Here is a 57,161-nt window from a genome sequence, read left to right on the forward strand (position 1 = left end):
GTGAAGCCTCCACCGGAGCGTAGGGTCGAATTCCGCTGTATCGGTCGTTGGAGGTGGCATGTTCGTCATCCGCGGGCTTCTGGCCGCGGCGATGGTGGTCATCGTGGGCGCGACCGCGGCGCCGGCCGCCCGGGCCGACGGCATTCCCGACGAGGCCATGCTGCAGGCGGCCGACCTGGGCGGAGTCGCGCCCCATGCCGCCGACGCCGACGACTGGCCCCGGCTGCGGCCGCCCCGTCCGTGCGACGCCGACATGCCGGCGCCGGTCACCGACCGGGCCGTCGCCGCGGTCATCGACGTCGACGGAGCCCCCGAGTCGATCATGGAGTATGTGGCGGTGCACCGTGACGCCGGCCGCTACCTCCGCAAGCTGCGCAAAGCACTGCGCGACTGCCCGGACTGGCGGCTCGAGGGCAGCCGGGAGAACGGGCTCACGCTGCGCTGGACCCAGCGGTGGGAGCACGTCGGCGAGGAGATCACCCATCAGACGTACGTGGCGGTGGCCCGCGCCGGCCGGGCCGTCGTCGTGGTCGCCGACTCCGGCTGGGAGACCTCCGACGGCGACCCGGCCGTGGCCGAGCGCCTGCTGGTCAGCGCGGCCCGGCGGGCGTCGTCGCTTCGCTGAACTGCGTACGGTACAACTCCCCGTAGCGCCCGCCCGCGGCCAGCAGCTCGGGATGGGTGCCGCGTTCCACGACCCGTCCGTCCTCGACCACCAGGATCTGGTCGGCGGCCCGGATCGTCGACAGGCGGTGCGCGATCACCACGGCGGTCCGCCCGTTCAGCGCCTCACCGAGCGCGGCCTGCACCGCCTGCTCCGACGTCGAGTCCAGATGCGCCGTCGCCTCGTCGAGCACCACCACCCGTGGCCGCGCGAGCAGCAGCCGGGCGATGGTGAGCCGCTGCCGTTCCCCGCCGGACAGCCGGTACCCGCGTTCGCCGACGACGGTGTCCAGCCCGTCCGGCAGCGACTCGATCAGGTCGGCGACATGGGCACGGCGCAGCACGTCCCACAGCTCCTCGTCGGTGGCGTCCGGCCGGGCGAGCAGCAGGTTGGCCCGGACCGACTCGTGGAACAGGTGCCCGTCCTGCGTGACCATGCCGAGCGTGCGCCGCAGCGACGCCGCGCTCAGGTCGCGCACGTCGACCCCGCCGAGCCGGACCGCGCCCGTGCCCGTGTCGTACAGCCGCGGCAGCAGGCTCGCCATCGTCGACTTGCCGGCGCCGGACGACCCGACCAGGGCCACCATCTGCCCCGGCGACGCGGTGAACGACACCCCGCGCAGCACCTCCTCGCCACCCCGCGTGTCGAGGGTCGCCACCTCCTCCAGCGACGCCAGCGACACCTTGTCAGCAGACGGATAGGCGAACCGCACGTCGTCGAACTCCACCGACACCGGCCCGTCCGGAACCGGCCGCGCATCCGGCTTCTCCTCGATCAGCGGCTCCAGATCGAGCACCTCGAACACCCGCTCGAAGCTGACCAGCGCGCTCATCACCTCGACGCGGGCGCTCGCCAGGGACGTCAACGGCGCGTACAGCCGGGTCAGCAGGATCGCCAGAGCCACCACGGCGCCCGGATCCATCCGGCCCTGCAGCGCGTAGAAGCCGCCGAGCCCGTAGACCAGCGCGATCGCCACCGCCGAGACGCTGGTCAGCGCGGTCAGGAACGTCCACTGCGCCATCGCGGTGCGCACACCGATGTCGCGCACCCGCCGGGCGCGGGCCGCGAACTCGGCCGACTCGGCGGCGGGATCGCCGTACAGCTTGACCAGCGTCGCGCCGGGCGCCGAGAACCGCTCGGTCATCTGCGTGTTCATCGCCGCGTCGTGGTCGGCCGCCTCCCGCTGCAGTCCGGCCAGCCGGCCGCCCATCCGGCGGGCCGGCAGCACGAACACCGGCAGCAGCAACAGCGCCAGCACGGTGATCTGCCACGAGATGCCGATCATCACGATCAGCGTCAGGATCAGGGCCACCACGTTGCCGACCACACCGGACAGTGTGTCGCTGAACGCCCGCTGCGCCCCGATCACATCGTTGTTGAGCCGGCTGACCAGCGCGCCGGTCCGGGTGCGGGTGAAGAAGGCCACCGGCATCCGCTGCACGTGATCGAACACCCGGGTCCGCAGCTCCAGGATCAGCCCCTCGCCGATCCCCGCCGACAGCCGCCGCTGCACCAGGCCGAGCCCCGCCTCGCTGAGCGCGATGACCGCGATCCCGATCGCCAGCGTGATCACGAGCCGGGCCTCCCGGGCCTCGACGATCGCGTTCACCACCTGCCCGGCCAGCACCGGCGTCGCCACCGCGAGGATCGCCGTCACCACGCTGAGCAGCAGGAACGCGGCCAGCACCCGGCGTTGTGGCCGGGCCAGCGCAAGTATGCGGCGTAACGTCGCCCGCGAGAACGGCCGCTCGTCGTCCCGTCGGTTCATGGCGTGCCACATCGAGTTCCAGGCCGCGACTTCCATACTCATGGCCCGACGGTCCCACTTCACGTCGGGTTGAGGTCAAGGCGATTCCGGCGGTACGGCCCACACCTCCCCGACCGCACCCCACCGGTGCCCTCCGCTACCCCGCGACGCGGTCCCGGGCGGGCGCCCCGGCGCGCCCGCCGGGCTGCTGCCCACTCGGCGCCTACCGCCGCATCACCGGGATCATGGTCATCAGCCCGTCCACCGTGAAGTGTGGGGCGTCCCCCACCTCCCACCAGCTGCGCAGCGCGGTCGTGGTGTGCGCGGCACCGGTGCGCCGGTCGGTGTAGGTGAGCTCCTTCTCGCCGCTCATCCTCGTGACGACGCGACCGCGTTTGACGCCGGCCGGGTAGTCGTTCCAGTTCACGCCGGCCTCCGACCACAGCAGCTCCTGCATGCCGCCGCTGTGCACGCCCTGCAGGCGCCGGTGCGGGAAGTGCGCCTGCGCGGCCATCGCGATCGAGTTGCGGACCGCATCGCGCTGGCGCCAGACGAAGTAGTTTGCGACGTCGCCCGGGTCGGCGACGGTGAACACGCGCGCGTCGAAGCCGGCGGGCCGGGCGGGTCGGCGCACGCAGAGGGCGGCGGTGGCGAGCGCCGCCACCGCCGAGACGATCTTCTGCACCTCGCCGCCGAACCAGGGTTGCGTATTGCGCCCGCTGAAGTCGGTGAGCAGCAGACTGATCTCGTCCGACTGGGTGTACGCGAACACCGTCCCGGCCACCTCGGCGCACAACTCGCGGGCCACGTGGTCCATGTCGGCGACGAAGTCGAGGTCGAACGGTTTGACCGAGTCCCGCAGATAGGTGTGGAAGGCCCGCCCGTCGACCCGGATCAGCGTGTGGGTGCGTGGCGGCAGAACGGTGCGGGTGACCCGCTCATAGGCTTTCATCCGGTTGCCGAGGGAGTCGTCGACGGGCATCGCGCGAGCCTGGCACACCGTCGGTACACGCCGGAAGCCGATTTCGCCGGCTCGAAGGACCTCGGCGTATGGCTTGCACCGCTGTGTCCGGGGGCTCCGGGCGGCGGTGCAAGCCGTACGGATCGCGGTCTCAGCCCAGGTCCGGGCCGGCGACCAGGTCGACGGTGTGGGTGGTCGCGGCCTTGAGCTCGAGCACGACGATCTCGTTGCGGCCGGGCCGCAGCACCGGCCCGGGGACGAACAGCGTCCGCTGCGGGCCCCGCCCCGAGTAGCGGCCCAGCGCGAAGCCGTTCACCCAGGCCATCCCCTGCTCCCACCCGGGCAGGGACAGGAACGTGTCGGCCGGGGCCTCGACGGTGAACGAGCCACGGCGGAACGCCGGACCGGACGGCGGCCGGCCACCCGCGGCAGCGAAGGCGAGCCCGGTGAGGTCACGCAGCGGCAGCGCGGTCTGGGTCCAGCCGGTCAGGGGCTTGCCGTCGACCAGGACCGGGCCGAGCAGACCCTTCGGGTCGTTCATGTGGACGCCGTAGTTGACGCGCCCGGCATTCTCCACGAGCACGCTCAGCACGGCGCCCGGCCGCCCGGCCGCGATCGTCAGGGCCCGTTCGAGCCGGCTGCGCTCCAGCATCCCGGCCGGCGCCCCGTCGACGAAGATCTGCGCCCGGTCGGCGAACGCGTCGATAGCCAGCACCGCGGGCCCGGCCAGGGGCAGCGTCGTCTCGTAGAGCACGAACCCGTCGTACTCGCCGAGCTGTTCCATGCTCAGCGGCGCCTCCGAGGTCACCGCCGTCCCGAGGGCGGGCGCGGCGGAGAAGAGGTCGATCGCCTCGTCCAGCGGGATGCCGGCCCGCTCGAACCGGGCCGGCGGGACGGGGAGCGGCTCGTCCGGCACGGGCGCGTGACGGGCGATCACGTCACGCATCAGCCGGTACTTCTCGGTGACGTCGCCGGCCTCGCTCAACGGGGCGTCGTAGTCGTACGACGTGATGGTGGGCAGATAGACGTGCTTGAAGTCGGCGCCGTTGGTGGTGCCGAAGTTGGTGCCGCCGTGGAACATGTACAGGCTGACCGAGGCGCCGGCCGCCAGCACCGTCTCGAGATCCGCCGCCGCGTCGGCCGCGTCACGGGTGTGGTGCGGGCCGCCCCAGTGGTCGAACCAGCCGTCCCAGAACTCGGCGCACATCAGCGGCCCGGTCGGCTGGTGCTGCCGCAGCTTCTCCAGCGCCCCGTCGGCGTGCTCGAAGGTCACGGTACGCAGGATCCCGTCCAGCCCACCGCGGCGCAGCATGTCGTCCTCGGCCTGGTCACAGGTGAACAGCAGTTCGGTGACCCCGCGCCGGCGCAGCCCGTCCGCCAGGTGACGCAGGTAGTCCGGATCCTCCGGCCCGTACGCGCCGAACTCGTTCTCCACCTGCACCGCGATGATCGGGCCGCCGTTGCCGCCGAGGAACGGCGCGACCACGGGCAGCAGCCGGTCGAACCACGCGTCGACCGCCTCCAGGTACGCCGGGTCGCTGCTGCGCAACCGCACGCCCGAGGTGCTGAGCCACGCGGGCAGGCCGCCACCGTCCCACTCGGCGCAGATGTAGGGCCCCGGACGCAGCACCACGTGGAGCCCGGCCCGGTCGATGAGCTCCAGGTAGCGGGGCAGGTCGAGGATGCCGTCGAGGACGACCTCGCCGGGCCGGGGCTGATGCGCGTTCCACGGCACGTAGACGTCGATGGAGTTGAGCCCCATGAGCCGGGCCTTGTCGATCCGGTCGGCCCACTGATCAGGGTGGATGCGGAAGTAGTGCATCGCCCCGGCGATGAGCTGGAACGGCTCGTCATTGAGCAGGAAGCCGTGGTCAGCCGCCGTGAGAACTCGTGCCCCGTGCAAGTCGGCGCTCCTCTGCATGATCAATGTTTACCTAAACATTGTCATGGGCGGAGTGCCCCACGGCAACCCTCCACAACGGATCTCAGCCCCTCCGGGCGCGCCGATGATGAGCGATGCCGGTCGATGTGGCGGCGCTATCGTGCTCTCATGCCACCACCCGGACCCCGCAAACGCACGACGGTGCACGACATCGCGGCGGCCGCGGGCGTGTCCCGCGGCACCGTCAGCCGAGTGCTCAACGGTGGTTACGTCTCCGTCGAGGCCCGCGCCGCCATCGAAGCGGCGATCACCACGATCGGGTTCGTCCCGAACACCGCCGCGCGTGCGCTGAAGACGCGCCGTTCACAGGCGGTCGCGTTCGTCGCGCTGGGGCAGCACACGGGCTCCTTCGCCGATCCCAACATCGGCGCGGTCATGCGGGCCGCCAACGCCGTGCTCTCACTCGCCGACCATCAGATGGTCAACCTCGTCCTGGACTCGGCGCGCGACACCGAGCGTGTGGGCCGCTACCTCAGTGGCGGCTTCGTCGACGGGGTGATCGTCGTGTCGGCCCGTGCCGGTGACCCGATCATCGGGGTGATCCGCGACCTGCGGCTGCCCGCCGCGGTGGTCGGTCATCCGCCCGACCTGGACGGCGCCGTTCCATTCGTCGGCATCGACAATGTGGGTGCGGCACACGAGATCGTCTCCCGGCTGCTCACCACCGGTCGCCGCCGGGTCGGGATGATCGCGGCGGCGCAGGACCGGGACTCGTGCACCGACCGGCTGACGGGATTCCGGTCGGCGCTGGGGCCGGCGTTCGACGAGCGTCTGGTCGTCCGGGTCCCGGAGCACGACTACCGGTCCGGCGTCCTGGGGATGCGGCTCCTGCTGGAGCTCGAGCCCGCGGCCGACGGGGTGTTCGCGGCGTCGGACGTGATCGCCGCCGGCGCTCTCGAAGCGCTTCGGGAGGCGGGGCGCAGCGTGCCGGGCGACGTCGGGGTGGTGGGCTTCGACGACAGCGCCTGGGCGGTGTGGTCACAGCCGCGGCTGTCGACGGTGCGCCAGCCGATCGACGAGATCGGGACCGTCGCCGCGCGGCTCGTCCTGCGGCAGCTCCGGGGCGAGCCCGTCGATCCGGGCGGCCGGATCCTCCCGACCACGACGGTGTGGCGTGACTCCGCCTGACGCCCGGCGTGCCGGTGCTCAGTGGCGGGTGGCGGGTGGCGGACCACGACGGTGTGGCGTGACTCCGCCTGACGCCCGGCGTGCCGGTGCTCAGTGGCGGGTGGCGGAGGGCGCCCGATCCGTGGAGGTGTCGACGGTGTCGTACTCGACGTGGAACATGGGCCGGTTCTGCAGGGTGCGATGGATCCGCGCCACGTACTCCCCGAGGAGGCCGAGGCAGATCAGCTGGACCGCTGCGAACAGGAGGACGGCCAGGAACAGCGAGCTCCACCCGGGGACGGTGCTTCCGCGCGCCCACTCGGACAGGGCGAAGGCCATCGAGATCAGGCACGCGAGAAGGGCCGCTGAGCCGAGCCAGGTGGCCAGGCGTAACGGCGCCGCGGTGAAATCGGCGGTGCTGTCCCAGGCCAGCCGCACCATCTTGCGCAGCGGGTATTTCGTCTGCCCGGCCGCGCGGCGCTCCCGCGCGTAGTGGATCACGCCGGACGGGAAGCCGAGGGAGGGGATGAGCAGCCGGTAGACCGGGACCCGCTCCGGCATGCGGCGCAACACGTTCACCACCTCGCGGCGGACCAGCCGGAAGTCACCCGCGTGCGGGCGCAGGCCGGCGCCGACGACGCGACGCATCAGCCGGTAGTACAGCGCCGCGGTGTGCCGCTTGAACCGGGTGTCGGTGCTGCGGTCGCGGCGTACGCCGTACACCACGTCGAGATTCTCAGCCTCCGCCAGTCGCAGCATCTCCGCGATGGCCTCCGGCGGATCCTGCAGGTCGGCGTCGATGCTCACGATCCAGGTCCCGGCCGCCCGGTGCAGCCCGGCCGTCAAGGCGGCTTGATGGCCGCTGTTGCGCCGCAGCCTGATGACGCGCAGCTCCGGCCAGGAGGCCCGGAGGCGATCGAGGACCGCGGCGGTCGCGTCGATGCTGCCGTCGTCCACGGCGACGAACTCGTAGGGGACGCCGAGAGAGTCGAGCACGAGCCGCAGGCGGGCGACGAGAGCGGGGATCACGGCTTCTTCGTTGTACATCGGAGAAACCACCGACAGGTATGGCGGAGCGGTCATCGGGCGCCCTTCGGTGTCGACCAAAATGGTGGTGACATTTCCCCGAAGCCGTGTGGCGTCATCGATTTAAGCTACCGATGTGCCCCGCGCGGGCGTTCGGGAAAACTTTCCACGGCTTGGCTCGAATATCACGCTAAGGGTGTGCGGTCGGCGTGGTCAATTGGAGATCATCACAGTCCTGGCCTGGCCTGACGCCGTGCACCAGCGGCAGCGTAGGCGGCGTCGGCGACCATTTCGGCACTCCTCCAGCCGACATTCACCGGTCGAGTTGTAACTTTCCACTACGCCCCTCGATGGTCATGCGGGAAATCTGACTGTAACTTTTAACAATTGACAGTCATAGATTAACCGCCATAGCGTTCCTGGCGTCGCCGGAGCATGACACGAGTTCTGTCGTCACGACCTGGGGAGGAATCCGTGCACGAGAACAGAAGGATGCGTCATGCGCTCCGGGGATGACGTGGTGATCGTCGGCGCCGGGTTCACCGGGCTCGCCGCGGCGCTCGAACTGACCGCCCGGGGTGTCTCCTGCCGGATCCTCGAATCCGAGTCGGTCATCGGAGGCCTCGCGGCCGGCTTCGAGGTCGGGGGCGGGCGACTGGAACGCTTCTACCACCACTGGTTCGCCTCGGACCGGGAGATGTTCGATCTGTGCGCGGAGGTCGGGCTCGGCGACCGGGTGATGCAGCATCTCTCGCGCACCGGCCTCTACTACGCCAACGCGATGTTCCGGCTCACCGAGCCGATCGACGTGCTGCGATTCACGCCGCTGCCGTTCGCCGACCGGATCCGCCTCGGCCTGCTGGCGGTACGTGCCCGACGAGTCCGTGACTGGCGTTCCCTGGAGTCGAGGACGGCAGAACAGTGGCTGGTCGAACTGGGTGGCCGGCGCGTCTACGAGGTGGTGTGGCGGCCGCTGCTGGAAGGGAAGTTCGGCGAGTACGCGGGCCGGGTCGGGGCCACCTGGATGTGGACCAAGCTCGCCCTCCGCGGTGGCAGCCGGACCCGCGGTGGACGCGAGACGCTGTCCTATGTCCGCGGAGGCTGCGACGTGCTGCTGGACGCGCTGCGGGACCGGCTGCTCGCCGCCGGTGTGCGCATCCACACCGGCACCGCTGCCGAGGAGGTCGTCAGCGACGAGTACGGGGTACAGGGCGTCCGCGCCGGCGGGCGGTTCTTCCCCGCACGCCGGGTGCTGCTCACCGTCGCGTCGCCGGTGGCCGCCGGGCTGCTCGGCGACAGCGCGACCGGCCACCCGGCCGTGCCGGGACTGCGGCGCCGGCTGAACAGCATCACCTACCTGGCCAACGTCTGCCTGGTGCTGCAGAACCGCCGGCCGCTCTCGGAGACCTACTGGATCAACGTCAACGATCCGTCCTTCCCGTACGTCGGGGTCATCGAGCACACCAACCTGGAGGACCCGGCCCGGTACGGCGGACGGCACATCGTCTACCTCTCCAAGTACCTCCCGGCCGACGCCCCCCTGTACCGGATGTCCGACGAGGAGGTGTTCGAGCACAGCCTGCCCCATCTCAAGAGGATGTTCCCCGCCTTCGACCGGGACTGGGTGGCGGGATACCACGTGTGGCGCGCGCCGTACGCCCAGCCGGTGGTCACCCCGCACTACGCCCGGGCTCTCCCGGGCTTCGCCAGCCGGGTGCCGGGCCTCTACCTGGCCGGCATGGCCCACGTCTTCCCGGAGGACCGGGGCACCAACTACGCGGTCCGCGACGGGCGCCGGGTGGCCCGGATGATGGCCGACGCCCGGGCCTCCGACCACGAACGCGACCTGCCACAACCGATGTCGCCGAACGGAGGCCGTCATGGCTGAGCTGTTGTCGGTCACGGACTGTGAGAGCCTTTCCATCGACCGGGTGCACGAGCTGTACCGGGAGCACGTGAGCCGTAGCCAGGTCTCCCTGATCGGGTCGTTCGGGTTCGGCCGGGACCAGGTCTCGCACGCCGAGGGCGTTTGGATCCACCTCCGGGACGGCAGCCGGGTCCTCGACTTCACCGGCGGGGTCGGCGTGCTCAGCCACGGGCACAACCATCCGCGCATCCTGGCCGTCCGCGAACGCTTCCAGCGCGAGCGCCGGATGGAGGTGCACAAGAACTACTTCTCGCCGTACGTCGCCGGGCTCTCGCACAACCTGGCCGCGCTGCTCCCCGGTGACCTGAACGTCGCCTACTTCCCTAACTCGGGCGCCGAGGCGGTCGAGGGCGCCGTCAAACTCGCCTTCAAGTACCACGGCGGCCGCCGTGGGTCCGTGCTGCACAGCGACATCGCCTTCCACGGCAAGCTGCTCGGTGCGGCCAGCCTCAACGGCTCCCCGGAGGCGAGCTTCCCGTTTCCCGAGATTCCCGGCAGCGACGCGTATCGCTACGGCGACATCGAGTCCTTCCGGCTGGCGGTCGAGCGGCACCGCGGCCCGGACGGCCGGAGCGACGTCTACGCGGTGCTCGTCGAGCCGTTCAGCGCGTCGAGTCTGCAGGAGTGCTCCGAGGAGTTCCTCCGGGAGGTGCGGCGTATTTGCACCGAGCTCGACATCGTTCTCGTCTTCGACGAGGTCTACACCGGGTGGGGCAAGACCGGCTCGCTGTTCCACTTCATGCGCCACCCTGGGCTGGTGCCCGACGTGGTGACGATGAGCAAGTCGTTCGGCGGTGGCAAGGCCTCCATCTCCGGATACGTCAGCCGGACGCCGATCTTCCGCAAGGCCTACGACAACCTGTCGGACGCCACGCTGCACAGCACCACCTACTACGGGTTCGGCGAGGAGACCGTCACGGCGATCGAGGCCGTCGCCATCGCCGTCGAGGAGGACTTCCCGGCCCGGGCACGCCGTCTGGGCGACCGGCTCGCCGCCGGTCTCGCCGCCATCGCGCGTGACCATCCGCGTCTGGTCGACGGGATCGCCGGCGCGGGGGCGCTGCACGGCGTGTTCCTCAACCGCGGTCCGGAGATCCCCGACGGGCTGCGCCGGCTCCTGCCCTCGTCGTTCGCCCGGGACCCGCAGGCCGCGGCGAAGCTGCTGACCGGCGCGGTCGTCGCCGACCTGTACCGGGAACACCGGGTGCTCACCTTCTTCGGCTCCAACCGCCGGATCGCTCTCATCGCGTCGCCACCGCTGGTCGCCGGGGACGCCGAGGTCGACCTCTTCCTCGATGCCCTGCGGACGACGCTGGCGAAGGGGGCGGTACGGCTCCTGGCCGGTTTCGTGAAGGGGAAGGTGACCGCCTGATGGACCGGGCACTGCTCCCCTCGCTGCAACGCAGCGGTCTGCCCGGTTACTGGGGCCGCCACTACGACTGCCTGCGCACGCCGGGCCGGGCCGATGCCGCGGCGGAGCACGTGAGCGCCACGATCGGCACTCTTCCCCGCGGTTATCGGCTCGGCTTCCGGCTGGGCTTCCTGGCGCTGCGTGTCGCCTGCCGTCTCGGTGCCGGGAACGCGGCGGCGCGGCTGCCGGGCTTCGCCACGGTCGTGCGTGTGACGACCGCGCTGGCTCTGCAGGGCGCCCTGGACGGCGTACCGAAGCGGGAGGCGCGGTGAGCGTGCGCGGCGGCGCGTCACGACGGGTGACCGTCGTCGACTGCGACGTGCTGGTGATCGGATCCGGGGCCGGGGGGAGTGTCGCGGCACGCGAGCTAGCCGCCGCGGGCCGTGACGTGACCGTCGTCGAGGAGGGCCCCCGCGTCACCACCGCCGAGATCGCCGCGCGCCCTCCGGCGGAGAACCTGCGGTGCCTGTATCGCAACGGCGGGCTGACACCGATCTTCGGCAAGCCGATGATCGCGTACGGCGAGGGGCGGTGCGTCGGCGGCACCACCGTGGTGAACGGCGGCCTGCTGTGGGCGCCGCCGGCCGATCTCCTCGACCGGTGGGCCGCCGAGTCCGGGATCGGCGGCTACCGTGCCGAACACCTGACGACGCATCTGGACACGATCGCCGGGCGTCTGGGCGCCACCATGCAGACCGATGGCGACGGCAACCGGGACTCCGGTCTGCTCGCCGACGGCGCTGACCGGCTGGGGTGGCGCTGGCAGTACGCCCGCCGAGCGATCCGCGGGTGCCGGCACAGCAACCGGTGCACCACGGGCTGCCCCACCGGCGCGAAACAGAGCATGGCGCAGACGTACCTGCCCGATGCCGAGGCGTTCGGCGCCCGCGTGGTGGCCGACCGCCGGGTCACGCGGATGCGCCACGCCGGAGGACTCGTCCGGGAGGTGCACGCCGTTGATCACGACGGGCGCCGCTGGGCCTACCGCCCCCGAGACGTCTTCCTCGCCGCGGGGCCGGTCAACAGCGCCGTACTCCTGCAGCGCAGCGGGATCCAGCGGCGCAGCGCGGCCGGGCGGATGGCCTTCCACGTCAACATGCGGACCATCGCCGAGTTTTCGGACCGGGTGGACGCGACGGACGGCACCATCTTCACCCGTCAGGTGCACCACTTCGCCCGGGACCGGGTCCTGATCATGCCGTCCAACGTCACGGCCGGCGGCCTGGGCGCGGCCGTCGCGGCCAAACCGTACGCCACCGCGGAGTCGCTGATCTCCGGCCTGGACCGGATCGGCGTCTACACCACTCAGGTGGCCATGAGCGGTACGGTCCGCATCCACAGTGGGCGGCTGGGCGTCGTGCTGCGGCACCGGATGACCGCTGCTGATCACGCTGGGCTGCGCCGTGCCTTCGCGAGCACCGCACGGGTGCTCTTCGCCGCGGGAGCGCGGCGCCTGCACGCGCCGGTCCCGGCGGCGCCGCCGCTGTCCGGCGTGCCCGAGGCGGAACAGGTCGCGTCGGCCGTCGCCGACGGCGCGTGGGAGCTGATCTCGGTGCACGGGATGGCCTCCTGCCGGATGGGCCGTCCCGAGCGTGGCGGTGTCTGCGACGACCGGGGCCGGCCGTACGGCATGCGGAATCTACGGCTGTGCGACGCAAGTGTCCTTCCCGGCGTCACCGGCATCAGCCCGCAAGGGGCGGTGATGGCCTTCTCGCACGAGATCGTCAGTCGATTTCTGGCCGGCTGAGGAATGCCGGACGTACGCCACAACCGAGGGGTCCGCATGAGTGACGTCACGGAAGTCAACCACGAGCAGACCAGCGACCGGCCACTCTTCACGCCTGTCGCCGTGGTCGCGTCATGCGTGGGATTCGTACTGATCGGTGCTCTGCAATCGTTGTACGGGCCGGCCATCCCCGAGTTGCGGGCCGAGTTCGGCTTGGCGCCGTCAGGAGCGGGACTGGCGCTGAGCGCCCATTTCATCGGCGGCGTGGCCGGGGTGCTCATTTTCAACCGGATTCACGGCAGGGTCAGCAACCGTACCCTTCTGGGCCTTTCTTACGCGCTCATGGCGATTGGCTGCGTGGGCTTCGCGACTAGTCCCGCATGGCCTGTCTCATTACTTGCGGCACTGATCACCGGACTGGGATTCGGGGGTGTCGACTACGGTCTGAATCAGCTTTTCGCCGTTGGTTTCGGCCGGCGCAGCGGCGCATATCTGAATATCCTCAACGCGCACTTCGGTATCGGCGCCATCGCCGGTCCGGCCCTGATCGGCCTCTTCGGCGGCGCCAATTACCCGGCCCTGTTCCTGGCCTTCGCCGTGCTCTCCGCGGTGCTCCTGCTCTTCCTGCGGGGAGTGGCCCGGCACGACGCCGCGGCGACGACGGAGGACACGCCGGGACGCGCCGAGCGCTCCGGTCTCCGGGCCGCCGCACCCGTTCTGACGGCTTTCATCGTCCTCTATGTCCTGCACGTCGGCGTGGAGGCCGGTATCGGGGGATGGGAGCCGACGCATCTGGAGGCCGCCGGCTACAGCGCCACCTTCGCGGCCTCGGCGACCTCGGCCTACTGGCTCTTCTTCACCGCCGGGCGATTCCTGGTCGCGCCGCTGACACTGCGGGTCCCGGAGTCGAGGATCATCCTGGTCAGCTGTGTGGGGATGGCGGTCTGCCTGGCCGCGGCGGTGGTCCCGGCGCTCGCGCCGTACGCCTATGCCGGAGCTGGGCTGTTCATGGCCCCGATCTTCCCGACCGGGCTGCCGTGGCTGAACCGGGTGGTGCCGGCGGCTCGCCGGGCGGGCGCGTTCGTCATCGCCGCCTCCATGATCGGTGGCGTGATCGCGGGTCCGGCGCTGGGCGGCGCGTTCGAGCACCTCGGCGTCCAAGCCGTGCCGCTGGTGCTCCTGGCCCTGACCCTCGGATGCCTGGCGGCGACCGTTTGGCTGACCCGGCGAGTGCGCTCTTGACCTCGGCCGAGCGCCCCGGGGAGCCGGTGTTCACAGGTGTCACACAGGTCGAACCAGACTTTTCGTAACCGCTGTCGAGTGATAGCCTCGAATCGTTGTTAACGTTACCATCTCGGGAACGAAACATCCACTAACGGGGATCGCAGGTGGAATTCATGAGGCGCGATCGAATCGTCCTGGGTAAATGCAAATCAGTAGCGCCACGGATTGTCGCCGACAAACCGGAACCATCTCTGGGCGGCCGGCCGTCACGGCGAGGTGCATGAGAATTCATGGCCGCGACACGTCAGAAGGTAATCGCGGAAGCCGTCCGCCGAAAACTCTCGGAGTTCAAGAGCGATCTGGTGGTGGAGGTCGTATCCGAAACGGAGAACGCGCCGATAGCGTCCAGGGACCGATGGGCGCACCTGTTCCTCGCGGTGAGCCGGGCACTGGACACCGTCATCGACTCGCTCGGCGACGTGACACGCCTGGACTGCTCGTTCGCCGACACATGCCTGGAGCAGGGGCTGGAAGCAGATTCGCTGCTCACCGCGTTGCGCATTCTCAGCGTCCGGGCCCGCGAGCGACTGATCCAGGCGATGGGCGAGGACGAGGAGGTGGCCCTGCTCATCGCCGACCAGTTCTTCGCGGCGTTCCGTCGTCTCGAGGCGGCCGTCCAGCCCGTCGCCACGCCGGCGAACCAGGTGCACCCCAACCTGGAAGCCCGCGCCCTCATCGCCCGTGACCTGCTGCACGGCCGCGGCAGCACCCGTCCCGACCACGAGAGGTACGCCCACCCCCGCGCCACCTACCTGGTCATGGCCGTCCATCACGGTTCGGTGCCGCCCGATCGGCTCGCCGCCGGCGTCCGCCGAGCCGCCGAGACCAGCGACGGCCAGGATCTGCTGCCGCTCCTCGACGTGGTCGAGCCACTGCTGCTCGCCTCCGTCGAACTGCGCCCGCCCCAGCAGCAGGATCTCAAGATCGCGGCGACGAGCCTGCTCAAGGCGCTGGAGCTGGAGGAGACACCGTTGGTCGGCGTGGCGGTCGCGGTCGGCCCCGGTTCGGTGGCTGGCGCCGCCGCGGAGGCCACTCTGTCCGTCCGGGCCGCCTATGACCTCGCCCGGCGTCACGACGTCTACACGGTCGACGACATCTGGCGCCCCGCTCTCCTCGACCGGGCGCCGGAGCTCACCCGGGTGCTTGCCCAGCGGATGGCGCCGTTGAGCGCCGGTGACGGCTACCTGCTGGAGACCCTGCGGATGTACCTCGACGGCGGGGGCCGCCGTTCGCAGACCGCGACGGCGCTGCACATCCACCCCAACACGCTGGACTACCGCCTGCGCAAGATCCAGGAGATCACCGGCCTGAACCCGCAGTTCCCGCAGGACCTGGAGACACTCAGCATGGCGCTCGCGGCGTGGATGCTGCGGGACGCCCGCAGATCCAGCGGGATCCGGTGACTCGCGGCCGTTCGGGCGGGGCGGCCGTGCCCGGCTCGGCACGGCCGCCCGGGACACCTCAATCCGCGGGGGCACCTGCCGGAGCCGATCGACCAGCGCGCCCGCCGCGCCTGTGTAGGCGGCTGGATCACACCATCCGGCCAGCTGCGCCGGCGTGACGAGCCGGCGCAGATCCGCGTTCTCGGCCAGGACGTCATCGAAAGCGCGCCCGGTCGCCGCGGCCGTCGCGGCGGCCGTCACGACCAGCCTCTTGGCCGCGGCCCGGCCCAGCAGAGGCGTGAGTACGGCGACCAGCCGCTCCGAGGTCACCAGGCCGCGGGTGAGGTCCAGGTTGTGCCGCATCCGCTCGGGATCCACGTGGAGGCCCGCCACCAGCTCGCGCGCCGTATGGGAGCTCCCGCCGGTCAAGCGCAGGCACTCCCGCAGCAGCGACCACTCCGCCTGCCAGCCACCGGCCGACCGCTCGTCCTCGGCCAGCAGGCTCTGGGTCAGGGCGGCGGCCATCGCGGGCACCTGCAGGGCTGCCGACCGCACCAGCGTAGCCAGCACCGGATTGCGCTTCTGCGGCATGGCCGAGGACACCCCACGGCTGTCCGCGCCCGGCTCCCCGAGCTCGCCGATCTCGGTGCGAGCGAGAGTCAGCACATCCACGGCGATCTTGCCGAGAGCCCCGGAGGTCATCGCCAGCGCGGCGGCGAGGTCGGCCATCGGGGTGCGCAGGGTGTGCCAGGGCAGCTCCGGGCGGCCGAGCCCGGTCTCCTCCGCGTACGCGTCGATCAGCCGATCGTGATAGCCGTCGGCGGCGTCCGCGTAGGCCAGATAGCCGGCCAGCGTGCCCGCCGCCCCGCCCAGCGACACGGGCAGGCCACCGCCGGTCAGCCGGGCCAGGCGCTCGTCGGCGTCGAGCACCAGGCGGCGCCAGCCGGCCGCCTTGAGCCCGAACGTGGTCGGTACGGCGTGCAGCGCCAGCGTTCGCCCGGCCATCGCGGTGTCCCGATGCCGAACGGCCAGGTCACCGAGCGTCACACCGATCGCGGCCAGATCGGCGCGGATCACGGTCAGCCCGCGTCGGGCCAGCAGCATGAGGCCGGTGTCGAGCACGTCCTGACTGGTAGAGCCGAGATGGACGTACCCCGCTGCCTCCGGGTCTGCCGCGGCGACGACCGCGGTGAGCGCTCCGACCAGGGCGACCACCGGATTGGCGGTCTCCCGCGCGGCCAGGGCGACCGACCGCGGGTCCAGGCGCCCGGCCCGGGCCGCGTCGCCGATGACGCCGGCCACGGCCGGGGGTATCGAGCCGAGTTCCGCCTGCGCCCGGGCAAGGGCCGCCTCGGCGTCGAGCATCGCCTGCAGCCAGGCGTGATCGCTCACCACGGCCTCGATCGGTGTCCCGGCGCGAACCGGAGCGAACAGGCCGGCGTCCACCAGGGCCTCGGCCGGTACGTCAGCCGCCGTCATACCAGCACTCCGGTGAGGTCGGTCTCGGCCCGCGGCAGCCGTACCGGAACCGGCACCTCGGCCACCGGTGGCATGCCGAGCATCGTCCGGGCGATCGCGTCCGAGTCGGCGAGCGTCACCGAGTCCACGCCGGGCCGGATGCCGGCCGCGGTCACCCAGTGCACCGACTCGGTCGGAACGCTGAACGCGAACCGGCGGGGATGGGGCCGTCCGCGGGCGTCCAGCAGGTGATACGGGCGTTCGGTGACGGCCAGGCCGCCGGTCTCGTACTGGCTGCCCGCCGATGTGGCGATCCGGTACGGCGCACACTGCTCGGTTTCCAGCAGGTGCCGCAGCAGCGGGTCGTCGGTGCGGCGCAGATCCGGCTCCGGCAGTCGCGCCTCGATGAGAGCCCTGGCGGCGACCGGTGGTCCGGGCACGGCGGCACAGCGTGCGACGAACGCCGGGGCGCTGGTGTCGACTCGTACCTCGGCCGACGGGCCCAGCAGGTCGAGTACGCCCGCCTCGATCAGCGCGATCATCTCCTCGATCCGTGACGCCGGCGGGCCGATCGACAGGAAGGCGTTCAGCGGCGTGTACCAGCCCTCCAGGTCGTCGCGATGGGAGTCGCCGTCGAGGCCGCTGTGATCGACGGCGATCCGGATCTCGTTACGCAGGTCACGTAGCACGTCCAGCGCCGCCTTCAGCGGACTGCTCAGGTTGCCGCGATCGGCCTCCGCGACGTCCCGGGCCAGGTATTCCAGCAGCCATGCCCGGAAACTCGCGTGGTCGGCAAAAGTGCGGTCGCCGAACGGCTTGACCAGCGTCTCCCACCGCCATCGGTCGGCGGGCTCGACACCGTGACGATCCAGGAGAGCGTCGAGCCCGGTCGCGTCGGTGGTCAGGTACTCGGTGACCAGACGGTCGCGGTCCACGTCACCACGGCCGGCGAGCAGCACCCCGTAGTAGGCGCTCTCCACCTCCCGGGAGATCAGTGGCCAGAGATCACGGGTGAAGTTCAGCGGCTCCGTGCGGTCCGATCGCATCGACGCCAGGCGTTCGGCGGTCAGGAGGCGTGGCTCGTACCGGCCGAAGGCGCCCTTCTCGTTGCGTCCCCGGGCGTGGTAGGGCACGCCGCGGCGGGAGAAGGCGTACATGCGCGGCTCGGCTCCCGAGGCGTGGTAGGTGAGGCGGCCGGTGGCGGGATCCCGCCGGAACGATCCACCCCGGCCGGCCGAGAGCAGCGCCATGTAGTCGAAGAAGTTCAGGCCGAGCCCGCGCAGCAGCACCGGACGGCCCGGTTCGATCGCGCTGAGGTCCACGTCAGCGGGGTTGGCCGGCGTCACGTAGGTCAGGTAGTGGATGCGGGCCAGGCTGGCGGTCCGCGCTTCCCGTGGAGTCAGCCGGACCGCAACGTGCCCCTGCGCCATGACGATGGCGTGTAGCTCGTTGAGCCGGGTGCCGTCCTCCAGCCGAACCCCCTGGGGGCCGCCCGGCACGCCGTGGGTGTCGGCCATCGCGACGGCCCGGGACCGGTGCACCCGAACCGTGATCGTCTCCGGCGCCTCGCGTACCACCCTCTCGAAACAGGCTTCGAGGTAGTGGCCGTACAGGGCCCGTGTCGGATACGAGTCCGGTCCGAGGCCCTCCGCGCGGTCATCGGCCGTCGCCCACTCGTACAGGCTGGGGCCGGGCTCGATCGGGCCCGCGATCGAGACGCTGTCGTCGGTGTACAGGGTGATCTGCGAGGCGACGGTGTTCATCAGGAGGTTGTGTGACTGATCGGAGCGCCATACCGCGCCGGCGCCCGGTGCCCACGGATCGACGACGTGGACCGTGACCGGCCGTCCGTTGCGGGCCGCCCGCTCGTTGGCGCACAGCCGCTCCAGAACCGACAGCCCGCGCGGCCCGGCGCCGACGATGCAGATCTGGATGCCGGCGTCCGTGCCCATCACGCGCCGCTCCGGGCGGCCACCAGCCGTGCCAGCTCCAGCCTCTTGATCTTGGTCGTCGACGTCTGCGGGAGGTCCCCGTGGCGCCACTGCACCGGCTCGGCCATCGGCGGCAGATCCGCGGTCGCGGTCCGCCACGAGAGCAGATCCAGGGGCGTGTCGTTCCGGGTGCAGACCACCGGCACGGCCCGGCCGTCCGGTCCGGGGATGATGACCACCTCGGTGAGGTCTCCGATCCGGCCGAAGAGCGCGTCCTCGACCGCCAGCGTGCTGCCGAAGCCCTCGATCACGTCGACCTCTCGATCGAGCAGGTGGACGCAGCCCCAGCGGCCGCGGTAGCCGACATCGCCCATGCGCCACCAGCCGCCGTTCGAGATCTGGTGCTGGTAGCGATCCTCCTCGCCGAGGTACGTGACGATCCGCCCGTTGCTGCGGATCTCGATGTAGCCGGGGGTGTCCCTGGACGGCTTGCGGCCACCTCGGCTCACCACCCTCGCGCCGGTCATGCCGGGGAACGGGATGCCGACACAGCGCAGGTCGTCCTCGCGGCTGCGGCCCAGGTGATAACTGCGGATCGTGGTGGGCCCGATCTCGCTCTGCCCGTACATCTGGACGAAGCGCGGCCGCCGGCGCCGGCTGCCCTCGAGCATCCGCTGCACCGTACGCGGGTGGATCGCATCGAAGGTGCTGCTGAACGTCTGCATGTCGGCCAGCGGCCCACGAGGGTCGTCGGCCAGTTCCTCCCACGCCATGAAGGTGTTCGGATGGGCCTCGATGATGGTGGGGCGCTGCGCGGCGAACGTGTCGGCCACACGGGCCGGATCGTCGTCGGCCAGCACCATGATCTCGAAGCCGCGCAGCAGTGGGATCGACAGGGCGGTGAACATCCGGGAGTGCACGAACGACACGTGGATCGCGATGGTCTGGCGGCCTCGCACGAACAGCCGGGCCGCCGCGTCCTGCGGCCGGAAGCGGGACTGCAGCGTGAATCCGGTGTGTACGGCCAGCTTCGGCAACCCGGTGGTGCCGGAGGTGTGGGTGATCAGCGCCGGATCGTACGGGGCGGCCGGATGCGCGGCGACCGGTGGCGAGCCGGCGAGCTTCTGCAGCTCGACCGCGCCGTTGAACCGCCCGGTGGCCAACAGCACGCCCCGGGTCTGCTCGAACACGGTCGGCGGCAGCTCCTCTTCCAGTTTGCGCTGGTCAGTGAGCAGATACGGCCGGTCGACCCGGCGGATGAGCGCGTCTACCGTCGCGCCGTCGAGTTTCGGCGACAGCAGCACCGGCACGGCGCCGACCCGGGCGATGGCGCACGCCAGCAGCGTGATGTCGAAGCCGTGCGATTTGTGCAGGACGACCCGCTGGCCGGGGCCGACTCCGGCGGCGGCCAGGCGCGCGGAGAGGTCGGCGACCAGCTCGGCGAAGGCGGCGTAGCTCGCCCGGCGCGGGAAGCCGGGCGCGACGTCGAGATCGTGATCGAGTGAGAGCGTCCGGGCGGGATGCCGCGCGGCGGCTCGCTCGAAGAGCGTGCCCAATCGGATTCCCCGATTCCCGATCCTTTGCAGAATCATGGAGGTAGCCCCTTTTCGCTTGATGCGGCGCCATTGGCCTGCCCGGAAGACTCTCGGCTGAGCCGAGTTCCGTCAAAGGTCGCGCCGATCGTCTGTCAGGTTCGTGCCGCATAGGCGAACAATGGCTCGGACTTCACGGACCGTGATTCGTGAGAACTCACAATGGAATGGCTGTTTCTTGTGGATCGTCACAATCGGAACGGTGGGCGATGATGAGTTCTCACGGCATTCCGCTGCCACCATGCCGCTGGTGGCATGATCGTCCATAATGGTCGCTAGATGCGTTCATGATCTCGGCATACCCTCTATGAGCTGCAAACTCGTACCGGCATGGCAGAGATTCGGCGTGCGCCGGCAGGCAAATCGGGGGAGACTCATGCGACAGGAGAACGAGCGCGGTCATGGCGATTTCGGGTTCCGTCCGGGCGCCCGTAATCACTACGAAAGTGCAGCTGAGCGGTTATGTGCCGAGCTGTTCCGCACGCTGCGGCGCCGGGATCAGCGGGAAAAGGCGCACATATATGTGACCGGCCTGCTCACCACGCCGGGGCGCAAGTCCGTACGCAACATCGCGCAGTCGTTCCACGGATCCGGCGCAGAACAGAGTCTGCACCATTTCATCAACGACTCCAGTTGGGATTGGATGCCGGTGCGCCGGGCGCTGGTCGAGCATGCGCGCTCACACCGGCCGGTGCGGGCCTGGGTGGTGGAGCCCATGGTGGTGCCCAAGACCGGCGAGCACTCGGTCGGGGTCGCGCCGTCCTTCTTCGGTGAACGCGGGCGGCCCCAGAACGTGCAGCTGTCGTTCGGGATCTGGGCGGCGTCGGAGTACGGCAGCCTCCCGGTGGCATGGTGGCTGCACGTCCCGCGGGAGTGGCTCGCCGACGACGAACGCCGCCTGCGTGCCGTCATCCCCACCGACCTGCGGCCCAGCACCGTGGAGAGCGGGGTCGTGGACGCGGTCCGGGATATCGTCCCGGACGACGGGCTCCCGCTCGTGCTGGACGCCAACCGGCTCGACGCCCTCGCCGCGGCGCGGCGCCTGACCCTGACCGGTACGCCGTTCCTGCTGCTCGTCGCCCCCGGCACGCCGCTGGTCGTGAACGATCCGAACCTCCTCGGCCGGCTCGGTACGTTGATGACGGCGGAACGGATCGCGTGGGCGAGCCACTCCATGCGGCGCCCGGTGTCCTGGTCCGGGCCGGGCGAGAGTGGCGCCGTCCACATCAGCGCCGTCGCCGACGTGCCGGTCCAGCTGCCCGCCGTCCCGGCCCGGCCCGCCCGGGAGGCCGGGTCCGCTGACGGATTGCGGCTGTTGTGCATCGGGGGCGCCCGGCACGGCCGTGCCCCGCACACCTGGCTGACCAATCTGCCCCGTCACCGGCTGCCGGAGACGCTGTACGCGGCCAGCCTCGTGCAGCGGATCCGGCTGGAGGAGTCCGGAACCGCCGAGCGTGTCGGCATCCGCGACTACGCCGGGCGCACGTTCACCGGCTGGCACCGTCACGCCACCCTCGTCTCGGTGGCGCACGCCGTGATGTCCGGGCACACCGATCGCCGGCGCGAACAGCTACGGGTCAGCTGACCCGTACTCGAGAAAGGGAGCCGACCGCCATGCCGCCACCCGTATTGAGTGTCATCGTCCCCATGTACGACGTCGAGCCGTACGTCGCCGCCTGTCTCGACTCCCTGGTCGGCCAGGAGCTCCGCGACCTGGAGATCGTCGTCGTCGACGACGGGTCCACCGACGGCAGCCGGGCGCTCGCCGACGCCGTCGTGCGCCGTGACTCCCGCGTCCGGGTGGTCGAGCAGCCCAACGCCGGGCTGAGCGCCGCCCGCAATACCGGCGTACGCGTGGCCCGCGGCCGCTACCTCGCGTTCTGCGACAGCGACGACATCGTGCCGCCGTCCGCCTACGCCGCGCTCGTCGGGTCGCTCGAGGCGAGCGGATCCGACCTGGCCAGCGGCGACGTCCGTAGGTTCAGCAGCACCGAGACCCGGGCCCACCACGGATACAAGGACACTTTCGAGCACGATCTGCGGCGTACGCACATCCGCCGTCGCGCCGCCCTGGTGCGTGACCGGATGGTGTGGAACAAGGTGTTCCGCCGTGCCTTCTGGGACGAGCGGCGCCTCGAGTTCTCCCTGCCCGCCTTCGAGGACGCCCCCGTGATGATGCGCGCGCACCTCGAAGCCTCGGCGGTCGACGTCCTCGCGCAGGTCGTCTATCTGTGGCGGGTCCGGGAGGGCGGCGTCCCGTCCATCACCCAGCGGAAGTACGAGCCGGCCGTCTTCGCCGCCCGCATGACCATGGTCCTCGACACCTACGACGTCATCGCGGCGGCGGCCCCGGAACTGGTCGATCTGTATGCCGACGACATGTGCCGCGGCGACATCAAGGACGCGCTGCGGGCACTGAAGTCGTACGACGACGACAGCCTCAGCCACCCGCTCGCCCTCGCGCGAACCTTCGTCGAACGGGTGCCGCCTCGGGTCGTCGACGGGCTGCCCGCCACCGAACGGCAACTCTTGGAGCTTCTGGCCCAGGCGGACACGAGCCGGCTGCGTCAGCTGGTGAAGGAAGCGATCTGACATGAGCACGGAACGGCCACGCCGGTTCACGTCCGCCTGCGTCTTCGCGGTGCTGACCATCGACTCGTTGACGAACGGCCTGTTCATCCCGCTGTCGCTGCTGTATCTGACCGGGAGCACCGGCGCGCCGCTCGCGCAGATCGGCCTGCTGCTGACCCTGTCGAGTCTGCTGGCCCTGCCGGTTCCGCTGCTGGTGGGACGGCTCGTCGACCGGTGGGGCGCCAAGTCCGTGGTCCTGGTCGCGCAGGTTCTGCAGGGCGCCGGCTTCCTCGGGTACGTTCTCGTGTCGGGCTCGGCCTCGGTGCTCGCCGTCGCGACGATCGCCTCGGTCGGCCGCCTGTCCTTCTGGGCGTCGATCTATACGCTGATCAGCGGCTTGACCGACGGCGACGCCGACCCACGCGCCAGGGACCGGTGGTACGGCATCTCGGGAGCCCTGCGGGCGGCCGGCTACGGTGTCGGCGCTGCGCTCGCCGGGTTCGCTCTGACGGCCGGCTCGATGTCCGTCTACCGCTGGCTCATCGCGGGCAACGCGATCCTGCTGGCCGTCGCCGCCCTGCTGGTGCTCGCCGGTGTGCCCGCGGCCCGGGCCCGCTCGGTGACGCCGGACGAGCCGCGCGGCTACCGGGTTCTGCTGCGTGATCGTCCTTACCTCGGCCTGATCGCCCTCAACACCGTGTTCGCGCTCTGCAACGTGCTGCTCAGCGTCGGCTTCCCGCCGTTCGTGGCCGGCGAGATGCCCGGCGTGGAATGGGCCGTGGGCCCCCTGTTGGTGATGAACACGGTCGTCCAGGCGGTCATGCAGCCGGCCGTGGTCCGCTGGACCCGGCGCCTGCCCCGGCAGATCTCGCTCGCCGCGGCCGGTGTGCTCTGGGCGTGCTGGGCGGCGGGCATCCTGGGCGCGCGGCATGTGCCGGACGGCTGGGCCGTGCCGGTGTGCACCGTGGCGATCCTCTGCTACGCGGCAGCCCAGATGCTGCACTCGCCGTCGTCGACCGCGATGGCCACGGACGCTGCTCCGGCCGACGTCCGCGGCCGCTATCTCGCGTCGTTCCAGTACTCGTTCTTCATCGCGAGCATGATCACGCCGGTGATGTTCTCCACGTTGCTCACGGTCGGGCCGGACGTCCCGTGGGCGGTGATCGCGGCCGCCGCTCTCGGCACCGTCCCACTGCTGACGATGCTCGCGCCGCGGCTGCCCTCGGCGGCGCTGACGGGTGTGCACAGTCCCGCCCGTCAGGGGTCCGACAGCCAGACGTAGACGACCAGCGCGCGATCGTGCCCGGCACGATCGCGCGCTGGTCCACCGTCACCCGTGTGCGGACCGGATCACGTGGTCCACGGTCTCGGCGAGGACGTCGATGCCGTCCCGGCTGAGGATCGACTCCGGATGGAATTGCAACGAGGCGAAGGTGGGGGCACGCAGGGCGTACACCTCCCCGGTGACCGGGTCGCGGCCGATCTCCACCACGTCGCCGCCCGGTATCTCGATCTTGTCGGCGGTGCTGTAGACGGCGAACGCGTTGTAGAAGCCCACGGTGCGTCGGCGGCCGAACAGGTCGACCGTGAGCTGGACGCCCTGGTGGGGCTGCGGCCGGCGGCGGACCGGGAGACCGAGCAGCGTGCTGAGCACCTGGTGGCTGAGGCAGACCGCCAGGAAGGGGCGGCGCCGCCGGATCAGGTCCCGGGCCAGCCCGCGCAGCCGGCCGATCCTGGCCGAGGCCGGATCGTCGGGGGCGCCCGGGCCGGGCCCCAGCACCACGAGGTCGTACCGGCCGGGGTCGAGCCGCTCGTCGTGCCGGCGCACGTCCACCTGCCAGCCGAGTGAGCGCAGTTGGTGGCCGAGCATCCAGGTGAAGGTGTCCTCGGCGTCCACCACCAGCACCCGTCCACTGCTCGCGTCCACGGGGCCGTCCTGGTCGTGGTCGGTGAACCAGTACCGTGCCGCGTCGTTGTTGCGCCGGGCCAGCGCCAGTTGCACCCGGCTGTCGCCGTGCAGCCGGGGCGGCGTGGGCGACGGTCCAGGCGGGTGGGACCGGCCGGTGTGCAGGGCCGCGAGGAGCGTCTCCAGCTTCGCCTCGGTCTCGGCGGCCTCGGCGCGGGCGTCGGAGTGCCGCACCAGGGTCGCGCCGGCGCTGATCCGCAGGCGGCCGGCGTCGCTGATCTCGGCGGTACGGATGAGAATCGCCGCATCGACGTCGCGGCCGCTGCCGCCGTTGTCGTGGTCGATCAGCGCCGCCACCCCGCTGTAGTAGCCGCGCCCGGCCGTCTCGTGCCGGGCGATGACCCGGCACGCGTTCTCCAGGGGGCTGCCGACGACGGTGGGCGCGAACATCGTCTCCCGCAGGATCTCGCGGGGATCGAGGTCGGTACGCCCGGCGATGAAGTACTCGGTGTGCGCGAGCCGGGCCATCTCCCGCAGGAACGGGCCGAAGACCCGGCCGCCCCGGGCGCAGATCCGCCCCATCACCTTGAGCTCCTCGTCGAGGACCATGGAGAGCTCGTCGCGTTCCTTGCCGTCGGCCAGGAAGCCCAGCACGCCGTCGGCCGTGGCGCCGCCCGGCGGATAACGGTAGGTCCCGCTGATCGGGTTCATCACGGCGACACCGTCGTCGACGCTGATGTGCCGTTCCGGGGTGGCGCCGACGAGAGTGCGTGTGCCTGTGTGGATGACGAACGTCCAGTACGCCCCCGACTCGCTCAGCAGCAGGCGCCGGAACAACGCGAGAGCCTGTGCGGGCGAGTAGTCCACCAGCTCGCCGGTCCAGGAGCGGCGGATCACGAAGTTCGCGCCCTCACCGGCCGCGATCTCGTCGTCGATGACGCCACGCACCGTGCCGGCGTAGGCGGTCTCGTCCTGGTCGAACCCGCCACCGTCGGCCAGCGCCGGAGCGCGGGCCGGCAGAGTCGCCAGCACCCGGTCGATGCCGGCCGAGTCCTGCTCCCGGACGACGAGCGCCAGCAGCGGCTCGCGGTCGTCGATGCAGGCGTAGCCCCGCTCGGTGACCTGGCGGTACGGAACGACCGCCAGCACGTCGTGGGGGCCGTCCCCAGGGCCGTCGCGTAACGGGATCTCGGCCACCGAGGCAACGGTGTGCACCTCGCCGGCGAGGACCTCCACGCGACCGGGATCGCCGGTGTGCGGCCGGTGCACCAGCGCGAACGCCGGCACCTCGCCGCGGGCCACCCGGGTCAGCAGGTCCTCGCTCATCGCCCGGTCTCCTTCGTGCCGGTGACCAGCGCCGCGTCCAGCGCGGCCAGCAGGCGGTCGGTGGGCTGGACCACCGCGCAGGTACGGGCGGCGTGGTCGAGCGCCGTCCGGTGACGCTCGGCGGAGAAGTCGGCGACGCCATCGGCCACCATGAACACCTGGATGTCGTTGGTGTACGCCTCCAGCGCGCTGGACAGCACACCGACGTGCGCGTACACGCCGCAGACGATGAGCTGATCGCGGCCGGCGGCGCGGATCCGGTCGAGCAGGTCGCTGCGGAAGAAGGCGCTGTAACGCCATTTGGTCAGCAGCCAGTCGCCGGGCGCCGGTGTCAGCGGGGCCACGACGTTCCGGTCGTCCGGCGTGGCCCGCATGCCGGCGCCCCAGAAGTCGGCGAGCAGCCCGCGATCGGCCTCGGTCATCCGGCCCGGCTGGGCGGTGTACGCGATCGGCACGCCCAGCTCGGCGCATCGCTCGCGTATCCGGGTGATGTTCTCGACCAGCTCCCGGCGTGGTGAGCGGGCCGCGTCGAACGGCCGCAGAAAGTACTCCTGCATGTCGTGGATGAGCAGGACGGCGCGGCGCGCGTCGGCCCGCCACGGCGGGATGGCAGTGGGCAGGTCGGCCTCGACCGGCATCGGGTATGACGGGACAGGGGGAATTCCGGACATCACATGCCTCTTTCCGGCGGCGATGGGCGAGGGACCGGTTCTGCTCACACGCCGAGCGCCGCGCCGCCGTCGACGGTCAGGTGGTGCATCGTGATGTGGCCGGCGCGGTCCGAGAGCAGGAAGGACACCGCGTCGGCGATCTCGGCCGGGGTGGCGATCTTGCGGAGCGGGATGCCGACCCGGTAGGCGCCGGCGTCGCCGTCGAGGGTGGCGCTCGGGCCGCTCTCGTCGGTCCACATGCCACGGAGCATCGCGGTGTCGGTGGAGCCGGGGGCGACCACGTTGCAGCGGATCCCGTACCGGGCGACCTCGAGGGCCAGACATTTGGTGTACGCCGTGGCGGCGGCCTTGGAGGCGGAATAGGCGGCCATGCCCTGCCGTGGCACGAAGGCCGCGTTGGAGGCGACGGTGACCACGGAGCCACGCCGGCGGGGGATCATCCGCTTCACCACCGCCCGGCAGACGTGGACGACACCGAGCGTGTTGACGGCCAGGGTGGCGTACCAGTCCTCGTCGCCGAGCTCGACCGCCGTGCCGGTGCGCAGCACACCCGCCGCATTGACGAGCAGATCGACCGGCCCGAGCAGCCGTTCCACCGCCGCCACGGTGGATTCGACCCGTCCGGGAGCGGCGACGTCGGTGGGGAACGCCGTGACGTCGAGTCCCTCGGCCCGGAGCTTGGCGACCTCGGTGTCGAGCTGCTCGGTGGCGGCGTCGAGTGCGGCCACCCGGGCGCCCTGCCGGGCGAGCGCGCCGGCCGTGGCGGCGCCGATGCCCCCGGCCGCACCGGTCACGAGAGCGATCCTGTCCTCCATCACGATCCTCCTCACTGCTGGGCCGGTCAGGCGTTCCAGGCGTCGACGACGCGGAGCGCCTGATCGGGGTTGAGTCGCGGGTCGCAGAGCGTCGTGTACTTGTCGCCGACCCGGTCCACGTCGCCGGGGCCGGAGACGCATTCGGTGACGTCGTCCGCGGTGGCCTCCAGATGCAGTCCACCGTCGGCGCCACCGTTGCCGCGCACGGCGCACTGGAAGTCGCGGACCTCCCGGAGCACCGTCTCCAGGTAGCGGGTCTTGATCCCCGCCGCGGTCACGACGGTGTTGCCGTGCATCGGATCGGTGAGCCAGATGACCGGGTGGCCGGCCTGGCGAACCGCGCGGACCATCCCGGGCAGTCGTGCGGCGGTGTGCTCGGTGCCGAGCCGGGCGATCAGCGTGAGCCGGCCGGGCTCGCGCCGGGGGTCGAGCCGATCGCAGAGGGCGACGAGATCGCCGGTGCTCATCAGCGGGCCGACCTTGCAGGCCACCGGGTTCTCGATGGCGGCCAGCAGTGCGATGTGCGCCTCGTCCAGGTGCCGGGTACGGTCGCCGACCCACGGCCAGTGCGTCGAGGCGAGGAAGATCCGCCCGTCCGGGGTGGACCGCAGCTGCGGCAGCTCGTAGTCCAGGACCAGCGCCTCGTGGCTGGTCCAGACGGGTGCGTCGCCGTCCGTACGGCCGAGGGCGCGCATGACGCGGCGAGCGGCGTCGTGGCCGTGGACGAGACGGCGGGGGTCCGGCCGGCGGACGCCGGGATCGGGTTCCGGGCCGTTGACGAGGTGGCCGCGGTAGGCCGGCAGCTCACGGCCGCCGACGGTCTCGGTGTCCCGGGTTCGCGGCTTCGCGAACTGCCCGGCGATCCGCCCGGCGCGCAGCACCGGGCGCCTGGTTCGCAGCTGCATCCGCCCGGCCAGGAGGTCGAGCAGGCCGGTCTTGCCGCGGACGTCGTGCACGCCGCACTCGGCCGGGTCCTCGGCGCAGTCGCCGGCCTGGACCACGTGTGCCTCGCCGGCGGCGACCCGGGCCAGGGCCCGTCCCAGGGCCGCCACCTCGGCGAGACTCACCAGCGGCGCCCGTGCCCGCAGCTCGTCGCGGGCGGCGGCCAGCCCGTCGGCGCCCGCCCAGCCGGGCTGCTGCCGGGCCGGTCGCCGGCTGATGTCCCGCACGACATCCCGCAGCACCGCGGTCACCGTCGCACGGCTTTCGGCATCGATTCGGCAGAATGGTGGGCAGCAGGGTTGCCGGTCATTGCCAAGCACTCCTAGATTGCATTTTCGCCACTATTGCAATCCATTCTTGGAAGGGCGCCCGAGTCTCGGCAACGAGTGGCGAATGAGTGTGTCAGGTGCGGGGCCGGACCTGACAGACATCGGGCGGAGACCCCGGCGGGAAAGATCGTGGCTGCCATAGTGTCGAGTCATGCGTGCCGCTTACATCCAAGAGCTCGGCCCGCCGGGCAACATCCGATTCGGCGAACTGCCCGCGCCGGTGCCCGGGCCGGACGACGTGCTCGTCGACGTCGTCGTCGCGACGGTCAACCACGTGGACACCTTCGTTCGGTCCGGCGCCTGGCGTACTCCGCTGGAGTTCCCGTTCGTCGTCGGGCGCGATCTGGCCGGCACGGTCGCGGCGGCCGGGCCGGGTGTCGCCGGCTTCCGGCCCGGTGACCGGGTGTGGTCGAGCAGCCTGGGTCATGCCGGACGGCAGGGCGCGGCCGCCGAGCAGGCGGTGGTCCCGGTCGACCGGCTCTATCACCTGCCCGGCGGAGTCCGGCCGGAGGACGCGGTCGCCGTCGCGCACCCCGCGTCGACGGCTTACCTGGCGCTGTTCACCCACGGCCGGCTGCGGGCGGGTGAGACCGTGGTCGTCGTCGGTGCGGGCGGCAACGTGGGAGCGGCGACGGTCGTGCTGGCGGTAGCCGCCGGCGCGCGGGTGGTCGCGACCGCGAGCGCCGCCGATGCGGACTACTGCCGGTCGATCGGCGCGGCCGAGGTGCTCGACTATCGTGACCCGGATCTCGCCGGGCGTCTCCATGCGGCCTGTCCGGAGGGGGTGGACCTGTACGTCGACACGGCCGGGGCGAACGACGTCGAGGGCGCGGTGGAGCTGCTGGCCCGCCGCGGACGACTGGTGCTCCTGGCCGGCCTGCGCACCCGTAGGACGCTGCCGGTGGGTGCCCTCTATCTGAAGGACTGCACGATTGCCGGGTTCGCGATCTCCCAGGCCGGAGTCGGGGAACTGGCCGAGGCCGCGGTCGCCGTCAACCGGATGCTCGCCGAGGGGCGGCTGCGCCCGCGGTCCGTGGAGATCCTGTCGTTGAGCGCGATGGCCGAGGCGCACCGGCGGGTCGAGGCGGGCGAGGCGCACGGCCGGCGGCTGGTCCTGTGCACCGGTCGGTGAACGACTGCCGGGGAACGCTGACCTGACGAACCCTGGAAACGTTCTTTGACCCACTCCGGTCGGCTGACGACGATGGATTCATGACTGAGTCGATCATCGATAAATCGCCGGTGTTCGCTGTGCGCGCGCAGATCACGGTAAAGGCCTCGGTGGATGAGGTGTATGCCGTTGTCAGCGATTTGCCGCGCAGTAGGGAATGGAGTCCCGAATGCACCGGAGGGGAGTGGATCTCCGGTGAGCCGGCCACCGTGGGCGCGGTATTCCGCGGCGAGAACCTGCGCGCCGACGACGTCGTCGGCTGGGCGCCGCTGGTCCGCGGAGTGTGGTACACCCAGGCGCGGATCACCGCCGCCGAGCCGGGCCGAACATTCCGCTGGGCCATGCTGACGCATGTCGGTGAGAACCAGCAGAGCGTCTGGGGCTTCGACATCGAGCCGGCCGCGGAGGGATCCGTCCTCACCCACCACTTCCGGATGGACCGGCCCACCGAGGGCATCTACAAGATCGTCGCCGACATGGACGAGGAGCAGCGCCGGCGATTCTTCCGGGAGTGGTCGGAGAAGCTGGAACAGGACGTCGCCCGGACCCTGGAGAGCCTCAAGGCCGTCATCGAGTCGTGACGGTGCGGCGGGCGCCGCCGGCCCGGTCGCGATTCCCGCGACCGGGCCGGCCCGGTCCTCTCAGCCGCGGAACGTGCCGTTGCCGCGGCCAGCGCGCAGGGTGTGAGCCCACCATCCGAGCTGGTTGAGCATGTCGTCCGCGGCGGCCTCGGTCTTCCCGGGATCGAGGAGCCGGCCGTCCTCGCCGAACAGCGAGTGGACCCCGTGGAGGCTCACCGCCGTCCGGACCGTGACGGCGTGCAGCTCGGCGAAGACGGGCCGAAGCTGCTCGACCGAGCGCAGCCCGCCCGCCACGCCGCCGTAGGCCACGAAGGCGACCGGTTTGGCCAGCCACTCCTCCTTGGCGGTGTCGATCGCGATCTTCAGGCTGCCGGGGTAGCCGTGGTTGTACTCCGGGGTCACGACGACGAACGCGTCGGCCCGGTCGAGGTGGGCCAGGTATTCGGCGGTGTGGCCGCCGCCGTCCAGGCGCGCCGGCAGGTCGAAGTCGGCGAGGTCGATGAGGTCGACCTCGAACTCGTGCCGCTCCTTGAGCCGCGACAGCAGCCAGTCCGCGACGGTGGGCCCGACGCGGCCCTCCCGCACACTGCCGATGATCACGCCGAGGCGCAGGGGGGAGTCTGACACGGTGATTCCTCCGGAGGTGGGCGGCGAATCCAGCATGGACGTACATATACCTCATGTTCGCTGCCTTTCCTCCCACACCTGACAGACCCGCTCGGCATGACGTGTGCTGACGGGCCCCCGCACCGACAGTTGTCGATGAGGCCGGATCGACGTGAGGGGAGAGCGACATGGGCAGGTTCCTGTGGGCGTGCTACGACGGTGGCGGCAACATGCCGTACGGTCTCGGCGTCGCCCGGGCCCTGACGAGGCTGGGTCACAGCGTGGTGTTCGCCGGGCGGCCGGAGATGACGGCCAAGCTGCGGGGCACCGAGTTCAGAGCCGTCGAGCTCCACCAGGCGTACGCGAACGCCGACCGCTACCAGGACGATCCCCGCGGCCGCACGCTGGCGTACCTCACCTCGCCCGCGGTCGCCGAGGAGTTGTTGACGCTCGCCGGGTCGGAGCGCCCGGACGCGGTCGTGATCGACTCGAACTTCGGCGGCGCGCTGGCCGCGGCCCCCCGCTTCGGCGTGCCGACCGCGGTGATCCTGCACTCCTTCCTGCGGCGGACCCTGCCCAGCTGGCACGAGATGATGCGGCATCAGAGCCGGACCCGGACCGCGCAGGGCTTCGAGCCGCTGCCCGGCCTGGACGAGCTGTTCGGCGGCCGGGACCTGTTCATGGTCAACACGATTGACGGCTTCGACGGCGCCGGTGAGCGCCCGTGGCCCAACGTCCGTTACGGCGGCCCGATCCTTGAGGACGACACCCAGGCCCGCCCGTACGATCTGCCCTGGCCCGCCGACGATCCGACCCCGCTGGTGCTGGTCAGCTTCACCACCGACGCCATCCAGAACTCGGTCGCCAAGCTGCAGCGCGCACTGGACGCGCTGGCTACGCTTCCGGTCCACGTGCTGGCCACGACCGGGACCGTCGACCCGGACCGGATCGTCGTTCCCGGCAATGCCCGCGTCGTGGCGTTCGCGACCCACGGTCCGGTCATGCGCCGGGCGTCGTTCGTGGTCAACCACGCCGGCTACGGAACGGTGATGCGTGCGCTCACCCACGGCATCGGCGTCCTGTGTCTCACCGGCGAGGCGGAGGACCAGCGGGTCGCCGCCTTCGACCAGCCCCGGACGGCGGATTTCGTGGTGGAGCACGGCGTCGGGCTGAGCCTGCCGGGCACGGCGGCCGTCGAGGACATCCGTGCCGCCGCCCGGAGGATGCTCGACGACCATGCCGTGCGGGCCAACGCCCGGCGTCTGGGGGAGCTGGTCCGCCGGAGCGGGGGAGCGGAGGCCGCGGCCCGGCGGCTCGCGGCGCTGGCCGATCGGGTGGCCGCCGGGACGTGACGGACTCGGACGTCCATGGTCCCGTCCGGGCCCGATGTCGATATACAACTTGGCGGAATCACCAGCTACCAGGCATGGAGGCACGAATGCCGAAGATCAAGCCGATCGATCTCGTTGGCGTCGTCCGCAGCGCGCGCACGGAGGGCGAGGAGCGGCTGAGGAAGCCCTATTGGGGCGACGTCGTGTCACGGATCGAGCTGGATCCGGAGGTGTTCGAGCCGAGCGCCACGACCGGGCTGAGCGATTTCTCGCACGTCGAGGTGGTCTACTCGTTCCACCTGGCCGACCGGGTGTGTCGCAGCGCTCAACATCCGCGGGGGAACCGGGCGTGGCCCGCGGTCGGCATCCTGGCCCAGCGTGACCCGGCGCGGCCCAACCACATCGGCATCTCCGTCTGCGAGCTGGTGTCGGCCGACGGCCTGACGATCACCGTCCGGGGCCTGGACGCCGTGGACGGCACACCGGTGCTCGACGTCAAGCCGTACCGGCAGGGGTTCGCCCCGCGTGGATCCGTCCGCGAGCCACAGTGGTCGCTGGAGCTGATGAACGGCTACTTCTGACGCGAAAGGCCGCGGCGCGGCGGCCGTGGGGCCGCCGCGCCGCTGGTGGGGGAACGGGTCGGGTCAGGTGGCGGTGCAGGAGACGCTCGGCCAGTTCCAGTTGCCGTTGGGCTGGACGGTGAGGCCGAAGTTGTTGCCGCTGCCGTTCGGCTTGGCGACCATCTGCTGGGCGGACGGCCAGGTGGCCGTGGTGTTCCAGCTGTTGATGACCTTGGCGGGGGACGGCAGGTTGAGGGTCACGGTCCAGTTGGTGGAACCGGTGACGGCGACGTTGAGGTTGTAACGGTCGCCCCACGACTGCCCGGCGGAGAGCGTTGCGGTGCAGGTAGCGCTCCCGCCGCCACCGCCACCTCCACCGGAGCCGTCGGGGGCGACCGCCCGTCCCGTGGCCGGCGAGATCATGCCGGCGCACAGGCCGCGTGCGGACAGGCCCTGGGCGATGCGCGGGATGGCGGCGACCGTGTTGGCCGGCCAGTCGTGCATCAGGATGACCTGGCCGTTGGTGAGCCGGGCCGCGGCGGCGACGATCGCGTCCGTGCTCGCGTTGTTCCAGTCGGCCGAGTCGACATCCCAGATGATCTCGGTGAGGCCGTATCGCTGCTCGACCGAGCGCAGGGTCGCGTTGGTCTCGCCGTAGGGCGGCCGGAACAGTTTCGGGGTGCCGCCGCCGCCCGCCGCGATCGCCGACTGGGTCCGCGAGATCTCCGACTCCATGGAGGACTGGCTGAGCTGGGTCATGTGCGGATGGGTGTAGCTGTGGTTGGCGACCCACATGCCCGCGTCGACCTGGGCCTTGACCAGGGCGGGGTTGGCCGCGGCGTACTGACCCTGGTTGAACATGGTGGCCCGCAGCCCGTTGTTGCGCAGGGCGGTCAGCAGGTTGCGGGTGTTGCTCGTGGACGGGCCGTCGTCGAAGGTCAGGCCGACGTAGCCGTTGCAGGCGGCGGCTCGGGACGGGCGTGCGGCCGGGTCGGCGAGTACGAGCCCGACGGCGGCCACTCCGACGGTCAGCGCGATGGCCATGAAACGTCGCCACAGAGTGGCGGTGGGGACTCTGGACATGGAATTCGTCCTTCTGACGACCTGATGACGCCTGGCGGGGAACCCAGGCCTGGGGTCGAGGGGATCGACGGGAAGCGATCCCCCTCGCCAGCGAGTATTAGGTCGGTCACGCCACAGTGTCAACAACTTTCGGAAACGTACCGGAAGCAATGACGATCGTTTATCTCGCGTAATCCCAGCTAGAAAACGTTTCAATGAACTTCGCAGAAAGGGTCACCGATAATGTTACGGACCACAATTCCGAAACTTACGAGGAGAACGCCGAGGACACATCGGCCGGAGTGAGCCCGAAGGCGGCCAGGTCATAGGTGTGCGCCGGGCTGGGCGTACCCCGCGTGCTCGCCTCGAGGACCGCGGTCCGGGCCGGTCCGCTCAACCGTGCCCCCAGCCGCTCGTAGATCATGTCGACGGCGCCCATCGGATCGGCGACCAGGTCGGCGTGCCGCACGTCGATGAACCGCGACGGATCGTGGCGGGCGCGGTCGGCGTGGAAGCGCCGCAGCCCCCGGGACCACAGCGAGAGTTGCGCCCGCCCGACGACCGGCCCGGTGAAGACCGTGGACCAGCCGGCCGAGGCGCGCTCGTTGAGGCTGCACACCGACGCGATGACGGTGCCGGGATCGCGGTGCGTCTGGACGACGACGGCGTCCGGGTAGGTCGCGAAGAGGGCGTCGAGCGCGAACAGGTGGCTCGGGTTCTTCAGCACCCAGCGCCGGCCCTGATCGTGCAGGCCGATGAGCTGCAGGTTGCGGCGGTGCCGGGCGTAGGCCGCGGTCCAGTCGTGCGCGTTCAGCCAGGACGAGTAGCCGGGAACGTACGCCGTGCACTCGAACGACACCGACGTCATCGACTGGCACAGCAGCCGCCAGCACTCCTCGACCTGCTCCGGCCGCATGTGGTGCACGCCGTCGAGGCCGATCCCCTGATAAGCCTCACGCAGCGCGACGAAGACCGGGTGCGACGCCCACTCGGCGCGCGGCGGGCGCGGTTGCGGGATCTCGGTCAGCCACAGCTCCGGCCCCTGGTGCGCGGGGTCGGCGGTGAGCAGGCGGTGCAGGGCGGTCGTGCCGGTGCGCGGCAGTCCGGTGACGAACACCGGGCGCTCGATCGCCACCCCGGCGTGCTGCGGGAACTCCCGCCAGGCGGCCTCGGCGAGCAGGCGCGAGACCAGAGCGCCGCGCAACAGGCCGCGGGTCCGCTTGCTGCCGGCGGGCGTCAGGGCGGCCTCGTCGGCGTACGACCGGAGCAGCACCCGGAGCCCGTCCGCGTAGTCGTCACCGCCCCCGAAGTCGTCCAGCCCGGTGAGCCGGCTCGCCGACGCGTGCAGGTCGTCGAAGCTCCCGACATCGGTCCGCGCAGACGTGGTCACCAGTGGAACTCCCCGCAGTTCACGTCGAGGCACGCGCCGGTGACGCCGCGTGCCATGTCCGAGGCGAGGAACAGGGCGGCGTCGGCGACCTCGTCCGGCTCGGGCAGGCGGCGCAGATCCGTGGTCGCGGCGACCTCGTCGTAGATCTGCCGGGAGGGCACCCCGCGCTGTGCCGCCTGGAACTCGAACCAGCCACGCAACTGGTCGGCCCAGATCCAGCCGGGCGCGATCGAGTTCACCCGTACCCCCTTGGGTCCGAGCTCGCTCGCCAGATTCTGCGTCGCCGCCAGCAGGGCGGCCTTGGTCAGCCGGTAGGGGCCGAAGGGTCGCCGCGAGTGCCGCAGCACCGCCGAGTTGACCACCACGATCGCGCCCCGCGACGCGATCAGTGCGGGCGTGACGTGCCGGATCGTGCGCAGCGCGGCGAGGACGTTGACCTCGAACGACGTCCCCAAGTCGGCCAGGTCGACCTTGCCGAGACTCTGCATCGGCGGCATCGCGAACGCGTTGTGCACCAGCACGTCGATCCGCCCGAACCGGCTCGTCGCCGCGTCGGTCAGCCTCTGCACGGCCGCGTCGTCGGTCAGGTCGGTGGGCACCGCGAGCCCTCCGGTCTTCGCGGCGAGATCATGCAGGATCTCCGGGGTACGCGCGGCGAGCACCACCGAGGCACCCTGCCCGGCGGCCCGCACCGCGATCGACGTGCCGAGCCCCGGGCCGACCCCGGCGACGATCACCACCTTGCCGTCGAGCAGCACCGGCTCAGCCCAGCATCCGGGCCGCGACCGCGGCCTGCCGTGCGGCGATCCGCTCGCGCCACGCCTCCGGCCCGATCCGTGTGTGGAACGGCAGGAGTTTCGGCAGGTCGTCGACGGCCACCACGTCAACCTTCGGCCCGTCTTCGGGGGTCAGCTCTCGGGACAGCCGCTGCCAGCGCAACTGCACGTAGCCCCGGCGGTGCCCGGTGCGCTCGAGCCAGTTCGCGACGCCCGGGTTCCTCTCGCTGATCACGTACCGGATCATGCCGTCCGGGTCGATCCGTGCCTGGTCGCGCGTGAGGCTGGTCTGGTGGTTGATGTAGTCGAGCGACACATACCACATGCTGCCGAGCTGAATGCCCTGGTAGGGGGCGTCGCTGACCGGCACCGTCACGATCATCGCCTGGTCGTCGTCGAGGTCGTAGTGCCCGACCGAGGAGAACTGCGTGGTCAGCCCGCCCGGGGTGGACCGCGGTTCGGTGAGCGTGTTCACCGGCAGGCCGAGGTAGAACCGCTCGGCGAAGGCGAGGAACGTGCGCAGCCGGCTGATCAGGATCTTTCCGGCCACGCCATACCGCTTGGTCAGCGCATCCAGCGTGGGGGGAGGTGGGGCCGCACCGGTCCGGTCCGCACGCTGGATGCGCAGCATTCCGGGCCGCTCGGCGGCCCAGTCACTGAAGACCTCCCGGACCACCAGCATCCCGGCGCTCCTCAGGCCGGGACCGAGGAACATCCGGTACGAGCCGTCCGGCCCGATCTCGATCTCCCGATCGTCGAAGGCGGCGAGACTGCCCGGCACCCGGATCGGCGAGTAGTCGCCGTCGAGGATCTGGAAGCTCAGGTCCACGGTGCTGCCGCGCTCGCCGGTGATCACGTACTCGGCGTCGTCGCGCAGCCACGCGTGGAAATACAGGGTGTCCGGATTGTCCAGGCCCATCTTCGTGTACGGGCCGGTGGACCGGACGAAGTAGGGGAAGTCCCGCTGGTACGCCCACGCCATCTGCACCGACGCGCGGATGCTGCCGGCCAGATAGTCGTAGCCCTCGACGAGATCGAGCTCGTCGCGCACGTGCGGGGCACCGGTGATGACCCGCTCGGCCTCCTGGATCGCTTCCGCGAACGGTGTGGTGAGCACGCCCTGACAATAGAACTCGTTCTAGTTTCTGGTCAATCTCTCCTTGACCCGCTGCGATAACAGGTTCCACTCTGGAGGGCGTGCTGGCGTATCGGATGACAGGCTGGGGCGAGCCCCCACGCACGGTCGAGGTGCCGGATCCCTCGCCCGGCCCCGGCGAGACCCTGGTGCGGGTGGCCGGCTGCGGGCTGTGCCGCTCCGACCTCACCATGCGGCACCTACCCGCCGCCGTCGGGCAGCAGCTCGGCTGGTCGATGCCGTTCACCCTCGGCCACGAGACGGCCGGCTGGATCGCCGACACCGGCGAGCCGGTCGCCCTGGTCTCGCCGACCTCCTGCGGAACCTGCCGGCACTGCGTCCGCGGACAGGACAGCGGATGCCCGTACGGGCGGGCCGGCCGCGGTTACGGGCGCGACGGCGGACTCGCCGCCTACGTGCTGGTCCGTGATCGGCGGGCATTGCTGCCGCTGGGCGACCTGGACCCCCGGCACGCCGGGCCGCTCACCGACGCCGGAGCAACGGCCTACCACGCGGTACGCCGTGCGCTGCCCCGCATCCCCGCCGGTGGCACGGTCGTGGTGATCGGCGCCGGCGGCCTCGGTGCGTTCGCCATCCAGTTCGTGCGTGTGCTGACGGCCGCACGGGTCGTCGCCGTGGATCCGCTGCCCGCCCGTCTCGACTACGCCGCGGAGATCGGGGCGCACGCCGGTGAGGCGACCGTGCCCGGCGCAGCCGACGTCGTCCTCGACTTCGTGGGGACCGACGAGACGATCGCCGCCGGGATCGGGGCGGTCCGCACCGGCGGCGCCTACGGCCTGATCGGCTCGGCCGGCGGCAGGCTGCGCGGCCCCTGGTTCTCCAGCCTGCCCCGCGACGGCGAGGTGTTCACCTTCCAGGGCTCCTCGATCGCCGATGCCCAGGAGGTGATCGCCCTGGCCCGGGCCGGCCTGATCCGCAACCAGGTGGAGGAGTTCGGCTTCGCCGAGATCGACGGGGCCTACGCGAAACTGGCGGCCGGCGCCCTCACCGGCCGCGCCGTCATCGTCCTCTGAACGGCCGTCACCGACATGCCGGGGAGAACGGCACGTCGGGGACGTGCCGTCGCCAGAGCGCCGGGGACAGCGACCCGACCCGGTCGCACAGCGCCTCCTCGGGCGCCAGCAGAGCGTCGATGTCCCACTGCCGTACCGTCCGGTCGCCGCTCGCGGTGGTCAGGGTCTGCCCGTCGGGGTGGAACGCCAGGCCGTAGATCGGGGCCGTGTGCCCGATCAGGGGCGCCCCGACCGGGTTGCCGGTGGTCACGTCCCACAGCCTCGCCGTCGTGTTCTCGCTCCCCACGGCGAGCATCCTGCTGTCCGAGGCGAACGCCACCGTCCACACCGTCGTCTCGTTGCGGCGGTCCGTCAGGTCGCGTACCGGCCGGCCGGAGTCGGCCTCCCACAGCCGGGCCCGGCCGTCCTGCCCTCCGCTGGCCAGCAACTTCCGGTCGGGGCTGAACGCCAGGGTGTAGACGGGACCGGTATGGCCGGTGATCGGCTCACCCACGGGCGTGCCGTTCCCGGCGTCCCACCGCCGGATGGTGCCGTCGGCGCCGCCCGTGACCAGGTGCCGGCCGTCCGGGTGGAAGCGCACCGCGCGCACCGCGCCGACATGCCCTGTCATGGGCTCCCCGATCGGGGAGCGGGTGGCCGGATCCCACCGTCGTACGGTCCCGTCCTGCCCTCCGGTGGCGATCATCCTGCCGTCCGGACTGAAGGCCACGGCCCAGACCGGTCCAGCGTGTCCGGTCAACGGCTTGCCGAGTCGCTCGCCGGTGGCCACGTTCCACAGCCGGACCGCTCCGCCGTCGTCCGCGGTCGCCAGAAGCTCCTCGCCCCGGAACGCGAGCGCCCGCATCGGATCGGTGCCCCGAGCGATCGGCGGACCCGCCGGGAGTCCGGTCGCGGGGTCCCGGAGGCGGACCGTGCCGTCCGTGCTCGCCGTGGCCATCCGGCTGCCGGCCGGGCTGTACACCACCGCGTTCACCGGCTGGGCATGATCGGTGGACGATGTGCGGGCCGTATCCCACAGCCGCACGGTGTCGTCGCCGGATCCGGTGATCAGCACCCTGCTGTCGAGCTCGAACCGCAGACGCCAGATCGGCCCGCCGTGCCCGGTCAGCGGCCTGCCCACCGCCCGGCCGGTGGCCGTGTCCCAGATCCGGGCCGTCATGTCGTCACCGGCCGTGACCAGCAGATCCCCGTTCGAGCTGAATCGCAGGACGTGCACCTTGCCGATGTGGCCACGTAGCGGGGCACCCTTCGGCTCCATGGTGCCCGCATCCCACAGGCGTACGGTGCCGTCCTCGTCGGAGGTGGCGAGCGTCATGTCGGCCGGCGCGTTCGGCCTGGGCGGAGGAAAGGCGAGGGAGACCACCCTGGAGGTGTGCCCGGTCAGGAGCTTCCCGGACCGGATCCCGGTGGCCGTCGACCACACCCGGATGGCGTCGTCGCCGGTGGCGGCGGCCAGCAGCGTCCCGTCCGGGCTGAAGCCGGTCGCGCTCACCGTCGCCGGGTCGACCGGACTCGACTTGCCCCGCTGCCGTCCCGTCTCCACATCCCACAGCCGTAGGGTTCCGTCAGCGCCGACGGTGACCATGGATTTCGCGTCCGGACCGAACTGCGCGGTCTGCACCGGCCCCTCGTGCCCGGTCAGTGGCCGGAGCGGTGTGAGAGTGCGCGTGTCCCACAGCCGCACCACGCCATCCCCGCCGCAGGTGGCCAGTATCAGTCCACGCGGCCCGAGGACGATCCTCTGCACCTCGCCCGTCTGATCGGAGGTCAATGCGCCGATCTGCCGCCCGGTCCGCGGATCCCAGAACCGGATCCCGGGTTCGGCGTCGGCGTGCGTCACGACGGTGCCCGTCGCGCTGACCCGGATGTCCTTCAGCCCGGTGATCCCGGTCAGCGGTTCGTCGGCCGGGAGCCCCGTCCGCGGATTCCAGAACCAGACCGTGTCCACACCCATGGTGGCCATCAGCGTGCCGTCCGGTCCGCCGACCTCCACGGTTCCCCTCAGGCTGGGCAGCACCCTGGGCGCGTCGGCCAGCAGCACACCGGCGGCGCTCAGAGCCTCGGGGGTGGCGGCGGCCTCGAGCGCCGCCGCGGCGAGCTGCTCCGCCGTGCCGCGGTCGACGTCGCCGACCCGGCTGGCGGACGCGAGTGTCATGGACAGCGATTCCCGCCGATGCCTCTCGCTGTCGCCGCTCCGGCTGCGGAGAAGCTGGGCGCTGCCGCCGGTGACCGCGAGCAGCACGACCACGGCGGCGGCCACGGCCCTGTGGACCCGCCTGCGGGAACGGCGTGCGCGATCGTGGCTCACCCGCAGGAACTCCTCGGCCGTCGCGTCCAGAGGGAGCTGACGGGTGAGATCGCCGGCCCACCGGGCGGCGGCGTCGTCGGCCGCCTGGAGGCGCCGGCCGGCGTAGAGGTACGACGGATCGCGGTCGTGGCTCTGCCAGTCCCGGACGTCCTCGGTGAGACTGCGGTGCAGTGCCTGGTCGGCTAGGTCGGGCCGCAGCCATTCGTGGAGCCGTGTCCAGCAGCGCAGAAGCTCCTCGTGCGCGATGGTGACCAGCTCGTCCGTGACGGTGATCAACCGGGGCGCGGCGAACGCCTCGATGACCTCGAGGACCCGGTCGTCGCCGGCGACGGCGCGCAGCTCGTCACGAGTGCTCGGGCGGCGGGTGAGCCTGCCGTCGGTCAGCGCGGTCAACTGCAGGAACACCCGGCGGGCCACCTCCCGTCCGCGGTCGTCGAGCGCGTCGTACACGCGCTCGGCGCTGGTGCGGACGATGTCGGCCACGCCGCCGCTGCGGCGGTAGTTCTCCAGGGTCAGGCCGGCGGCCTCCCCGGACTGCCACATCACGAACATGACCTGGGACAGCAGCGGCAGGGCGCCACTGTCGAAACCGACCGGCAGGCTGCGCTCGCGAAGATCGTCGAGGATCGCGGTGCAGACGTCGTCCGGTACCCGTACGCCGGCTTCGGCGGCCGGGCCGGTGATCGCCTCGCGCAGTTCGGATTCGCACATCGCCCCGACCGGGAACACGCCGGCCTCGACGGACTCACGGATCTCCGGGAAGGCCAGCGCCTGGTCGATGAAGTCACCGCGGATGCTCGCGACCACCAGAGCGCCGCCCTCGGACGCCAGGCTGTGCAGCGCGGTCAGGAAACGTCCCTGTTCACCGGTGTTCGAGCTGAGCGTGAACAGCTCCTCCAACTGGTCGACCACCAGAACCAGGCGCGCGGGGCCGGCCCCGGCCAAGGTCTGCCGGGCCAGCAGATGCGCCTGCGCGGGTTCGGCCAGCAGCGCGCGGTGCACCGAGATGGCGTCGGTCCGGGCGAGCTCGGCCAAACACACGGCCAGTTCGAGCAGTGGTTCGGAGGTGGGGGTGAACACGCGCCGCGGCCACTGCTCGCACCCCGGAGCCAGGGCGCCCTGGGCGAGCGACCCCATCAACCCGGCCCGTAGCAGTGACGACTTCCCGGCCCCGGACGGGCCCAATGCCAGCAGCGGACCGGCACCGGGTGGCAGGTCCCGCAGACGCTGGAGCAGATGGTCGGTGAGTGCTCGCCGCCCGTAGAACACCCGGGCGTGACGCTCCTCGAACGGTGCGAGCCCCAGGTAGGGGCAGCCTTCCCAGCCGGTCCGCTGCGGCCGCCGGAGCTCCGCGGCCCGCTGGGCGGAGCGGTCCGCCCCGGTTCCCTCGGCGAGGAACCGGATCCGTGCCTGCTCCGGTTCGGTGGCCCGCAGCGCCCGCGCGATCCGTACCGCCACGTCCGCGCCGGGAGCGGTCTTGCCCGCGAAGATCTCACTGAGGTGTCCCACCGACACGCCGCACGCGCCGTTCATCTTGCGCAGCGACGGGTCGCCCGCCCGGCTTCGCAGTTCGAGGAGCAGGTCGTGCAGCCGGCGATGGTCGCCGACCAGCAGGGCCCGATCACCCTCAGTCGTCACACGAGCAGCCTAACTTTCCGGCCCGCCGGTGTTCGCCCTGTTCACCAGGCCTGGCTGAACGGCTGAGGTGCAGTACGAGGCGACGCATGGTGACGGCCGGAAAGTGTTCACCGCGCGACGGTGAACACCCGCGTCCGGGGGTCTGCTGATGTCACCGCCAAGGACCGGAGGAGACGCGATGTCCACCCTGATCGCCGACGACCACGAAGCCGAGCTGCGAGCCCTGATGATGATGGCCTCGCACGACCTGAAGTCACCGCTCGCCACCGTCAGTGCCCACGTTCAGATGCTTCACGACGAGTACGCCGACGAGCTGGGCGACGGGTTCCGCCGTGATCTCGCCGCCATGGAACGTGCTCTGGGCCGCATGAGCCGGCTGACGCAGGACCTCCTCGACTACGCCCGCGCCGACCACACCCTGAATCGGGCACCCGTCGCACTGCGCGAGATCGTCGGTGAGGTGATCACCGACCACATCGCCGAGCCCGACGACGCCCTGGTGTCCCTCACCGGCACGTGGCCGGTCGTGACCGGTGACGCCGGGCTGCTGCGGCACGTGCTGGACAACCTGATCGGCAACGCCGTCAAGTACACGCCGGCCGGTGTCGCGCCGCGGATCGCGATCGAGGCACGGGCTCTGCCCGGCGGCGGGATCCGCGTGGAGATCGCCGACCACGGCATCGGCATCCCCGCCGAGGACCGGCCGAAGGTCTTCGACGCCTTCCACCGCTGCGCGAACACCGGCGGACGGCCGGGCACCGGACTCGGCCTGGCCATCTGCCGCCGCATCGTCGAGCGTCACGGCGGCACCATCGGGGTGGAGGAGAACGCCGGCGGGGGAAGCCGGTTCTGGTTCAGCCTGCCGGCCCGCTGAGACCCGCTACACGCCGCCGACGCCGTTCGCCCACCAGAAGCTCTTCAGGTAGCCGTACTCCATGTCGCCCCAGAACCAGCCCCACTCGTTGAACCGGCTCACGTACGGGCCCAGCTCGTCGAAGACGACCTTCGCCTCCTTGCGGCGGCCGATCAGGCTGTAGTAGACCGCCATCCACTGCCGGACCTGCGACAGCTGCTCCGAGGTGGGCGGCGCCGAGCGGAACTTGGCGATCCAGGCGTCACAGTCGCGCTGCACCTCGGCCTGGCGGAAATACCGGCGGACCGCCTTCTGTGACTCCTTGCTCCGGTCGTCCCAGGCGAATTCGCGCATCGCATACTCGAAGTGGGCGAACAGCGGCAACAGCGTCGTCCGGTGGCCGGGCGGCGCCGCCTCGGCCGCCGAGTGGGCGACGGCGAACATGCGCTCGTGGGAGCCGTACCACTTCGCGCACGTCAGCATGACCGCCAGCTCGTGCATGTCGAAGTTGTGCGGATCGCGGCGTTGCGCCTCGGCGTAGAGCTCGTTGAGCTGTCCCGCCCCGGCGGCGAAACACGACGAGATCAGCCGGATCATCGGGTTGGGATCCCGCGGATCGGCCAGCTCCAGCGCCCGCATGCTCGCCTCGGCGGCCTTCTCCGACAGCGCGTGGAAACTCTCGAACTGCTCCCGCGACGTCTTCGCCGCCGACGCTCCACCCCGGGCCTCGCTCGCCCGCCCGGCGAGCACCTTCGCCCAGATCAGCGCGGCCGACGGATCCGACGGCTCGGCGCGCATCCACGCGTCGAACCAGGTGTCGTCGTCGCCGGCCAGCCCGGCGAACACCCCCAACCGGTAGCCGCGCAGCGCCCAGTCCGTACCGGCCGCCTCGATCGCCTGTTTCGCGGCCCGCCAGTCGCCGTCGCGCAGCACCCGCTGTCGCGCCTCCCGCAACACCGCGTCCTTGATCCTCAGGTCCTCGTCGGCGTCGAACTCGGGGGTCGGCGGCAGTGGGCCACCGATGATGCGGCGGATGACGTAACGGGCGACGAAGAACATCGCAAGATCGTACGGTCGACCCCGCCCGCCCGGACACCCCACTCGCGACCCGGGCCCGGCAAGGCACGCGACCGTCCTCCTCGCCGTCGCGGCCCCGGGAGCCTGGGCTCAGCTGACCACGCGGTCACGACCCTCGCGTTTGGCGGTGTAGAGACGGCGGTCGGCCTCGGCCAGCAACTGCGCCTGGTCGCGGTTGGCCTGGCCGGTGCCGACCGCGCCCACGCTGACCGTCACCGGCAGTTCCCCGGTCACCGGCTGCCAGCGGTGGCCGGCGATGCGCAGACGGACGCCGTCGAGGCGCTCGGCCGCCTCGGCGGCGGTCACGCCGGGCAGCACCATGAGGAACTCCTCGCCGCCCATCCGGGCCACGAAACCGTCGGCGGCGATGCGGTCCTGCTCGTCGGCGAGCAGCTCGGCGACCGCGATCAGCACCCGGTCGCCGGTGTCGTGCGACAGCGTGTCGTTGATCCGTTTGAAATGGTCGATGTCGATCACGGACAGGATGACCGGCCGGCCCGACGCGGCGGCGCCCGCGAGGGTCTGCGGCAGGTGCTCGTCGACGAACCGGCGGTTCCACAGACCGGTCAGCGGATCACGGCGGGCCTGCTCCCGGTAGCGTTCGGCGTCGCGGCGTGCCTCGGCCGTCTCGAACATCACCTGCCGGGCGCGGGCCTTCGCCTCCTGCTGGGCCGAGCGCAACTGCTCGCTGGCGATGTGGAAGCGCTTGTACTCGTCGAACGCGGCACGGTGGTCACCGGCGGCGGCGTACAGCTCGGCCTGCTCGGCCATGGCCCGTACCCCGACCGAGTTCAGCTGATGCTCCGCGCACAGTTGCCGGCAGTGGTCGAGGCTCGCCTGGGCGCGGTCCAGGGCGTCGCGGTGCCGCTGGGCGAGCGCGAGGGTCAGCGCGGCCTCCGCGGCGTCGTGCGCCTCGAACCACGGCGGTGCCTCCCACACGTTCTGCAGGACCCGTTCCGCCTCGTCGTAGCGGCCCTCGCTGATGTGGATGTTCGCGACCGTGTCCCGCTCGATGATCAGCAGGTCCCGGCCGATGGCGCGGGCGGCGTGATACATCCGCTCGACCGCGGCGAGCGCGGTCGCCGGGTTGCCGGCCTCCAGTTCGGTGTACGCCAGGTTGTTCAGCACCAGCAGTTGCCGGGCCCGGTCGCCGATGTCGGCGGCGATCCGTTCGGCCTGCTGGTAGCGGACCCGCGCCGCCTCGGTGGACCCGTTCTCGGCCAGCGAGTTCGCCAGCCGGACCAGGTGGATGACACGCACGCCGCCCGGAGTGTCGTCGTCGAGCAGGTCGACGGCGTTGAGCGCGTGATCGAGGCTGGTCGCGTGGTCGCCCAGGTAGTGGAAGGTGAGCGCCAGGTGGAAGTGGCTGCGGGCCAGCAGCGGCCGGCAGTCGTTGCGTTCCGCCCAGCGGTGCGTGGCCAGGAAGACACGGGCCGCGTGGTCGACGTCGCCCTGCCGGCGGCGCATGTCGGCCTGCACCAGCCGCGCCCGGTGGCCCAGCACGACGTCGCCGAGGCGCTGCGCCTCGTCCACCGCGGCGGTCGCCCGCGCGAGGAGGGCCGAGACGTCGTGTCCCTCATGGTTCTCGAGGTCGTCGACTTCGGCGGCGAGGTCCAGCATCACGGCCGCCACATCGGCGCGAGCGGCCGGAACTGAAGAAAACGAATCCGGAAGGAAAGCTCAGGGTTTCCCGGGTCGCGCCGATGACTCGCCACCGTACGGCAACCGGAACGCTACGGAGGACGCGATGAAGCGTACGAGAAAAGCCCTGCGCACCGCGGTCGCGGCGGTTCTGCCGCTCGCCCTGGTCGGGGGCAGTGCGCTGAGTGCGCCCGGCACCGCCTCGGCGGCGCCGTCCGGAGGCGGATGGGCCGGGCGCTGGCTCACCGCTACCACCGGGACCAGCACGGGGACGACCCTCAAGGACGTACGGGCGATCATCGGCGCGGACACCGGGGCCGCGGCCGGACTGACCGGGGCCGGGGTGGGGGTCGCGCTGCTCGACACCGGGATCGCGCCGGTGGCCGGGTTGCCGCCGAACCGGGTGGTCAACGGCCCCGACCTGTCGTTCGAGTCGCAGGCCGACAATCTGCGCTATCTCGACTCGTACGGCCACGGCACCCACATGGCGGGCATCATCGTCGGCAACGACACCGCCACCGGCACCCGTGGCATCGCGCCCGGCGCCCAGCTCACGTCGGTGAAACTGGGAACCGCGAACGGCGCCGTGGACGTGTCGCAGGTGATCGCCGCGATCGACTGGGTGGTGGAGCACCGCACCGACGACCCGGCCAACCCGATCCGGGTGCTCAACCTCTCCTACGGCAGCGGGGGCGACCCGTCCGCCGCCAGCGACCCCCTCCAGTACGCCGTCGAACGCGCCTGGAAAGCCGGCATCGTCGTGGTCGTCGCCGCCGGGAACGACGGCAACGCCGAGACCCGGCTGACGAATCCGGCCACCGATCCGTACGTGCTGGCCGTCGGTGCCGCCGCCACCCGGGGCACCGTCTCCACCGCCGACGACGACCTGGCCGCCTTCACCAACAGCGGCAGCACGGGCAAGCCGATCGACGTGCTGGCGCCCGGCGAGTCGATCCTGTCGCTACGGGATCCGGGGTCGAGCATCGACGCGGCCTACCCGGCGGCGCGCAGCGGGACCACCCTGTTCCGTGGCAGCGGCACCTCACAGGCCACCGCGGTGACGTCGGCGGCCGTCGCGCTGCTGTTGCAGGCCCGGCCGTCGCTCACCCCCGACCAGGTCAAGGACCTGCTCAAGCGGGGCACGGCGCTGACCACCGGCCGGGCCGGGGCGATGCGGCTGCGGCAGGTCAACGTGAACACGGCACTCGCGTCGACCCCGGCCGCCACCGGCCAGGGATTCCCGCTGTCGGCGGGTGACGGACGGCTCGACGACGCCCGCGGCGACAGCCGGGTGGTCAGCAACAACGTGCCGCTGGCCGGGGAGTTCACCGTGTTCGGGCCGTTCCACAGCGCCAACTGGGCGGCCATGTCGGCGGCCGGGCGCTCGTGGATCGGCGGCACCTGGATGGGCGCGCCGATCGCAGGCGACGGCTGGACCGGCACGTCGTTCGCGTCGCGGACGTGGGGCGCGGCGGTGTGGCAGAGCATCCCGTGGAGCGGCAACCGGACCTGGACCGACCCGAGCTGGAGCGGTCGCGCGTGGAGCGGGCGTGCCTGGTCCACCCAGGACTGGACGGGCGCCCGCTACGCCTCCACCGAGGACTGGAGCACCGCCCTCTGGGGGTGACCGGGACCGGCCACCTCAGCCCGGCGGCCGCCGGGCCGCCGGGACGCCCGGTCTGCCTCGCGGGGTAGGCCCGGTTCGCGTCAGATGCGGTTGCCCGGCCACGGAGCGCGTACCAGATCAAGGGTGATGAACGTGTCCGGCGGACGCGAAGCCGGGGCAGGCCCGTCCTGGATCGTCCACCGCTCGCCGGCCAGCTCGGTGGCCACCGCCGACCAGAACTCCTGGACGCCGGGGTTGTACCGCTGGAAGCCGATCACCCAGCGGCCCGGGACCATCCGGATCACCTCCAGCGCGGCGATCCGGCCGACACCGGTCCGGCGCAGGGCGCGGACCACGAAGAACGCCGAGATAGTACGCCCACCGCCGGGATCCGCGGCGGTGAGGACGAATCCTCCGGTACGGCCCGCGGCGGTGATCAGCCAGCCGCGGGCCTCCGGGGCGGCCCCGGCCAGGAACAGGTCGACGGACCGGTCGTTGAACGAGCCGTCGTCGTTGGGCAGATGCCGGTAGAACTCGGACAGGTCGTGCCGGAACAGCTGACCGAGATTGGTCAGCACGGCGCGATCGGCGCGCCCGACCGGGTGCAGCTCGACGGGTCGTGACGGCGGCTTCGGCGGCGTGATCAAGACCGCCAGACCTCGAAGCTCTGCTGGAGCCGCCACGTCCCGTCCGGGAGGCGGGCCTCGTTGCGCCAGCGGAACCGGTCGGGCTCCAGGCCGGAGAAGGTCCAGCGGAGGTCGCCGCCGTCGAGCACGATGTCGTCGCCGGACGCCGCGGCCAGGAACGTGTGCACCCGTCGGCGGCCCGGCCCGACCCACGTGGAACGCCAGACGCCCGGCCCGGCCGACGGGTCCGGGAAGCGGACGCTGACGCCGTGCTCGACACCCGGCAGGATCCAGACGTCGGTGGTCGCGTGGCCGCCCAGCGCATAGCCGAAATGCCACTCGCCGCGCCGGACCGTCGTCGAGCCGTCCGCCTCGTGCTCGGTGCAGTCGAGTGCCCACGAGCCGGTGAACCGGCCGAACAGGCTCAGGTCGGCGCCGGGCGCCGGGCCGTCGGCGAGAAAGGGCACAGGGGTCACGCCGTCGAGGCTAGCGGCTCGATGAAGCGGTCGGCGAAGCGGCGCAGCGCGTCGCGTTTCTCCGGGAGGGTGGCGTCGAAGCGGCGCCACGGGACGACGATGGCATCGGTCACGCCGATCTCCGCCTGCTGCCGGAAACCGTCGAGGCCGGGCCGGTCGATGCAGACCGCCTGGATCTCGAACGGCAGGTGATCACGGCCGTGCTCGGCGCGCAGCTGTGCCAGCCGGGCGATCGTGGAGCGCAGGTCGTCGAAACCGATCATCGCCGACGACCAGCCGTCGCCGATGCGGGCGGCGCGGCGCAGCGCCGGCTCCGAGTGCCCGCCGACGTAGAACGGCACCGGTTCGGTCGGTGCCGGGCTCATCTGCAGCTTCTCGAACGCGAAGTGCTTCCCGTGGAACGACACCATGCCGCCGCCCAGCACCCTCCGCAGGACCTCGATCGCCTCGTCGGCACGCCTGCCGCGGTCTTTGAAGGGCTGCCCGCACCAGTACGACTCCTCCGGGGACCAGCCCAGCCCCACCCCGAGCCCGAACCGGTTGCCGGTCAGCACCGCCACCGACCCGACCTGCCGGGCCAGCAGCAGCGGATTGCGCGGGTCGAGCTTGAGGACCTGGGTGTAGAAGCGGATCGTCGACGTGACGGCGCCCATCGCCCCGGCCGCCACCATCGGGTCCGGCCACGGGGTGTCGGCGTTCCAGAAACGGCTGCCGTCCGGCGTGTAGGGATAGGCGGCGGAGACGTGCTCCGAATAGAACAGCGAGTCCGGCAGGGCGATGGAGGCGAAACCACATTCCTCAGCGGTACGGGCGAGCTCGGTCAGCTGATCGAGCGGGCTCAGCGCGATCCCCAGCGTGAATCTCATGACAGCACCTCGGCCAGGTCGAGAAGTCGGGCGGTCGCGCCGCCGAGCAGGAACTCGTGATGCTCGGCGGCCAGGAAGTACCGGTGCAGCGGATAGTCCATGTCGATGCCGACGCCGCCGTGCACGTGGACGGCCGTGTGCAGCACCCGGTGCCCGGCCTCGGCCGCCCAGAAGCCGGCGGTCGCCACCTCGGCCGGCTCGGGACGGCAGGCCGCCTGCCACACGGCCAGCCGCAGCGCCTCCACGTCGATCCACGCGTCGGCCAGCCGCTGCGAGACGGCCTGGAACGCGCCGATCGGCCGGCCGAACTGGACTCTCGTGCGGGCGTACTCGGCGGTCATCTCCAGGGCGCGTTCGACGACGCCCAGTTGCTGCGCGGCGGTGCCCAGGATCAGCCGTCTCCTCGCGATCGCCGGCGCGATCCCGGGATCGGACAGGACCGACTCGCCCCGGCCGGCCGGGGCGGCCAGCGTCTCGACCTGCTCGTCGGTGCCGAACTCGGCGATCGTCGAGGCCGCCACCACGATCGACGTCAGGTACGGGACATCGGCCGCGTGCCGGCCCAGCTCGATCAGGATCGCGCACTGCTCGACCAGGCCGTAGCCCTCGCCGCCGGCCCGTTTCGGCAGGGCCGCCGCGAGGATCCCGGCCTCGGCCAGCGCCGGCCACAACGGGCGCCCCGACGAGGCCAGGTCACGGGTCAGCCCGGCCAGCTCCCGGGCCTCGGTGCTCAACTCGAAGTCCATGGTGGCTCCTAACGCCGGACCGGGAGGCCGAGCGCGGCGGCCGCGATGATGTCGCGCTGCACCTCGTTCGTGCCGCCGCCGAACGTGAGGATCAGCGACGACCGGTACATCCGCTCGATCCGGCCGGACAGCACCGCGCCCGGCTCGTCCTCCCGGATCGTCGCGGCCGGGCCGATCACCTCCATCAGCAGCCGGTACGCCTCGATCGCCAGCTCGGTGCCGTAGACCTTGCCGGCCGACGCCCGGTGCGCCGCCGGTGCGCCGTCGGAGACGCAGGCCCGCCAGTTGAACAGCTTCAGCGCCTCGGTCTGGGCGTGCACCCTCGCCAGGTGCAGCCGCACCCACTCGTGGTCGAGCCGGCCGGTGGCCCGCGCCCAGTCCCGGACCTCCCGCAGCGCGCGTTGCAGAGGGGCGGCCGAGGTGAGGGCGACCCGCTCGTGGTTGAGCTGGTCGGTGATCAGGCGCCACCCCTGGTTCTCCTCGCCGACCAGGGCGGAGGCCGGGACGCGCACGTCGTCGTAGTAGGTGGCGCTGGTGGACGGCCCGGCCACGGTCCGTACCGGCGTCCACGAGAACCCGGGCGCATCGGTCGGCACCATGATGATCGACAGGCCCCTGTGTCGCGGCGCCTCGGGATCGGTGCGGCAGGCCAGCCAGACGTAGTCCGCGTACTGGATCAGGCTGGTCCACATCTTCTGGCCGTTGATCACGTAGTGGTCGCCGTCGCGGACCGCCCGGGTGGTCAGAGCGGCCAGGTCGGTGCCGGCGCCCGGCTCGGAGTAGCCGATCGAGAAGTGCACGTCACCGGCCTCGATCCGGGGGACGAGCCGCTCCTTCTGCTCGGCCGTGCCGTGCCGGGCGATCGTCGGGCCGACCGTGTAGAGGGTGAGGAACGGGACCGGCACGCCGGCCAGTGCCGCCTCGTCGGCGAAGATCAGCTGCTCCAGGCGGGACCGGCCGCCCATCGTCAGCCAGCCGTCGCGGCCCAGCCGGCGGACCACCTCACGGTAGGCGGCGCCGTCGCCGTACTCACCGTCTCCGCTGGTCAGACCGGTCTGTAGGTCGGGGGTCATCAGGACGGCGAAGTACTCCCGCAGCGAGGCCCGCAGCTTCTCCTGCTCGGGCGTGTATCCGACGTGCATGGGCCACCCCGATCCCGGTAAGTTAGAACACGTTCTACTCGCTGAAGTGGGAGGGCGTCAACAATGGAGGCTTATCTGGTCGGCGCGGCGCGTACCCCGGTCGGACGCCGTGGGGGTCTCCTGTCCGGGGTCCATCCAGCTGATATGGCCGCGGCGGTGATCAGTGCCGTCGTCGGTGAGATCGATCCGGGAGCGGTCGACGACGTCGTCCTCGGGTGCGTCGACACGGTCGGTCCGCAATCGGGGGACATCGCGCGTACGGCGTGGCTCGCCGCCGGCCTTCCAGAACACGTTCCCGGGGTGACCGTGGACCGGCAGTGCGGGTCGTCGCAGCAGGCGGTGCACTTCGCGGCGCAGGCGGTGATGAGCGGGACGGCCGATCTCGTGGTGGCCGGGGGAGTGCAGAGCATGAGCCAGGTCCCGATCAGTAGCGCGATGGCGCCCGCGGGGCCCTATGCCGGGAGCGCGGGCTGGGCCGCTCGCTATGGCGGCCGGGAGGTGTCCCAGTTCCGCAGCGCCGACGAGATCGCCGCCAAGTGGTCGATCGGCCGCGAGGAGATGGAGCGCTACGCGCTGAGAAGTCACGAGAGATCGGTCGCCGCGATCGATGCCGGGCTGTTCCTGCCCGAGATCGTCAGCGGCGGCGGCCCCGCCTCCCGGGCCGACGAGTGCCCTCGCCGGGACACCAGCGCGGACAGGATGGCCGCGCTGAAGCCGCTCCGCGAGGGCGGGGTCACCACCGCCGCCATGGCCGGCCAGATCGCCGACGGAGCCGCCGCGCTGCTGGTCGCGAGCGAACGGGCGGTTCGTGAGCACGGGCTGCACCCGCGAGCGCGCATCCACCACCTCTCCGCACGTGGCGACGATCCGGTGCTGATGCTCACCGCACCCATCCCGGCGACCGCGCACGCGCTCCGCAAGACCGGACTGAGCATCGACGACATCGATCGTTTCGAGGTGAACGAGGCGTTCGCGAGCGTCGTCCTGGCGTGGCTGAAGGAGACCGGCGCCGACCCCGGCCGGGTCAACGTGAACGGCGGCGCGATCGCTCTCGGACATCCACTCGGCGCGACCGGCGCCCGGCTCATGGTGGGCATGCTGCACGAGCTCGAACGGTCCGGTGGGCGCTACGGCCTGCAGACCATGTGCGAGGGCGGCGGCCAGGCCAACGTGACCATCATCGAAAGGCTGTGAGCCGCCCCAGAGCGTCGTCGGCCTCCTTCATGATCCGCGCGATCAGCTCGGCACACGACGGCAGGTCGCCGATCAGCCCCGCGACCTGCCCGGCCGACATCACCCCGAACTCCGGCCGGCCCTCCACCATCGCCGTGCGCAGCAGCACCGGCGTGCCCGCGGCCATCAGCGTCTGCGCCCAGCTCAGCTCGCGCCCGTGCCGCGCCGCACGCCCGGCGCGCACCACCTGCGGCCAGGTCATCCCGGCGAGACGCCGGAACGCGACAGCGTGCCGGGCCGCCCTGAGCAGCGCGGTCACCCTTCCCGACCTCTCCAGCCCCTGGATGTACGGCGTACGCAGCACCCGATGAGGCACCCCGTCCACCCGCGTGGTGACGACGGTGCCGGTCACGTCCGCGTCGAGGTAGAGCCGCTTCACCCGCGACGCGACCGGGCTGTCCGACGTGAGCAGGAACCTCGTGCCCATCGCCACCCCGGCCGCCCCGTAGGCCAGTGCGGCGAGCAGCCCCCGCCCGTCGAAGAAGCCACCGGCCGCCACCACCGGGATGTCCACGGCGTCCACCACCTGCGGCAGCAGCAGCGTCGTCGGCACCGGCCCGGTGTGCCCGCCACCCTCGCCGCCCTGCACCAGCACGGCGTCCACACCCCAGGCCGCGACCTTCTCGGCGTGCCGTCGCGCGCCCACCGACGGCATGGTCAGCACCCCGCCGTCGGCGCACCGGCGGATCAGGTCGCGGTTCGGCGCCAGCGCGAACGACGCGAGCCTCACCCGTTCACGGATCAGCAGGTCGATGCGCTCGGTGGCGTCGGGGGCGTCCGCCCGGACATTGACGCCGAAGGGCTCGCCGGTCCTGCCCTTGATCTCCTGGATCGTGGCGCGGAGCTGATCGAGGCTCATGGTCGCGGAGGCCACGATGCCGAACCCGCCCGCCTCGGCCACCGCCGAGACCAGGCCGGCCCCGGCGACATAGCCCATGCCGGTCTGCACGATCGGGTGCCGGCAGCCGAGCAGCTCGGTCAGCGCCGTCCTCACCGGACCTCCCGCTCGCGCAAGCCGTCCGGATCGAGATGCTCGCGGATGAGCCGGCGCTCGTCATCGGTGGGCTCACGGGTCTGCGGCACCTGATCGGGAACGGTCAGATCGAACCCGGTGGCGGCCACCACCTCGTCGACCGTGACACCGGGGTGCACCGACCGCAGCCGCATCGAACGGTCCGGGGTGGTGAAGTCGAGGACCGCGAGGTTCGTGACGACCCGCCGGATCTCGTGCGCGCCCCGATCGTGACCGATCCCGGAGACCATGTCGACGTGCTCGACGAACACCCGCGGCGAGTGCCGTGGCACCCAGTAGCTGACCGGGTGGTTCACCGTGTTGCCGGGAGCCCCGCGCACGCACAGCAACTGCGACGTCGGCCGCTCCCACGGGCCGACGCAGGAGATGTTCTGATTGCCGAACCGGTCCAGCTGGCTCGCACCCATCATCACGTGCCTGGTGCCGGCCGCGACGATCGAGAAGACCTGGCGGTACGGCAGCCAGCCCTCCACCCGGCCGTCCCGCAGCAGGGTCGCCTCCCCATCGGTGACCAGCAGCTCCGGCGCGAACGTGAGCTGCGCCAGGCGGGCCCCCAGCCCCGGGACCAGCCCCGCCGAGCTCGCCAGGATCGCGCCGTCACCCCGCCACGCCTCGGCGCACGCCACCACACACGTCTCCGCCCGGCTCACCGTCGCACCGCCCGCTGATAGTCGTCCTCGTCGCCGTCCAGGTAGCGGGCACGGAACGTGTCCCAGCCGGTCGTCGCGTACTCCCTCTGGAACGCCTCGTCACGGCCGTAGTCGGGAGCGCAGCTGGTGAAATGGGCGCCGTGCGGGGTCTCCACCACGCCGTCCACCATCGACCGGTTGACCAGCAGCGTCTGTGGCGGGCCGCTCTTCTGCAGGTCGTCGGCGCTCACGACCCGCTCACAGGAGAGGAACCGTCTCCTCGCGGCCAGGCAGAACAGGTCGTCGAAATACGGGTCCGGGCCCAGATAGCGGCCGTTGCCCGTGGCGTCCGCGCGGTTCAGGTGGATGAACGCGACGTCCACGGTGATCGCCGGCATCGCGACCAGCTCGGTGGCGTCGGCGTAGGGGGAGCGGACCGTTCGCAACTGCGGGTTGACCCGCATCACGTCGGAGCCGAGGCCCGCCCGGATCGGCAGGAACGGCAGGCGGTTCGCGGCCGCCAGCAGGCCCCAGTAGAGCATCCCCTCGTCGTATTCGGTCAGCTCGATCGTGCCCGCACTGCGGGCGGCCCGGAAGTGCGGTTCCAGCGGAATGCTGTCCAGCGAGACGAAACCGGTGACGACGCGGCGTACGCGGCCCGCGGCCACGAGCAGGCCCACGTCCGGGCCGCCGTAACTGACGAGCGTCAGGTCCTTCCGGCCGGAGCGCAGGAGCGCTCGTACCATCGCCATCGGTTTCCGCCGGGATCCCCACCCACCGATGCCGACCGTCATCCCGTCCCGGACCTCACCGACCGCGTCCTCGATGCTGACGAGCTTGTCCACGCCTGACCCGCCCTCCACCTCATCGGCCGTTTGTCTCATCAGCCGTCCGTAACATCGGCCGTCCGTCTCATCAGCGGTCCGTCTCGGCCGTCCGTCTCATCGGCCGTCCACGAACCTCTGGCGGGCCCGGTCTCCGGCGCCGTTCAGATTGAGCTCGAACGTGAACCCCTGCTCGAACCGGTAGGAGCGCTTCACGTCGATCGGGTCGATCCCGTTGAGTGACTCCTTCGCGCGCCGGATGACCAGAGGATCCTTCGCCGCGATCTCCTCGGCCACCCGGTGCGCGGCCCGGCGCAGCCCGGCGGGCGGCACCACCTCCAGCACCGTCCCGAACCGGTGCAGCTCCCACGCGGTCACCGGCCGGCAGGTGTAGACCATCGTCCGCATCAGCTGGTGCGGAACCAGCCGTGCCAGATGCGTCGCCGCACCGAGCGCGCCCCGGTCCACCTCCGGCAGCCCGAACGTGGCGTCGTCGGCGGCGACCACCAGATCGGCGTTCCCCACGAGGCCCACCCCGCCGCCCAGGCAGAACCCGTTCACCGCGGCGATCACCGGAACCGGGCAGTCGTAGACGGCCGCGAACGCCGCCGCGCAGCCCCGGTTCGCCGCCAGTAGCGCCCCGTGTCCCGGGGTCCGCTGCATCTCCTTGATGTCCACGCCCGCACAGAACCCGCGGCCCTCGGCTGCCAGCACCACCACCCGCGTCCGCTCATCGGCCCCGGCCGCGACGACCGCGTCGGCGAGGGCATGCCAGCCGTCCGCCGGCAACGCGTTGACCGGCGGAAAATCGACGATCACCTCAGCAACCGCGCCGCGATGCAGCTCAATCCCCACGGCGGTCAGGCTAACCTAGCGCTTGCTTGGGTGGCTAGCATCGATGTCCATGGACCCTCTCGACTTCACCGGCCGCGCCGTGGTGGTCACCGGCGGCACCCGGGGCATAGGCGCCGCCATCGCCGCCGCCTTCCGGGCCGCCGGCGCCGACGTCCTGATCTGCGGCCGCACCCCACCCGTCACGCCCACTGCCGCGGCCCCTGCGGCGCCGACGCCGGTTGTTCCGCCTTCGCCGGCTGTGCCTACCTCCTCCGCGTCCTCCTCCTCTGCTTCCGGCCCCTCACCGGCCGTTCCGGCGCCCGGGGTGGAGTTCTTCCAGGCCGATGTGCGCGACCCGGTGCAGGCCGCAGCCCTGATCGACGCGGCGGTCACTCGTTTCGGGCGCGTCGACGTTCTGATCAACAACGCGGGCGGCGGTCCCGAGGTCCCTGCTGGAACGGCCTCGCCCCGCCTGCACGCCAAGATCATCGAGCTCAATCTCATCGCGCCACTCCACGTCGCGCAGGCCGCCTGCGCGGTCATGCGCGAACAGGACACCGGCGGCGTGATCCTCATGATCGGCAGCGTCAGCGGCACCCGGCCGTCTCCGGGCACCGCCGCCTACGGCGCGGCCAAGGCAGGCCTGCACCACCTGGCCACCAGCCTGGCCGCCGAGTGGGCGCCGAAGATCCGGGTGAACACCCTCGTGGTCGGCCCGATCGAGCCCGAGCCGTCTCCCGGGCCCGCCGCCACCGCACCGTTCGCTTCTCCGGCGGCCTGTGCGCCTCCCCCTTCCGCGGCCGCCTCTCTTGGTTCCGTGGCTGCCTCCTCCGGGCCGGCGGCCGGCGGTGGACCCGCCTCCGGTGTCGGGGGCGGCGCGGCGGCGTCGACGGTGGCGAGGGCTGTGCCGATGGGGCGGGGCGCCCGCGCCGGGGAGGTGGCGAGCGCCTGCCTGCTGCTGGCGTCCCCGCTTGCGGGCTACATCAGTGGCGCCTCGCTGGCCGTGCACGGTGGTGGTGAGTGGCCGGCGTATCTGGCGGACCTCCGGGACACGGCGTACCGTGCCGAGAAGTAGAACCTGTTTCAATTCTTGCGCCCGGAGGTCGGTATGGTGCTCTCGATCAAGGCCAAACGCGACGAGGTCGGCCTGGCCGGCGGAGAACTGCTGATCGACGGCGGCTGGCGTCCCGCCGCCGACGGCGCCACCTGGACCCACCTGCATCCGGCCACCGCCGAGGAGGTCGGCACGTTCGCCATCGGCACGG

The 57,161-nt window shown here is 71.5% G+C and carries 48 protein-coding genes and 1 pseudogene (1 of these 49 only partly in view); 21 read left to right on the forward strand and 28 right to left on the reverse strand.

Translation table 11 applies throughout. From position 1 onward, the window contains the following. The first annotated feature begins 58 nt into the window (after positions 1-58). Positions 59-625, forward strand: a complete 567-nt coding sequence (locus ACQPZW_RS12095; RefSeq protein ID WP_433794942.1) for a hypothetical protein — start codon at positions 59-61, stop codon at positions 623-625. Here the strand turns inward: ACQPZW_RS12095 and ACQPZW_RS12100 are convergent. The 3 genes from ACQPZW_RS12100 to ACQPZW_RS12110 all read right to left on the reverse strand — a co-directional run bounded on the left by ACQPZW_RS12100 (position 591) and on the right by ACQPZW_RS12110 (position 5,275). Further along, positions 591-2,474: an ABC transporter ATP-binding protein gene (locus tag ACQPZW_RS12100; protein WP_433794943.1), complete on the reverse strand. Its 1,884-nt coding sequence runs from the start codon at positions 2,472-2,474 to the stop codon at positions 591-593. The genes ACQPZW_RS12095 and ACQPZW_RS12100 overlap by 35 nt on opposite strands. 160 nt (positions 2,475-2,634) lie before the next feature. Then, a complete protein-coding gene (locus tag ACQPZW_RS12105) occupies positions 2,635-3,393 on the reverse strand; it encodes a tRNA(His) guanylyltransferase Thg1 family protein (RefSeq protein WP_433794944.1) in 759 nt (252 codons plus the stop codon). A gap of 130 nt (positions 3,394-3,523) precedes the next feature. Beyond that, the gene (locus tag ACQPZW_RS12110) at positions 3,524-5,275 is read right to left on the reverse strand and encodes a glycoside hydrolase family 35 protein (RefSeq protein ID WP_433794945.1); all 1,752 of its coding nucleotides are present in this window, start codon (positions 5,273-5,275) and stop codon (positions 3,524-3,526) included. Positions 5,276-5,422: 147 nt separating this feature from the next. Between ACQPZW_RS12110 and ACQPZW_RS12115 the strand changes: the two genes are divergently transcribed. Continuing rightward, positions 5,423-6,442 carry a LacI family DNA-binding transcriptional regulator gene (locus ACQPZW_RS12115; RefSeq protein ID WP_433794946.1) on the forward strand — a complete coding sequence of 340 codons (1,020 nt, stop codon included), beginning with the start codon at positions 5,423-5,425 and terminating at the stop codon, positions 6,440-6,442. A gap of 90 nt (positions 6,443-6,532) precedes the next feature. Here ACQPZW_RS12115 and ACQPZW_RS12120 read toward each other — a convergent pair whose 3' ends face one another. Further along, positions 6,533-7,468, reverse strand: coding sequence for a glycosyltransferase family 2 protein (locus ACQPZW_RS12120; protein ID WP_433794947.1), 936 nt, complete (start codon positions 7,466-7,468; stop codon positions 6,533-6,535). 478 nt (positions 7,469-7,946) lie between these two features. Between ACQPZW_RS12120 and ACQPZW_RS12125 the strand changes: the two genes are divergently transcribed. The 6 genes from ACQPZW_RS12125 (at position 7,947) to ACQPZW_RS12150 (ending at position 15,198) form a co-directional block, all read left to right on the forward strand. After that, positions 7,947-9,335, forward strand: a complete 1,389-nt coding sequence (locus ACQPZW_RS12125; protein WP_433794948.1) for an NAD(P)/FAD-dependent oxidoreductase — start codon at positions 7,947-7,949, stop codon at positions 9,333-9,335. Then, positions 9,328-10,746, forward strand: a complete 1,419-nt coding sequence (locus ACQPZW_RS12130; RefSeq protein ID WP_433794949.1) for an aspartate aminotransferase family protein — start codon at positions 9,328-9,330, stop codon at positions 10,744-10,746. Before ACQPZW_RS12125 ends, ACQPZW_RS12130 begins: the two co-directional genes overlap by 8 nt. Further along, positions 10,746-11,057, forward strand: coding sequence for a hypothetical protein (locus ACQPZW_RS12135; protein WP_433794950.1), 312 nt, complete (start codon positions 10,746-10,748; stop codon positions 11,055-11,057). The genes ACQPZW_RS12130 and ACQPZW_RS12135 overlap by 1 nt, the downstream gene beginning before the upstream one ends. After that, positions 11,054-12,532, forward strand: coding sequence for a GMC family oxidoreductase N-terminal domain-containing protein (locus ACQPZW_RS12140; RefSeq protein WP_433794951.1), 1,479 nt, complete (start codon positions 11,054-11,056; stop codon positions 12,530-12,532). Before ACQPZW_RS12135 ends, ACQPZW_RS12140 begins: the two co-directional genes overlap by 4 nt. Before the next feature lie 36 nt (positions 12,533-12,568). Next, positions 12,569-13,753: an MFS transporter gene (locus ACQPZW_RS12145; protein ID WP_433794952.1), complete on the forward strand. Its 1,185-nt coding sequence runs from the start codon at positions 12,569-12,571 to the stop codon at positions 13,751-13,753. Positions 13,754-14,997: 1,244 nt separating this feature from the next. Further along, on the forward strand, positions 14,998-15,198 hold the full coding sequence (locus ACQPZW_RS12150) for a helix-turn-helix domain-containing protein (RefSeq protein ID WP_433797517.1): 201 nt from the start codon (positions 14,998-15,000) through the stop codon (positions 15,196-15,198). Positions 15,199-15,342: 144 nt separating this feature from the next. Here the strand turns inward: ACQPZW_RS12150 and ACQPZW_RS12155 are convergent. From ACQPZW_RS12155 to ACQPZW_RS12165, 3 genes and pseudogenes are all read right to left on the reverse strand, one after another. Further along, positions 15,343-16,656: pseudogene (locus ACQPZW_RS12155) on the reverse strand (lyase family protein); the annotation flags it as partial. Next, complete coding sequence (locus tag ACQPZW_RS12160; RefSeq protein ID WP_433797518.1) at positions 16,653-18,587, reverse strand: FAD/NAD(P)-binding protein; 1,935 nt, start codon at positions 18,585-18,587, stop codon at positions 16,653-16,655. The gene ACQPZW_RS12160 and the pseudogene ACQPZW_RS12155, both read right to left, overlap by 4 nt. Further along, positions 18,587-20,122 (reverse strand): class I adenylate-forming enzyme family protein, encoded by a 1,536-nt coding sequence (locus ACQPZW_RS12165; RefSeq protein WP_433794953.1) that lies wholly within the window; start codon positions 20,120-20,122, stop codon positions 18,587-18,589. The genes ACQPZW_RS12160 and ACQPZW_RS12165 overlap by 1 nt, the downstream gene beginning before the upstream one ends. A gap of 412 nt (positions 20,123-20,534) precedes the next feature. Between ACQPZW_RS12165 and ACQPZW_RS12170 the strand changes: the two genes are divergently transcribed. Genes ACQPZW_RS12170 through ACQPZW_RS12180 form a run of 3 tightly spaced genes read left to right on the forward strand, consistent with a single transcriptional unit; the run spans position 20,535 to position 24,011 of the window. Continuing rightward, entirely contained in the window at positions 20,535-21,743 is a 1,209-nt protein-coding gene (locus tag ACQPZW_RS12170) for an IS701 family transposase (protein WP_433794954.1), read from the forward strand. A 29-nt stretch (positions 21,744-21,772) separates the two neighbouring features. After that, entirely contained in the window at positions 21,773-22,750 is a 978-nt protein-coding gene (locus tag ACQPZW_RS12175) for a glycosyltransferase family 2 protein (RefSeq protein ID WP_433794955.1), read from the forward strand. Position 22,751: 1 nt separating this feature from the next. Further along, positions 22,752-24,011 carry an MFS transporter gene (locus ACQPZW_RS12180; protein WP_433794956.1) on the forward strand — a complete coding sequence of 420 codons (1,260 nt, stop codon included), beginning with the start codon at positions 22,752-22,754 and terminating at the stop codon, positions 24,009-24,011. A gap of 48 nt (positions 24,012-24,059) precedes the next feature. Here ACQPZW_RS12180 and ACQPZW_RS12185 read toward each other — a convergent pair whose 3' ends face one another. The 4 genes from ACQPZW_RS12185 to ACQPZW_RS12200 all read right to left on the reverse strand — a co-directional run bounded on the left by ACQPZW_RS12185 (position 24,060) and on the right by ACQPZW_RS12200 (position 28,631). Then, entirely contained in the window at positions 24,060-25,961 is a 1,902-nt protein-coding gene (locus ACQPZW_RS12185) for an anthranilate synthase family protein (protein ID WP_433794957.1), read from the reverse strand. Further along, positions 25,958-26,599, reverse strand: a complete 642-nt coding sequence (locus ACQPZW_RS12190; RefSeq protein WP_433794958.1) for an isochorismatase family protein — start codon at positions 26,597-26,599, stop codon at positions 25,958-25,960. The genes ACQPZW_RS12185 and ACQPZW_RS12190 overlap by 4 nt, the downstream gene beginning before the upstream one ends. Positions 26,600-26,676: 77 nt before the next feature. Then, positions 26,677-27,447, reverse strand: a complete 771-nt coding sequence (locus ACQPZW_RS12195) for a 2,3-dihydro-2,3-dihydroxybenzoate dehydrogenase (protein ID WP_433794959.1) — start codon at positions 27,445-27,447, stop codon at positions 26,677-26,679. 26 nt (positions 27,448-27,473) lie between these two features. Continuing rightward, the gene (locus tag ACQPZW_RS12200) at positions 27,474-28,631 is read right to left on the reverse strand and encodes a 3-deoxy-7-phosphoheptulonate synthase (RefSeq protein ID WP_433794960.1); all 1,158 of its coding nucleotides are present in this window, start codon (positions 28,629-28,631) and stop codon (positions 27,474-27,476) included. A gap of 238 nt (positions 28,632-28,869) precedes the next feature. Between ACQPZW_RS12200 and ACQPZW_RS12205 the strand changes: the two genes are divergently transcribed. After that, entirely contained in the window at positions 28,870-29,850 is a 981-nt protein-coding gene (locus ACQPZW_RS12205) for an NADPH:quinone reductase (RefSeq protein WP_433794961.1), read from the forward strand. Between the two features lie 80 nt (positions 29,851-29,930). Then, positions 29,931-30,470: an SRPBCC family protein gene (locus tag ACQPZW_RS12210; protein WP_433794962.1), complete on the forward strand. Its 540-nt coding sequence runs from the start codon at positions 29,931-29,933 to the stop codon at positions 30,468-30,470. Between the two features lie 60 nt (positions 30,471-30,530). Here the strand turns inward: ACQPZW_RS12210 and ACQPZW_RS12215 are convergent, their stop codons facing one another. Further along, positions 30,531-31,097 (reverse strand): NADPH-dependent FMN reductase, encoded by a 567-nt coding sequence (locus ACQPZW_RS12215; protein WP_433794963.1) that lies wholly within the window; start codon positions 31,095-31,097, stop codon positions 30,531-30,533. A 167-nt stretch (positions 31,098-31,264) separates the two neighbouring features. On the opposite strand from ACQPZW_RS12215, the gene ACQPZW_RS12220 reads away from it, so the two are divergent. Further along, positions 31,265-32,428 (forward strand): nucleotide disphospho-sugar-binding domain-containing protein, encoded by a 1,164-nt coding sequence (locus ACQPZW_RS12220; RefSeq protein WP_433794964.1) that lies wholly within the window; start codon positions 31,265-31,267, stop codon positions 32,426-32,428. 86 nt (positions 32,429-32,514) lie between these two features. Beyond that, on the forward strand, positions 32,515-32,988 hold the full coding sequence (locus ACQPZW_RS12225; protein WP_433794965.1) for an SAM-dependent methyltransferase: 474 nt from the start codon (positions 32,515-32,517) through the stop codon (positions 32,986-32,988). A gap of 63 nt (positions 32,989-33,051) precedes the next feature. On the opposite strand, the gene ACQPZW_RS12230 is transcribed toward ACQPZW_RS12225, so the two are convergent. From ACQPZW_RS12230 to ACQPZW_RS12245, 4 genes are all read right to left on the reverse strand, one after another. Continuing rightward, positions 33,052-34,050, reverse strand: a complete 999-nt coding sequence (locus ACQPZW_RS12230) for a polysaccharide deacetylase family protein (RefSeq protein ID WP_433794966.1) — start codon at positions 34,048-34,050, stop codon at positions 33,052-33,054. Positions 34,051-34,297: 247 nt separating this feature from the next. Continuing rightward, the gene (locus ACQPZW_RS12235) at positions 34,298-35,419 is read right to left on the reverse strand and encodes a sulfotransferase family protein (protein WP_433794967.1); all 1,122 of its coding nucleotides are present in this window, start codon (positions 35,417-35,419) and stop codon (positions 34,298-34,300) included. Beyond that, on the reverse strand, positions 35,416-36,177 hold the full coding sequence (locus ACQPZW_RS12240; protein ID WP_433794968.1) for an SDR family oxidoreductase: 762 nt from the start codon (positions 36,175-36,177) through the stop codon (positions 35,416-35,418). The genes ACQPZW_RS12235 and ACQPZW_RS12240 overlap by 4 nt, the downstream gene beginning before the upstream one ends. Before the next feature lie 4 nt (positions 36,178-36,181). Continuing rightward, on the reverse strand, positions 36,182-37,312 hold the full coding sequence (locus ACQPZW_RS12245; RefSeq protein WP_433794969.1) for a hypothetical protein: 1,131 nt from the start codon (positions 37,310-37,312) through the stop codon (positions 36,182-36,184). Positions 37,313-37,392: 80 nt separating this feature from the next. On the opposite strand from ACQPZW_RS12245, the gene ACQPZW_RS12250 reads away from it, so the two are divergent. Beyond that, positions 37,393-38,364 carry an alcohol dehydrogenase catalytic domain-containing protein gene (locus ACQPZW_RS12250; RefSeq protein ID WP_433794970.1) on the forward strand — a complete coding sequence of 324 codons (972 nt, stop codon included), beginning with the start codon at positions 37,393-37,395 and terminating at the stop codon, positions 38,362-38,364. Positions 38,365-38,371: 7 nt separating this feature from the next. On the opposite strand, the gene ACQPZW_RS12255 is transcribed toward ACQPZW_RS12250, so the two are convergent. Beyond that, a complete protein-coding gene (locus ACQPZW_RS12255) occupies positions 38,372-42,310 on the reverse strand; it encodes an AAA family ATPase (protein WP_433794971.1) in 3,939 nt (1,312 codons plus the stop codon). Between the two features lie 178 nt (positions 42,311-42,488). On the opposite strand from ACQPZW_RS12255, the gene ACQPZW_RS12260 reads away from it, so the two are divergent. Further along, the gene (locus ACQPZW_RS12260; protein ID WP_433794972.1) at positions 42,489-43,184 is read left to right on the forward strand and encodes a sensor histidine kinase; all 696 of its coding nucleotides are present in this window, start codon (positions 42,489-42,491) and stop codon (positions 43,182-43,184) included. A gap of 6 nt (positions 43,185-43,190) precedes the next feature. Here ACQPZW_RS12260 and ACQPZW_RS12265 read toward each other — a convergent pair whose 3' ends face one another. Together ACQPZW_RS12265 and ACQPZW_RS12270 are read right to left on the reverse strand one after the other, a co-directional pair. Further along, positions 43,191-44,222 carry a hypothetical protein gene (locus ACQPZW_RS12265; RefSeq protein ID WP_433794973.1) on the reverse strand — a complete coding sequence of 344 codons (1,032 nt, stop codon included), beginning with the start codon at positions 44,220-44,222 and terminating at the stop codon, positions 43,191-43,193. Positions 44,223-44,330: 108 nt separating this feature from the next. Beyond that, positions 44,331-45,860: a diguanylate cyclase gene (locus ACQPZW_RS12270; protein ID WP_433797519.1), complete on the reverse strand. Its 1,530-nt coding sequence runs from the start codon at positions 45,858-45,860 to the stop codon at positions 44,331-44,333. Between the two features lie 127 nt (positions 45,861-45,987). Between ACQPZW_RS12270 and ACQPZW_RS12275 the strand changes: the two genes are divergently transcribed. Beyond that, positions 45,988-47,508 carry a S8 family serine peptidase gene (locus ACQPZW_RS12275; RefSeq protein ID WP_433794974.1) on the forward strand — a complete coding sequence of 507 codons (1,521 nt, stop codon included), beginning with the start codon at positions 45,988-45,990 and terminating at the stop codon, positions 47,506-47,508. A gap of 80 nt (positions 47,509-47,588) precedes the next feature. Here ACQPZW_RS12275 and ACQPZW_RS12280 read toward each other — a convergent pair whose 3' ends face one another. The 5 genes from ACQPZW_RS12280 to ACQPZW_RS12300 are packed head-to-tail and all read right to left on the reverse strand — an operon-like array spanning position 47,589 to position 51,343. Continuing rightward, positions 47,589-48,134: a hypothetical protein gene (locus ACQPZW_RS12280; RefSeq protein ID WP_433794975.1), complete on the reverse strand. Its 546-nt coding sequence runs from the start codon at positions 48,132-48,134 to the stop codon at positions 47,589-47,591. Next, the gene (locus ACQPZW_RS12285) at positions 48,131-48,589 is read right to left on the reverse strand and encodes a hypothetical protein (RefSeq protein WP_433794976.1); all 459 of its coding nucleotides are present in this window, start codon (positions 48,587-48,589) and stop codon (positions 48,131-48,133) included. The genes ACQPZW_RS12280 and ACQPZW_RS12285 overlap by 4 nt, the downstream gene beginning before the upstream one ends. Continuing rightward, the gene (locus tag ACQPZW_RS12290) at positions 48,586-49,455 is read right to left on the reverse strand and encodes a TIGR03619 family F420-dependent LLM class oxidoreductase (protein ID WP_433794977.1); all 870 of its coding nucleotides are present in this window, start codon (positions 49,453-49,455) and stop codon (positions 48,586-48,588) included. Before ACQPZW_RS12290 ends, ACQPZW_RS12285 begins: the two co-directional genes overlap by 4 nt. Beyond that, positions 49,452-50,201, reverse strand: a complete 750-nt coding sequence (locus ACQPZW_RS12295; protein WP_433794978.1) for an acyl-CoA dehydrogenase family protein — start codon at positions 50,199-50,201, stop codon at positions 49,452-49,454. Before ACQPZW_RS12295 ends, ACQPZW_RS12290 begins: the two co-directional genes overlap by 4 nt. An 8-nt stretch (positions 50,202-50,209) precedes the next feature. Continuing rightward, entirely contained in the window at positions 50,210-51,343 is a 1,134-nt protein-coding gene (locus ACQPZW_RS12300; RefSeq protein ID WP_433794979.1) for an acyl-CoA dehydrogenase family protein, read from the reverse strand. Positions 51,344-51,406: 63 nt separating this feature from the next. On the opposite strand from ACQPZW_RS12300, the gene ACQPZW_RS12305 reads away from it, so the two are divergent. Beyond that, complete coding sequence (locus tag ACQPZW_RS12305; RefSeq protein WP_433794980.1) at positions 51,407-52,537, forward strand: acetyl-CoA C-acetyltransferase; 1,131 nt, start codon at positions 51,407-51,409, stop codon at positions 52,535-52,537. Here the strand turns inward: ACQPZW_RS12305 and ACQPZW_RS12310 are convergent. Genes ACQPZW_RS12310 through ACQPZW_RS12325 form a run of 4 tightly spaced genes read right to left on the reverse strand, consistent with a single transcriptional unit; the run spans position 52,521 to position 55,917 of the window. Further along, a complete protein-coding gene (locus ACQPZW_RS12310; protein ID WP_433797520.1) occupies positions 52,521-53,513 on the reverse strand; it encodes an NAD(P)H-dependent flavin oxidoreductase in 993 nt (330 codons plus the stop codon). The two genes, ACQPZW_RS12305 and ACQPZW_RS12310, sit on opposite strands and share 17 nt — an antisense overlap. Positions 53,514-53,566: 53 nt before the next feature. Continuing rightward, positions 53,567-54,259: a CoA-transferase subunit beta gene (locus tag ACQPZW_RS12315; protein ID WP_433794981.1), complete on the reverse strand. Its 693-nt coding sequence runs from the start codon at positions 54,257-54,259 to the stop codon at positions 53,567-53,569. Next, positions 54,256-55,122, reverse strand: a complete 867-nt coding sequence (locus tag ACQPZW_RS12320; RefSeq protein ID WP_433794982.1) for a CoA transferase subunit A — start codon at positions 55,120-55,122, stop codon at positions 54,256-54,258. Before ACQPZW_RS12320 ends, ACQPZW_RS12315 begins: the two co-directional genes overlap by 4 nt. A 57-nt stretch (positions 55,123-55,179) precedes the next feature. After that, positions 55,180-55,917, reverse strand: a complete 738-nt coding sequence (locus tag ACQPZW_RS12325) for an enoyl-CoA hydratase family protein (RefSeq protein WP_433794983.1) — start codon at positions 55,915-55,917, stop codon at positions 55,180-55,182. A 49-nt stretch (positions 55,918-55,966) separates the two neighbouring features. Between ACQPZW_RS12325 and ACQPZW_RS12330 the strand changes: the two genes are divergently transcribed. Then, positions 55,967-56,971, forward strand: coding sequence for an SDR family oxidoreductase (locus ACQPZW_RS12330; RefSeq protein ID WP_433794984.1), 1,005 nt, complete (start codon positions 55,967-55,969; stop codon positions 56,969-56,971). A 33-nt stretch (positions 56,972-57,004) separates the two neighbouring features. Further along, positions 57,005-57,161, forward strand: partial view of an aldehyde dehydrogenase family protein gene (locus ACQPZW_RS12335; protein WP_433794985.1) — the start only. 1,352 nt of this gene lie beyond the right edge of the window; 157 of the gene's 1,509 nt are visible here — the first part of the coding sequence; it begins with the start codon at positions 57,005-57,007; its stop codon lies beyond the right edge, outside the window.

The sequence above is a fragment of the Actinoplanes sp. CA-252034 genome, assembly GCF_050956125.1.
Classification (GTDB): Bacteria; Actinomycetota; Actinomycetes; order Mycobacteriales; family Micromonosporaceae; genus Actinoplanes.

Coding starts and splice junctions, on each gene's coding strand:
- ACQPZW_RS12095 (WP_433794942.1), top strand. CDS start 59: ATGTTCGTCATCCGCGGGCTTCTGGCCGCGGCGATGGTGGTCATCGTG.
- ACQPZW_RS12100 (WP_433794943.1), bottom strand. CDS start 2,474: ATGAGTATGGAAGTCGCGGCCTGGAACTCGATGTGGCACGCCATGAAC.
- ACQPZW_RS12105 (WP_433794944.1), bottom strand. CDS start 3,393: ATGCCCGTCGACGACTCCCTCGGCAACCGGATGAAAGCCTATGAGCGG.
- ACQPZW_RS12115 (WP_433794946.1), top strand. CDS start 5,423: ATGCCACCACCCGGACCCCGCAAACGCACGACGGTGCACGACATCGCG.
- ACQPZW_RS12120 (WP_433794947.1), bottom strand. CDS start 7,468: ATGTACAACGAAGAAGCCGTGATCCCCGCTCTCGTCGCCCGCCTGCGG.
- ACQPZW_RS12125 (WP_433794948.1), top strand. CDS start 7,947: ATGCGCTCCGGGGATGACGTGGTGATCGTCGGCGCCGGGTTCACCGGG.
- ACQPZW_RS12130 (WP_433794949.1), top strand. CDS start 9,328: ATGGCTGAGCTGTTGTCGGTCACGGACTGTGAGAGCCTTTCCATCGAC.
- ACQPZW_RS12135 (WP_433794950.1), top strand. CDS start 10,746: ATGGACCGGGCACTGCTCCCCTCGCTGCAACGCAGCGGTCTGCCCGGT.
- ACQPZW_RS12145 (WP_433794952.1), top strand. CDS start 12,569: ATGAGTGACGTCACGGAAGTCAACCACGAGCAGACCAGCGACCGGCCA.
- ACQPZW_RS12150 (WP_433797517.1), top strand. CDS start 14,998: ATGTACCTCGACGGCGGGGGCCGCCGTTCGCAGACCGCGACGGCGCTG.
- ACQPZW_RS12160 (WP_433797518.1), bottom strand. CDS start 18,587: ATGGGCACGGACGCCGGCATCCAGATCTGCATCGTCGGCGCCGGGCCG.
- ACQPZW_RS12170 (WP_433794954.1), top strand. CDS start 20,535: ATGCGACAGGAGAACGAGCGCGGTCATGGCGATTTCGGGTTCCGTCCG.
- ACQPZW_RS12175 (WP_433794955.1), top strand. CDS start 21,773: ATGCCGCCACCCGTATTGAGTGTCATCGTCCCCATGTACGACGTCGAG.
- ACQPZW_RS12180 (WP_433794956.1), top strand. CDS start 22,752: ATGAGCACGGAACGGCCACGCCGGTTCACGTCCGCCTGCGTCTTCGCG.
- ACQPZW_RS12185 (WP_433794957.1), bottom strand. CDS start 25,961: ATGAGCGAGGACCTGCTGACCCGGGTGGCCCGCGGCGAGGTGCCGGCG.
- ACQPZW_RS12190 (WP_433794958.1), bottom strand. CDS start 26,599: ATGCCGGTCGAGGCCGACCTGCCCACTGCCATCCCGCCGTGGCGGGCC.
- ACQPZW_RS12195 (WP_433794959.1), bottom strand. CDS start 27,447: ATGGAGGACAGGATCGCTCTCGTGACCGGTGCGGCCGGGGGCATCGGC.
- ACQPZW_RS12205 (WP_433794961.1), top strand. CDS start 28,870: ATGCGTGCCGCTTACATCCAAGAGCTCGGCCCGCCGGGCAACATCCGA.
- ACQPZW_RS12210 (WP_433794962.1), top strand. CDS start 29,931: ATGACTGAGTCGATCATCGATAAATCGCCGGTGTTCGCTGTGCGCGCG.
- ACQPZW_RS12220 (WP_433794964.1), top strand. CDS start 31,265: ATGGGCAGGTTCCTGTGGGCGTGCTACGACGGTGGCGGCAACATGCCG.
- ACQPZW_RS12225 (WP_433794965.1), top strand. CDS start 32,515: ATGCCGAAGATCAAGCCGATCGATCTCGTTGGCGTCGTCCGCAGCGCG.
- ACQPZW_RS12230 (WP_433794966.1), bottom strand. CDS start 34,050: ATGTCCAGAGTCCCCACCGCCACTCTGTGGCGACGTTTCATGGCCATC.
- ACQPZW_RS12260 (WP_433794972.1), top strand. CDS start 42,489: ATGTCCACCCTGATCGCCGACGACCACGAAGCCGAGCTGCGAGCCCTG.
- ACQPZW_RS12265 (WP_433794973.1), bottom strand. CDS start 44,222: ATGTTCTTCGTCGCCCGTTACGTCATCCGCCGCATCATCGGTGGCCCA.
- ACQPZW_RS12270 (WP_433797519.1), bottom strand. CDS start 45,860: ATGCTGGACCTCGCCGCCGAAGTCGACGACCTCGAGAACCATGAGGGA.
- ACQPZW_RS12275 (WP_433794974.1), top strand. CDS start 45,988: ATGAAGCGTACGAGAAAAGCCCTGCGCACCGCGGTCGCGGCGGTTCTG.
- ACQPZW_RS12290 (WP_433794977.1), bottom strand. CDS start 49,455: ATGAGATTCACGCTGGGGATCGCGCTGAGCCCGCTCGATCAGCTGACC.
- ACQPZW_RS12295 (WP_433794978.1), bottom strand. CDS start 50,201: ATGGACTTCGAGTTGAGCACCGAGGCCCGGGAGCTGGCCGGGCTGACC.
- ACQPZW_RS12300 (WP_433794979.1), bottom strand. CDS start 51,343: ATGCACGTCGGATACACGCCCGAGCAGGAGAAGCTGCGGGCCTCGCTG.
- ACQPZW_RS12305 (WP_433794980.1), top strand. CDS start 51,407: ATGGAGGCTTATCTGGTCGGCGCGGCGCGTACCCCGGTCGGACGCCGT.
- ACQPZW_RS12310 (WP_433797520.1), bottom strand. CDS start 53,513: ATGGGCTATGTCGCCGGGGCCGGCCTGGTCTCGGCGGTGGCCGAGGCG.
- ACQPZW_RS12320 (WP_433794982.1), bottom strand. CDS start 55,122: ATGAGACAAACGGCCGATGAGGTGGAGGGCGGGTCAGGCGTGGACAAG.
- ACQPZW_RS12330 (WP_433794984.1), top strand. CDS start 55,967: ATGGACCCTCTCGACTTCACCGGCCGCGCCGTGGTGGTCACCGGCGGC.